This window comes from Sphingomonas turrisvirgatae (assembly GCF_001721295.1).
In the GTDB taxonomy this organism is placed as follows: domain Bacteria; phylum Pseudomonadota; class Alphaproteobacteria; order Sphingomonadales; family Sphingomonadaceae; genus Sphingomonas; species Sphingomonas turrisvirgatae.
Genome location: NZ_MDDS01000015.1, coordinates 1 through 56,203, shown reverse-complemented (window position 1 = coordinate 56,203; position 56,203 = coordinate 1). Strand labels below are relative to the sequence as shown.

The window sequence follows — 56,203 nt, the reverse complement described above, 5'->3', positions numbered from 1 at the left end:
ATTTTCGCTACAAGCAGTGACGACGCCGAACGCTGTCTGCCAAGCAAACACGGGGCCGCCGCTATCTCCGGGTCCGCAGCGAAGTCCCGTCGTTGGTCCGATGATCGTGGCGTAGTAGCTGGGACCGGTCCCCGGCGAGGCCGTCGGATGGGTATAGTCGATGTATTTCCAGTATACTTCACCACATCCCTGACCGTAGGTCGGGCTCGAGGTCACGCCGTAAAAGCAGATCCAGCTCCCTTGGGGCGTGCCATCCGTAATCTTGGCTTCGGTAGATGCAAGGGTTCGACGGCCCGTCAACGACCGCGGACTCTCACCCTTATTCCCGATGAACTGCGGCAGCCCGGTCAGGCCAGTTGGAAATCTCAGGAAGAGGAAATCGCGCTTGGAATCGTAGACGACCGAAGACGTGTCGGTGATCAGATTGTAGCGCTTGCCGTCGGTATCGACATACGTGAACGTGCCTGGCGCCAGCTTCTCACAATGACCGGCCGTTATAATGCCCGGGCGATTGCTTGAATCATACCCGATAAAGCCAGCCGTGCACCGCGCACCTCCGCTTGCGTTCTGAAGCGCTGTCCCACCGCGTGCCGCGGTCGGCCCGACGGGTTTCGCTAGATACTCCACCCTTGTTGGCACCCCCAGCAGGGTGGCGAGCTGGCTTCGAGTTGCTTCTGCAACGGAGTTTTCGGTGCCGACGACCGCAACAACGATCTCTCCAGTCTTCTCATCATATCCGGTTGACTGACTTGCCGGCAGCAATTCCTTGATTTGCCGACCATTACGCTCGATCGCCCTAAGGGCCGCCCTTCGGGTCGAGCGGGCATTTGGCACGAATCTGACAGTCGTCGACACATCGGAGCCGATAACCTGCTCAGCCTGAGCAAGTTCTGCGTCTGTGATGCGCCGGCCCTGACGATCAACCGCCCTCGCGGCTTGTCGCTCAGACCTTCTTGCATCTCGACGCTCTTGCCGGGCATCACGCTTGATCGCGCGACGCTCCAGCCTTCGCTGCTGCCGCGCTTCGGCACCCGTGAGACGAAGGACCAGCCCGAAGTTGTTACTATTGTCGAAGTAAGCGCCGGACAGCTCTTGATTGAACTCCTGTTGAATAGCCTCGATTTGCTCGCTCGTACCTGCCATGATCGTCACGCGCCGCATTGCTTCTTCGAGCGAGACGCCGAAACGCTCGGCATAGGCTTTCCCGTCGAGCACCAAGGCCTCTTCGGCGGTCAAGGACGCGTCTTCGGTTGGTGGCACGCTGGCCTGTTCCGTCGCAGGCGGCTCCTGCGCAATCAACGGCGTCGCGGCAGAAACACAGCTTAGGAGCAGCGTCCCTGCTAACTTGGCAGGGAACGAGCGGGCAGTCCGAAAAGGCAAGGCATGTGTCCTTCGCATGATTTTCAAAATCAACAGGAGAAGCGGGCATTCGTTCCATTGAAGACAGGATCACGTCCAGCCTACCGTGAATCTATGTCCCAATAATGCACTGAGGCCTTTTACATTGTTAAATCAGCCAAGAGCCAAGTAATTCCTTTCTATGTGTTACAATCGTTCGGTTGTTACACCAATCTCAGCCTGTCTCACCCTTGAGCGGCGTGCTTCTTCAACGGTTCAGGCTTCTCACCTTCCGGCAGTAGTTCGTGCAAGCGAGCTTCACCACTTGCGCGCTGAACGGCTTTCCCACGAAAACTGCATTTGGCGGGAGGCCTTCGGGACCGGGCTTAGCCGCACCGGGAGCAACGAGTATTTCAATGTCAGGTCAGCGTTCCGCGGCTTCTCTGGCCAGGTCGAAACCGCCTCGTCCGCCCGGCATCTGCACGTCAGTGAAGAGCAGGGTTATGTCGCCGGCGTGCTGTTCCAGTACGCTCAGAGCCTCATCAACATTCTCTGCTTCGAGAGGACGAAAGCCGGCATCCGACAGGATGTCGCAGGCATACATGCGGATGATCCCGTCGTCATCGACGACGAGCGCGAAAGGAGCATCGAAATCATCAGCCATCCGGAAGTAATGACCGGAGGCAGGCTTTGTTCATCACCCCGCCAACGCGACCAGGCGCACGCAATGAGGGCGGTGATTACGGAGTAACAGGACTTTGTTCGATCTGACGCATCACACGATGAAGATCGAACGGCTTTGGCAGGAACGTCGCCCGCTGGGGCAGGGCTTCCTGCGGCACCGGGGCCTGACCGGACACGATGAATAATAGCGTCGGCGGGAAGCGTTCGCGCACGTAGTGGGCGAGCTTCAGCCCATCCATGCGACCGCTGACGGTCGCGTCGATCAGTACCACCCGTATGTCGGTGCGCTGGTCGAGAACCTCTATTGCCTGATCCGCATCCTCCGCCTCGAACACGCGCCAATCGCGCTCCTCGAAAAAAGCGGTCATGTCGAACCGCACCAGCGCTTCGCCTTCAACAATCAGAATGGTGTTGCTGCCGATCGGCTTGCTCTGTCCCACGCCGTCTACTCGTTCACTGTTGCGGCATCTCCAAGCCGCGCTTCCAATTCAAACACCAAACCCTCCGGCCGGTAGTCGGTTGCGGCTTTGCCGCGGAAATAGGAGCGCAGCGACCGCTCGATCAGAGTCGAGCCGAAGCCCTTGCGCGTCGGGGGCGAAACCGGCGGTCCGCCTTGTTCGCGCCAGGCTATCGACAGGATCGCGTCATTGCCTTCCCCCGTGACACTCCATTCAAGCACTACCGTCCCGGCACCGTTCGCCAACGCCCCGTACTTGGCGGCGTTGGTGGCAAGTTCATGCAGCGCCAGCGCAAAGGCGACCGTCACCTCAGGCTTCAGAGTAACAGCGGGTCCGTCGAGCAGAATGCGCTCGCCGATACTGCCATGTGGCGCCAACGCGCGCGTCGCTACCTCGTGCAGATCGGCCGAACGCCATGAGCTGCCCGTCAGCACGTCGGTTGCTGCTCCAAGCGCCACCAGGCGCGCACCGAGATTCTCGCTGGCCGTTTCGGCGTCAGGCGCGGTGCGCAGCGTCTGCGAGACAACCGACTGGACGACCGCCAGCACGTTCTTGAGGCGGTGCGCCAGCTCGCCGTTCATCAGCCGCATGCCGTCTTCAGCGCGCCGGCGCTCGCGGAAGTCGCGGGTGACGGTGCCGTAGCCGATCAGCGCGCCACTGGCGTCGGTGATCGGGAAGACGGAGTAGAGGACAGGGATTAATTCGCCGGTACGAAAGTGCCGGAAGTCCAGCTCGCCCGCCCAATGCCCATCGCGCTCCGCCGCGGGCAGAACCTCGCGCGCGACCGTCTCGACCTGCTCGGGCGGGAAGAAGTCAGCGATCATCAGACGGGTGATGTCGGCATCTTCCAGGCCGACAAGCCGCTTGGCGGCATCGTTCATATAGAACAAGCTGCCGTCCGTTCGTGCCATCCCGACGAAATCGGCGCTGTTCTCCGCCAGCCGGACGAAACGCTCGCGCTCCTCCTCGCTGGCGCGCAGCTCGGTGATATCGCGCGAGACAGACAGGATGCGGTCGGGGTGCCCCTCTGGACCCGCGATCGGACTGACCGCGACGTGCCACCATTTGGGCGTGCCCTGATAAGTGTCGGCCTTGCCGATAAAGCTGTGTGCCTCACCTCTCCCAGCCGCCTCGACCGCCGCCTTCGCTTCCGCGTTGCCGGCATTCTGCCAGAAGTCAGGCCACGGACAGCCGGCTACGTCGTTGAAGTCGCTGATCTCCATGACGCGCTGGCCGCCCTCGCTCATGAAGGTCAGTTTGCCGTCTAGATCGAGCACCTTGATGCAGTCGGTCGAGCTGCCGAGCACGCCGGACAGGAACGCTTCACGCTCGGCCGTTACGACCAACGCCTTTTCACGCTCTTCGCGAAGCCGATCGGCATCGAGAAGCGCCGTGCGCAACGCCTCCACCAGCACGACCAGCCCAAGCGTGGTCAGCAGGAAAATGACGGAAGCGCTCCAATGAACGGGCGTGAGCAGCAGCGGCTGATCGGACCGCGCGACCACCAATCCCGCGCCGAGCGAGGAGATTATGGTGGCCAGGACGCCGGGACCGCGGCCGAGGAACAGCGTGAGCAGCACGACCGCCGGCGTATAGAGGAACCAGGGTGCCGACGATCCGAAGAGGACGACCTGTACGATTGCGACCATTGCGATGACCACAACCGTCAGCCCGTAGCGCAGGGGCTTTGGACGAGGACGTGCGACGGTCAGGTCGCGCAGTCGGTTGAGCAAGGCGGTCGAGATGGACATGGTTCCCCGGCGTGGGGGAGCGCCCCTGCGATCCCGAATATAATGCAGATCGAAAAGAGCGAAAAGCGGCATGCATTGATAAGGGCCGGTGTCACAACCGGACGGGCCTGTTGAAAAATGCCGGACATGCCGGGTTGCTCCTTCGTTTCGCCCCTACTGAAAGGAGCGCCACCATGATGGGACCAGCCTGTCGCGGTGGGCGGGAAGGAGCGTCCCGCCGCACCATAGAAGCCATGTTGCCCGCAGACCACCTGCTGCGTCGCATCGATAGATGTCTCGACACAAGCGAGCTTAAGCAAGCACTGACCGGGCATTACAGCACACGGGGGCGACCATCGATCGACCCCGAACTGCTGATCCGTATGACCTTGATTGCCCGCATCTACGCGATCGCGTCCGAGCGGCGCCTGTGCGAGGAGCTGCGCTACAATCTGGCCTACCGCTGGTTCTGTCCTCTCTCGCCAGCAGATAGGGTTCCGCACCACTCGACGTTCAGCAAGAACCGGCATGGCCGCTTTCGCGACGCCGGCGTGTTCCGGGTCCTGTTCGAGAGCACGGTCCGACACTGCATCAGTGCAGGGCTGGTCGGCGGAAAAGACGCCGCGATCGACGCATCGTTCATAGCCGCTGATGCGAGCTGGCAGCGCAAGACCGTGCCAGGCTACCTGCCGTATGTCGCCAACGCGTCGCGCGCGGTTCGGGAATGGACCAAGGACACAGGCGATGCCGTCTGGGAACTGGCGCGCTCGAACAGCTGCCAAGGCGTCTCTCGAACGGATCCTGCCGCGGCTTGGTCGGCGCGAACGGTGCGTGGCCGGTTCGGCTACGCCCTCAACGCGCTGGTCGACACCCCGAGTGGCGTTGCCCTTGATGTCGAGGCGACGCCGGCTCGCTTTGCGGAGGAGGTCGATGCCGGCCGCGTCATGCTCGCGAGGTCGGCAGATCGGTTCGACTTCCATCCCACGCGGGTTGCTGCCGATAAGGCCTACGGCAGCGCCGGTTTCCTCGGCTTCGTGCGGGACCACGGCGCAATTCCGCACATCCCGGTGATCGACCGGACGCAGCAGACCGGGGGCAAGCTGCCGCGAACGGCCTTCAGCTATGATCGTGACACCGACACCTTTATCTGTCCGACCGGTAGGCTCCTCCGGCACCACGCATTTCACCTGCCGACCGGCGTACACCGTTATGCTGCCAATGCGCGTGACTGCGAAGCGTGCGTGCTTCGAAAGAAATGCACGACGGCGCGGCGTCGTACCCTGGTCCGACTGGACGATGAGGACGTTCGCGATCTTGCTCGAGCCGAGGTGGAAACCGGGCTTTACAAACGGTCGATGCGGTTGCAGCGCGGGGTCGAACGGTTCTTCGCTGACGCCAAGGGCAAGCATGGCATGAGGCGGCTTCACCTGCGGGGCATACGCGGAGCTGAAGAAGAGTTCCTGATCGGCGCGGCGGTGATAAATCTGATGATCCTAGCGCGGCCCCAGCGGCTGACGGGCAAGCCGCGCCGGGGAGTATGCGTCCCCGCAGCGCTGACGCCGGCTGCAATTTCGGCCCGGTCGATTGAACACGACGTTATCGCCTCGCCTGCTCGACGACATGCCTAATCGCTGAGGCGCGGCGTGATTCATCACGCGGCTTGCAGCCGTTCTTTGCGATACGGCACACCGTCGAGCAGCGCCTGGCCTGGCGCCTTGGGCGTGCCGTCGCCATTCACGTACATATAGAGTGTCGTGGTCGTCATCCCGAGACGGCGCGCCATCTCCGCGGTACCGCCCCCTACCGCATCGGCAACGTTGACTATCCTGCCGGGCGGCATCGATCAATCTTGCGCGAGCGCAGCGAACACATGTCGCATTTGTATAGAGGGAGGGGGATCGTTGCTTTCCTGAAGGGTCAAACCGGACCACAGCGAAAGAAGGATGCGCGCCAGTTGAATGCTCGGTATGACCGGCGTCAGGCCGGTACGCCGTAGCAGATGGGACATTACACCGGCGAAAGCGGACTCGTACGCGATCTTGACCGGTTCGAAGCGAGCACGGAACGCGGCGTTGCGACGTGCGTGAAGGTGAAGTTCGACCACCAGAACCGAATAGCTGGCGTCGACGGACAAGGCATCCAGACTGGCACCGATCGTATCCAGGATGGCTTCCGCCGTTTGATACCGGGTGTCTGCCACCAACATGTCGAACTTTCTTGCGAGGTTCGCCATATGCTCTTCGACCAGCGTGAAGAGAAGATCGTCCTTGCTGGCGAAATACGAATAGAATGCGCCCTGCGAAAAGCCGGCGCGTTCGCAGATGCCTCGAATCGAGGCGGCTGCGACCCCTCCTGCAACGATCAGCCCTATCGCGGCGTCGAGCAGTCGTGTCCGCGTCTCCATGCGCATCTCGGGACGCTTCCTGCGGCGTGGTACCGTCTGCGTCGTCGGTGTCGTCTCATAATCCACCGACACCAGATGCAGCCCGTTGGCGTCAAGGGCAACAGCCACACAGGCATTGCAACTAATATATCGCTTGATATGTTAATGACGTCCGCCTCAATGAAAGCCGTCATCCGTGACCACCCGCCGCCCCATCGCCTATCGCGACGATCTCGAAATCGAGCAGCCCGACGAAGCTGCGCTGACGCGTGAGATCGTGGCTCGAATGGCGGCGACACAGGCTGCTCACGCAGAGCGGCATCATCATGCGCACCGAGACGCACATGCGAAGAGCCATGCGATCCTGAAAGGGCGGATGACAGTCCATCAGGATCTGCCTGCCGAATTGGCGCAGGGCATCTTCGCCCACCCTGGCGAACATGAGATCGTAGCTCGACTGTCATCGGCGCCGGGTGATATTCACAGCGATGCAGTGCCGGCCCCGCGCGGCTTTGCGGTCAAGGTCATCGGCGTTGGGGGCGAGCGCCTGTCACCCACCCTCGGGGGGGCCAATCAGGATTTCCTGATGGTCAATTTTCCAACGCTCGCCTTTGGTACGATCGCCAAATACAAGGTCATGCTGGGTCTGCTTGAAAAGAACGCGGACGCGCCTGAGGCGGCGCAGCGGCTGATCGCCGCTGCCGCGCGTGGCGTGAAGGGCGCTGTGGAGGCGCTAGGCGGCAGCCCTAATGCCACGCTTGACGGACTGGCGCGCGACCATGCGAACATGCTGGGCGAGACATTTTATACGCAGGCGGCAATCCGCTACGGCGATCATGTTGCGAAACTGTCGCTGGCGCCGGTCGGGGGGGTGGCCGAACTGACCGGACGGCAGGTCGAGGCGGGCTTCTCGACCATGCGTGACGCGGTAGTCGACCATTTCCGGCACGCCGGCGCCACCTACGAATTACGCGCGCAGCTATGCGTCGACCCGGATACAATGCCGGTCGAGGACGCGGCGGTCCTGTGGGATCCTGCCCTTTCACCGCATCGCGCGATCGCAACGCTGACCTTCCCTCCCCAGGATGCCTATGCCCCGGCCAGACAGGTGCATGGCGACGACCATCTCGCCTTCAACCCGTGGAACGGGGTCGCGGCGCATCGGCCGCTCGGCGGCATCATGCGAATCCGCAAGGCAGCGTATGAATCGTCCTCCAGCCAGCGGCACAGGCTGAATGCCGTGGCTCGGCGCGAACCACGCTCGCTTGATGAAATTCCGGACTGATCCGAACCAGAAGGAGCCGTTCATGGCCGACAGTAAAGATCCCAGGCTTGATGACGAAACCCGTCTGCAAGAGTTCCGTCGCCTCGCCGCAGAAATCGCCGCCGATGCCCCCACGCTGGCCAGGATCGCGATCGAAGGCTTGATCCGCAACCACAACCCTCTGTTCAAGGGCACCGCCGGGTCGGCGGGCCGGGCCGGCCGGCAATCGGGCAATGTGTCCGAACTGACTGCAATCGCCAAACTCAAGCCTGGCGGCGGCGACCGGCTGCGTCGCATCTTCAACCTGACCGGCGGCAATTTCGACGGCGCCCAGAAAGTTTCGACGCTGCATGACATGCGTTTCGTCCTGTTCGACGACGACACGCGCATCCTGTTCGCTACGGCGTACGACGGTGACTGGGATACCTATATCAACGACTTCGCGACCAAGATCCCTGACCTGATGGATCTCTTGTTCGCCAATGTCGAAGGGTGGCCGGGGATTGCCTCGCCTGACGTGAAGGATTTCATCGCCGATCACCAGATCGACGCGGCCGGTTGGTTCGTCGCCAACCCGCAGGTGACGGTTGTGGACGTGCGGCGGCTGCAGCGGATGGAGACGGCGCTCGATGCCTTCCTCGATACAATGGCCGGCAACACCGCTGTGGACCCCGCGACACGGGACGCGCTGGCCCTGCTGTCCAGGCAGGTGTCGGTGCCGCACGGAGTGGATTACTGATGGGTATCCTCCAGCACCTCAAGGACCGCTTCCGCCCTGACCGCGTGACGCTGCAGCTGGACGACATTCAGGCGTTGATCCTGCGCGCGCGGCCTGAACCGTATGTCGGCATTCACGCAATGCTTCACGTCGACGACGCCGCGGGTGGCCGCGATCTCCTGCGAAGGCTCGCGCCGCATATCCCTGCCGCAGCAGACTGGACCGAAGAGCTGACGGCATGGACCGGCGTGGCGATCAGTCACGCGGGTCTGAAGGCGCTTGGGGTGCCCGAAGGCTCGCTCGCCAGCTTTCCTCTGTCGTTTCGTCAGGGAATGGCGGCGCGCGCCGAGCAGCTGCGTGACGCGGGAGAGAATGCTCCCGAGCAATGGGAGGAGGCGTATCGCGACAATCGCTGCCACATCGCGCTCACCATCTTCGCTTCGGATCAGGCCCGGCTTGACGAAGCCACCGACCGGGCAATGTCCGAATATCATGCATCGAGCGGCGTGACGCTGATCGGAACACATCGTTTCGGAGCCGATGCGGATGCCAAGAACCCGTTCGGCTTTCGTGACTCGGTGTCGCAGCCGACCGTCGCGGGTGCCGGGGTCGATCCACAGCCGGGGCAGGAGCGCGCGATCGCGCCGGGCGAGTTCATCCTGGGCGAGGACAGCGAAACGGGAGCGCCGCTGGAGATACCGCAGCCTGACGCGCTGGGGCGGAACGGTTCCTATGTCGTGCTGCGCAAGTATGACAGTCGACCGGGCGCATTCAACGATTTCGTGCGCGGCCAGGCAAACGATGAGGCGGCGCAGGAGCTGCTGGCCGCCAAGATGTTCGGCCGCTGGCGATCGGGGGCACCGCTGATCCTGTCGCCGACCCGCGACGACGAAGAGCTGGGCGCCGATCCGGCCCGGCGCAACGACTTTGATTTCTCGGGCGACAAGGCGGGAATTGTCTGTCCGCATGGCGCGCACATGCGCCGCCTCAATCCGCGCGGTGAGCGACTGACGATCCTGACCGACGAAAACATCCACCGGATCATCCGCCGCTCTTCCACCTTCGGTCCGAAATGGTCGGCCGACCTGACTGCTGCCGACGATGGCGAGGACGATCGCGGCATCTTCTTCATCTTCATCTCGGCACGTGCGTTCGACACGATCGAGTTTCTGCAGCAGGAATGGATCAATCGCGGTAATTTCATCGACCTGGGGAAGGAGCGTGATCCTGTGGTCGGCCTGCATGAGGAACCCGGACGCTTCACCGTGCCTGCCGAGCCGGTTCGTCGCCGTATAGACGGTGTCACCACGTACAACCGGCTGCGTGGCGGCGAATATATGTTCATGCCTTCGCTCACCGCTTTGCGATGGATCGCGGCAGGATCGTGGAACTGAGATGCCTGACCATGGTCCGGGCCGCTACGTTGAATATCGGCATCCGATCAGGGTCGGTCCGGGAGCGATCGACGATCTCGATCATGTGAACAACGCCATCTATCTCATGTGGATGCAAGAAGCGGTCAACGCCTATTGGCGCAAGACCGCGCCGCCAGAACAGGTAGAGACGCTCGCCTGGATCGCGCACCGTCATGACGTGGTCTATCACAGGCCCGCCGTGCTGCACGATCTGATCGTCGCCGTAGTGCGCGTCATTGGTCATCAAGGATGTCGTGCCCACTTTGAAACTCGCTTCGAGCGAAACGGCGAAGACGTTGCCATAGTTGAGTCTACGCTGGTGTGCATCGATCGCGGGTCCAGGCAACTTGTGCGTATTCGTCCCGATCTTGCTCAGCATTTCTATCTTCGTGACACTGAAGCAACTACGGCTAGTGGAGCCATGCGATGACCAGACAGATCCTCCGCGCCGTTACGATAGCCGCAATGGCGTTTGTCAGTGGATGTACCACGGTGGAGCGCGTGCCGTTCACCGGGGCGCAAAGTGCCGCGGCCGCTATTGCCGGTGCGCCGGAGGTCCGTTTCTGGGCGGATCTGCCGGATGCCGCGCAGCGGATGCGACCCGATGTGCCGGCCGGGCAGCCGGTAACGATGCTGGCCCTTTCGGGTGGTGCTGACGAGGGTGCCTATGGCGCCGGTGTGCTCAACGGCTGGACGCAGAGCGGCACGCGTCCGGAGTTCAGCGTTGTCACCGGGGTCAGCACCGGGGCATTGATCGCTCCCTTTGCCTTTCTGGGCAAGGAAGGCGATGCATCGATCGCCCGGTTTTACACCAGCGTATCCGCAAGGGACATCTTCCATCCCCGCTTCCCACTTGCGATACCGGGATCGACCAGTGTCGCCTCCACCGCACCGCTTGCGAAACTGATCGCACGTGAGGTGACACCGGAACTTGTCGCGCGCATCGCGGAGGAGCAGGCCAAGGGGCGCCGCCTGTTCGTCGCCACCGCCAATCTCGACGCGCAACGCAGCGTGATCTGGGATATGGGGGCAATCGCCGCCAGCATGTTGCCGGACAAGGTCGAGCTGTTCCGGCGGGTATTGCTGGCATCGTCGTCCATTCCTGTGGTGTTTCCCCCGGTGGTGATCGACGCGTCCAGCAACGGGGCGCCCGTACGCGAGCTTCATGCCGATGGCGGGACGACCGCTGGCATCCTCGCAATCCCGCCGCAGCTCGCGGTCAGCGACGCGCCGATCGGGGACGCCGCCCGGCTGCACGTCTACCTGTTGATGAACAGCAGGCTTGGCGGCGATTTTCAGATGGTGACGCCGCGGCTCGTCCCAATCCTGAAGCGCGCCTTCGCGCTCAACCAGCAGGCAGCGCTGCTGACACTGGCGGAAACCAGCTACGTCTACGCGCATCGCCACGGCATCGACTGGAACTTGACGTTCATCGGGAACGACGTCGCACTCAGCGACCGCCTGTTCGAGAAGGCAACGGTGCAGCGCTGACCGGGTCAGGTGCGGTAGCGACGGCTGCAATGCGTAGAGGCAGTCGTCGAGCGGCAGCAGTGTGCGGCGACGGAACGCCACCACCATTGCCTCCTCCGCCTCGGTCAGGGTCGTTGAATGAGGGGCCTTCGGCCCGGTCTTCAGATCCTCGACCGTCGCCCTCTTACGCCACTTCGCCACCGTCTTGGGGTTGATCCCCAGCTCACGGCTCAGCGTCGCGAGCGAAGCTTGCGATCGCTGTATTGCTGCTCGGACAGCGTGCGTGGTCGTGGCGCTCCCGTGACGTACCTGTCCCATACGGCTTCCTTCCATTCCAACGAAAGGATCGCACCATCAAACCGTGGGATCAAACACCTAACGACCGGCTCGTCTGCATGGTGCGGCGCGGTCATCCAGTGGGCGGGGGAGCCCTCACTGAGGCGCAGTTCAGCACACTCCGCTACGTCCATGCCGGCACCAGCGCACCCGGCCACCACATGATCGATCAATGGCTCTCTGATGCGGGGATTCGGCGTCAGGTCGCCCTAAGGTTGGGGCACTTCACTGTTGCCCCCGAAGTGGTGCGCAACACCGACCTGGCGGTGATCTTCCCGGAGTTCCTGAGCCGCCGCTTCAACAAGGCAGGCGAATTTCAGCTCATGTCGCTGCCGTTCGACCCACCGCCGATCGAAGTGAAGGTTCATACTCACCCCCGCTTCAACAATGACCTGGGCGTGAAATGGCTACGCAGCCTGATCGTAGCTGTTTTCGCCCCTGAAGGAACGTCGGCTGCTTCGGGGTTGTAGTCGACCCGAAGCTGTATTCATGAGCGTCATGGCTCTGCCTAGCCAAACGAGCAGCCGTGCACCGCCGTATCGCGCTTGAAAGCGGCCGGTCCGCTTACCGCCAGCTTGAATGCAGCCGGTCCGCTCACCGACCTTTGCGCAGCGCCTTACTCAAGCGTCCCAGGGCGCGAAAATCCGAACGACACGCCTGCGTCGTCGTTCACGCCGCGCTCTGACACGGCTGCAGCTTTCGCTCGGTGTAAGGCCGTCACCCGTTTTACTTGAGCAATGCTGCATCCGGCCAGTGCTGCCGTGCGAGCGATGCTCATGCCTGCCTCGCGCAAACCAATGATGCGCCTGTGATGCGCCAGATCAGGCTTACGACCGGTATAGCGCCCTGCTCGCTTGGCGATCTCGATGCCCTCACGCTGCCGCTCGCGCCGGGTTACAAAATCGTCGCGTGCGGTCTGCAGCGCCACGCGCAACAGCATGTCCTGCACCGCTTCGAGTACGATACGAGCTACCCCGACGCTGTCGGCAACAAGATCGGACAGGTCAACGATTCCGGGTACAGAGAGGCGAGCCCCCTTCCCCCGGATCGTCGCCACCAGCAACTCCGCCTCGGCGAGAGGCAGACGGCTGATCCGGTCGATCTTTTCTGCCACCACCACCTCGCCCGGCTGGAGGTCGGCAACCATGCGAAGCAGCTCGGGCCGGTCGGGCCGCGCGCCCGATGCCTTTTCCCGGTACACTGCCGCGACATAGTAGCCTGCCGCCCGCGCGGCGGCGACGATTGCCTCCTGCCGGGTTAGGTCCTGCTCGTCCGTACTGACCCGCAGGTACACGCGTGCAGCGCGGATCGGTCGTGTGCTGTCGTTTGTCATGGCTACTCTGGATATACCCTTGTGAGCCACCGCTGCGGCATCCGGCTCGGAATAGCAAGCGCCGATCCTGTCGAGCCTAGCTCAGCTAGTCAGGCCTAAGTAGCTACCGCGCGCAGATATGAACGGCCACCAATCACTAAACCCGTTGAAGGGTCCTGCTTTGCGCTATCCGTCAGCGCCGACATCCGGTAAGGTCTGGTGATTGGGTCAGCCAAGCGAGGTCAGTGCAGATGGAAGCACAGAGGGTCAAGATCGTGGATGGTGGCAAGCTCGTGATCCCGGCGGCAATGCGCCGTGAGCTCGGGATCACCACAGGTGACACCGTTCTCGTCGATGTGGACGATGGCGAGTTGCGGGTACGGTCCGTACCGAGAGCGTTAGAGCGGGCTCGCGCGATCCTTCGCAAGTATGTGCCCGAAGGCGTCGGCCTGGCTGACGAGCTGATTGCCGAACGCCGGCGTGAGGCGGAGCGTGAGTAGCAAGGTCGTACTCGACGCCTCCGCCCTGCTCTGCCTTCTGAACGACGAGCCCGGGGCTGATCGGGTAGTCGACGTGCTGACCCGCAGTGTCATCGGAACGGCAAACCTGGCCGAGGTCGTGTCCAAGCTGCGGGAGCGTGGCCTGTCGCTGGACGAGGTGCGTGAGGCGCTCGGCGGGTTGCACCTCGATGTTCGGCCGCTCTCCCCTGCCCAGGCGCTCATCATAGGCGACCTCCGGCCGTCGACGAAGGCACTTGGTCTTTCGCTTGGCGACCGGGCATGCCTTGCTTTGGCGATCGATCTGCAAGCGCAGATGTTCACGACGGACGGCCCGCTGGCGAGCGCGGATGTCGGCATTACCATCACCAACGTGCGCCCTCTGGCGTAGTAGGCCCATATTCGTGCTTTTGGGTACGGTACGCTGCAGGCGGGGACACGCATGACAACCGTTCCGACACTGGTGCGCGACACCATTCTGATCACGCACGCCAACCCCGAGGATAACCGGTTCGCGCGGTGGCTCGCAGGTCGCTTGACCACTGCCGGGTACAAGGTCTGGGTCGACGTTGGCGCGCTTCGGGGTGGCGACGATTTCTGGGACAAGATCGAGCACGTGCTGCGGCACGAGGCGATCAAGCAGATCGTCGTCGTGTCCGAGCACATCGGCAAGCAAGGCGTAAAGAAGGAACTCGCCCTCGGCGACGTCATGCGTCGCAAGCTCGGCGATGCGGAGTTTATGATTCCGATCCGAATCGCCGACGTGGATTTCGGCGATTTCCCGACGGAGATCCTCCGCCAGAACGCACACAATGCGTTCCCTAACTGGGCTGCCTGCCTTCAGCCCCTGTTCGAGACGCTCGACTCCTCACGTGTGCCAAAGGTCGAGCATCCGGACGCCGAGCAGCTTGCGATGATCGTCGCTGCCCAAGAGGACGGTCGAAAGCTGGTCACTTCAAGTCCCGAGACGCTCTACAGCAACTGGTTCGAACTCCGGGCGAGGCCTGACGTCTGGATCCTGGAGGCGAAGGGAACGACTGCGCAGCTGGAAGCCTGGAGCCAGTTCACACGTGTTCCCCATGTACTACACGATGGAGGGGTGATCGCCTTCTGCGGACCCGATGCTATCGAGCGTCTCGACAACGGCGCTCCGCCTTTGAAGGCGCGCGCCAGCTTGCCATTCAACGGCGTGATCGACGGTACCTATAGCCGCCACTTCGTTGAGCGTTCCAATGCACGGCGGATCGCCGTCAATTTGATGCGTCAGCACTGGGACTTGGCCATGCATCGTCTCGGGCTACTTCCTGTCGATTTCGCCTCGGGCGCCCGCGGCCGCTTCTTCCCCGACGGACTCATCGACGGAAGAGTGAAGCTGACGCTGAGCGATGGACATCGGGTCGACCGGGTCCTGAGCGGCAAGTTCAAGGATCGGCGCTGGCATCTGTGCCTTGTCGCTCAACCCAAGCTCTGGCCGGATGCTCTCTTCCGGGTCCATGCCAATGTCGCGGTGACGACCGATGGCCGAACCCCGCTCCCGGGTGAACAGCTGCAGCGTATCCGGTTGCGCCTCACGCGGTCTTGGTTCAACGACAAATGGCGCGACATGCTGCTCGCCGCGATGGGGTGGCTTGCCGAAGGTGATCCGACCCTAGACATTGCCGCGTCCGGTGAGCGCCTTGCGGTTGCCAGCCTACCGATGAGCTTCGACTTCCCAGTCAGCTTCGCCGCGGAAGAGGACCGCCGAGTCGAGGAGGACGAATCCGGCCAGATAACCCTGTCAGAGGACTTCGAAACGGCTTTCGACCGGGATGAGATGCCGGAGGAGGCCGACGCATGAGCATTCTCACGCATCGCATCGCCGAACCTTTGCTTGAGTTCGGTCACGGGCAGCAGATGGAAGCGCCAAAAGATGGGCTCTTCCTCTTCGGGCCGCTCGAAGGCCCCGATGGCCGCTCCCAGGTGCGCTTGGGCGTCATCGGGACGGAGAGCGGCGTCGGCCTATCCCGCCGCTGGTTAGAGCGGATCAGCCTACATATCCCCGGCAAGGTCGATGCGAAGGGCAAGCCCGTTCTATGGGCACCCGCATGGCCAGGCTTCGAGGCCTGCTTCGGCATCGCGCTGCCAACCCGCGGCATGGTCGAGCTAGCGCTCAAGAGCGGCGACATCGATCATTGCATCAAGAAGAACAATCGCGCCGACGCGGTCCGATCCACGGTGCTGCTGTTCGCCGACGCGATCCGCGCGCACATCCGCGCCGAGGAGCGCCGTCCCGACGTCTGGCTCGTTGTCGTTCCGGACGTCGTCTATCGCTACGGACGTCCCCAGGTAGCACCACCGCCCAGAGACGAGCGCACTCCCTCTGACATCACGAGCTTCAAGGACGCCAAACGCTTCTTCCAGATGGGCGGCGACCTGTTCCCAGACACGGTGCGGGATGCCGAAACCTACCTGTTCTCGAGCAATTTCCACCACCAGTTGAAAGCCGAGTTGCTGCAGGACGGCGTCGTCCTCCAGCTGATCCTCGAAAGCACGCTGGTCGACCGCAACCTCAACATCACCAACGACCGCCGGCGCGGCCTCCAGGACGAGGCCACGGTTGCCTGGAACTTCTGCACCACGCTCTACTTCAAGATGGACGCCAAGCCGTGGGCGCTGGCCCATGTCCGCCCTGGCGTTTGCTACGTCGGACTGGTGTTTAAGAACGACGACACGCCTGCGGCAACGGGCGAAGCCTGTTGCGCCGCGCAGATGTTCCTCAACTCAGGCGACGGTCTCGTATTTCGCGGCGCCCTTGGGCCTTGGTACTCCGACGAGCGCAAGGAATATCACCTGTCGAGGAGCGCGGCGGCGAATTTGATGACCTCGGTGGTCGAGGGCTATAAGCTCAAGCACGGCAAGCCACCGAACCAGCTGTTCATCCATGGCCGTCACCGCTTTTCCCACGATGAGTGGGACGGCTTTTGCAGCGCAGTGCCCACTGAAACACAGCTGGTAGGAGTCAGGATCAAGCAGCTCGATGATGTTCGGCTGTTCCGCCCCTCTGCGTCGACACCGGTCCTGCGCGGCACAGCCCTTACCGTGGGTGACTGGTCAGGTTACCTTTGGGCGCGGGGGTTCGTGCCGCGGCTGGCAGGGTATCAAGGGTTCGAGACACCCAAGCCGCTCACCGTCGACGTGACGCATGGCGAAGGGGACATTGTAGAGGTGCTCGGCGACATCCTTGCGCTCACCAAGGTAAACTATAACGCCTGCGATTTTGCGAGCGCCCTGCCCGTGACGCTCAAGTTCGCCGACCGGGTGGGTGAGATCCTGATGGCGTCGCCTCATACCGTTACCGCACCGCCGCTGCCGTTCCGGCACTACATCTGATCCCATGAGCGCCGACTGATGCCGATGGCAGGTCGAGCGTAAGGCGAAGACTCTGACGTCCACCAATTTAGGTGCAATCCGCTATTTCGGAAGCGTGCCGCCGGGCAGATGCCGTCCACCATTTCAGGAAAACCTACAGCTTCGATACGATCCTGACCATGATCATCGACATCCCAACCGCCGGCGAATTTCATGCCGCCGGCCTCAAGCAGGTTCACCTGGCGTGGCAGATCGCGATGGACTCGGTGCATGATCACGATGGTGCAACGTACTACAAGCTGGCCGACGAAACGCCCGAGGAAGCGGTTGAGGAATTTTGGCAGCGCTCGCAGCCCGCGCTCGCCAACGCGTACAGCCTCATCCAGCAAGGCATGGAGCTGGCGCTCAAGGGTCGGATCGCGGCGGTATCGCCCTATCTCCTGATTGGTGGGCCGAAGGATTGGCCGAAGGGCACCGCCACTGGGCCGGTCTCGTTCGGTGAATTTCGCACGCTCGACGCCACGGACCTCATACCCGTCCATAACAGTGTGGTTGCCTCTCCCTTGGACGAGCCGTTCAAGACGTTCTGGGAACAAGTCAGGCGCGATCGCAACAAGATCATGCATTCATCGGCGCCGGGCACGTTCACGCCCGAGCAGGTGGTGAAGACGCTGCTGACAGCGATCGAAGCGCTCTTTTCGGAGGTCCCGTGGGCGCAACGGTTGATCGAATTGGAGGACGAGAGCAAATTCGCCTCGCTCGGCTTCGTCGACAATGCCCGAAACCACGTCCTGCGACAGATCGCCACCGCCATCCGTCATCTGAAGCCCGCTGAGGCCAAGCGCTTCTTCGGCTATGATGACGATCGGCGGGGCTATGTGTGCCCGCACTGCTATTTCGCGTCGAACCGCGATTGGCAGGACGACTGGCCCCGCCTTGCTCAGTTGACGACCAAATCGCCTGGGGCGACCGAGCTCTACTGCCTAGTGTGCGAAGAGACGACTGTTACCGAGCGCGCGCCGTGCGGTCAGACCGAATGCAAGGGCGATGTCATCGCCGAAGGGATCTGCCTGACGTGCACACATAGCCAGGACGAGTGTTTCGACGTCGCATCCGGCTTGGTGGATTCGACGCTCTCCAAGGCCGATCACTGCTACGACTTCGTGTTTGGCTACGGCACCGCTGGCGCTGGGGGCTACTTCGCAGGCGACCAGCAGACCCTTGCCAATGACGCAGACGCTAAAGAGCATGGCAGATTTGCCATGCGCGAGAAGCATCTTCAGCGGTGGAACACGGTCTCGATCATGCATGTGCAGCGGCGTAACTTCCCCGATCTCACCGATGCAGATCGGGTGCTAGGTCATTGGAGCCGAAATGGCGACAATCTCGATTGGATCGACGGTGTCCGTGCCGATCGCCCAGATATGGGAGGCCTATCGGAATGAGCCAAAACGACGGCGAAAGCCTCAAAGCGATCATGGCGGGCACCGTCGCGGTGCTCAATCAGGTAACTTCCCTGGAGCCGTTTCTTCCTGACCTTTCGCCTGACGATCGCGAGCGGGTTGACGCTTATGTCGCGCGGGCCTCGGCCGAGGCGACGTTGCGCGCATACAAATCCGACTGGCGGCTTTTCTGTGCCTGGTGCGGGGAGAATGGATATCGGCCGCTTCCGGCGGCACCCGCAACCGTTGCAGCCTTTTTGACCCTGCTTGCCGAACGCGGGTTCGTGCCGGCCGAGCCGCGGCGAACGAAGCGCGGCACTGTCCTCGAGCGCAGAGATCCCGTGCCGTTGGGCCGTGCCACTGTCGGCCGTCGCTTGGCCGCAATCGTCTTCGCCCATCGCGCAGCGGACATGGAGCCCCCCACTACTCAGCCTGACGCCGCCCGTCTCGAGAAAGCCGTGCGCGGCATTCGTAAAGACAAAAAGGGAGAGCTCCCCGGAAAGAAGCGCGCGGCTGATGGGGACGTCCTTCGTGACATGCTCCGCAGTATCACAGGCGAGGATCTCCGCGCCTATCGTGACAGGGCGCTGCTCGCCATCGGAATGGCCGGTGCAATGCGTCGCTCCGAATTGGTCGCGGTGACGGTCGGGCGGGTATCCGAAGATGGTCGAGGCCTGCTGATCCGCATTCCCTCCTCGAAAACCGATCAGGAAGGTCAAGGGCACACGGTCGCGATCCCAGACGGCCAGCGTCTCGAGCCGGTGCAGCATTATCGGGCATGGCTCGCTAAAGCTGGAATCGATAGCGGGCCAATCTTTCGCAAGCTGACACCGCAGGGTCGACTGACCGGGAAGGCAATGAGCGCGCAGGGCGTAGCACTGGTCGTCAAGGCGGCGGCTGTGGCTGCCGGCTATCCGCCGGAGCTCTTCTCAGGTCATAGCCTCCGAGCCGGGTTTCTGACCGAAGCAGGACGCCAGAACGCAAACCTCTTCAAGATGAAAGAGCATAGCCGGCACGCTTCGCTCGAGATGGTCGCGGAGTATGTCCGCGATCATGAGCGGTTCCGAGAGCATGCAGGTGAGGGCTTCCTTTGAAGTCACGCGGAGCCGCAATCTCCGCTGCCGCGCGTGCGATTAGCTTCCGGGCGCGGGCTGCAGGTGTAGCTGTGCGCGGTTGGGGTAGCGAAAAAATGGTCCTGGTGCGTCGGCCAGTCCGCCGGCGCATCGCGCGAGCCAGGCGATACGCGCGCCGCACCTTCCTGCTTGGGTGGGGCGCAGCCGGATTGGCCATTATCGTTCAGCTCCTGACGCCCATGGCTCTGCTGTATCTGTGGTTGCGCTCGCCGACGGCATCGAGCCATCTACCAAGTGCCGTCCTGCCATATGCGACCGTCCTGGTATTTATGGCCGGATATGTGTGCATCATGGTGCTGGGGACCGCGGCAAGCATTATCCTGAAGGCCGCGATCAAGGGCTACAGCTCCGGCACACGCAGCCTCGTTATCTTCCTGATGAGTATCGGACTTTATCTCTTCGTCGCATTCATGGGTGCCGTGGTGGGGCGTGAGGCGCCGAAACTTCCGGGGCAGGTCCCTGTGCTGCTGACGTTCTACATTGCGCTCTACGTGATGTTTTCAGGTTGGACCACCAAGCACATCTGGGACCGGATTACCGACGACGGCCGGGACAGGCTGCACCTCTTCTTGGCTGGTCGCGCGATGCGACGCCGAGCGCAATCGCGCCTTACGGCTGTTGCCAGGCGGTCGTGAAGTCGAGAGCCTCGATCATGTCGAAAAGAGAGCAGCACGGGACCCCGAAGTCACGACAGACATCAGGCACCTTCCGGTTGGCACCCTGCTTGCCGGGTTTCGATACCTCGAAGCTTACGACCGTGCGTTCGCCCGGCTCGACGCGTCCGTAGGCCACCAGAAAGGGATCGCGCCCGACTAGCTCGACGCCGTTCTCGTCGAGGGGACCATAGCCTTGCAGGGTTGTATCGGCGACCAGCGCGGGGTCGAGATCCTCGGCCAGGATCAGCGCCGCGCGGCATTCTTCGGTGCAGAGCCAGTCCACGATGTCGCCCCGACCGGAGGTGACCTCCTCGAATTGCTCCAATGGAATTTTGACGTTGCCGAGGGTGCCTTGGTGTCGCAACCACTCCCAAAACACGGGAAAACGCCGGAGCGGATAGGCTCTGCGATCTCCTGTTATGAGCGTGTCGGCATCGAGCAGGTAGAGCAAGCGACCCCCGCTATGCCATCTGTTCGGTCATGCGACCGATCGCCGTGGGTTTTACGCCGAGCACCTTGCCCGCCTTGGTCGTCGTCAAGGCGCCACCCGCGACCATCCGATCGACAAGCGCGAGGAGACCCTGTCCAACCCGGTGGCGCCTTACGACATAATAGTCAGGCGCGCCTTTCGCTGGCTTTCGCGGAAACTCGAGACGGTCCTCATCGAACCGGGCGGCGAGCTGCCGGTACATGGCCGCATCGATGAGGCGCTCCCGTAAGAGGTTGTAGGCGACCATCTTGCGGCTGACTTTGCGAGCGTTTGCAAAGACGCCGATTTGGTCGATCAATCCGTCTAGGTCGGCGACACCGGCGAGCTCCTGCAGCTCCTCGCGGCCAAGAAGGAATTTCGCCGCCGCGTCATCGCACAGCCGCTCGATCACCTGTTCGCTGTCATATCCGCTGATACCGCTCTGCCCCAAAAGGATGTGGCCGAGCTCATGAAGAAGCGTGAACGGCCAAGCTGCCTTGGAGTCCGTTTCATTGACGACGATGAACGGCGCGACCTCGTCCGCGAGAGCCATTCCCCGGAAAACACCTGGGCTGAGATTGCTCGTCCAGTGGCCGAGATTGCCGATGAGCAGCACATAGACGCCCGCAGCCTCAACCGCATCGCGCAAGATCCGGAAGGCTTGCTCGATCGTCCGGGCCTGGCGGTAACCCCCTCGATCAAGGTTCAGCAGTTCACCCATCGCCTGAGCAAGGGCATCCGCACCCGCCCGTGGGTCAATGGACCCGACGAACGTCCGGATTTCAGCCTCTTCGGCGTCTTCTAATGCACCACGAACAAGGGACTGGCGGGTGCGAACGTCACGGACCAGCGCACCGACGGTCGCCTCCGCTCCGGCCTCCCGATCCGGAAGCGTCCGAAAGTCATGGGTTCGGGGGGGCGCTGCCGGTGGTTCGGGTAGGTAGAACGTGAGCAATGGACGACGATAGCGATCCGCCATTTTGAGCAATTGGGGGCGGCTGGGCTCGCGATCGCCCGCCTCCATCTCCGCCAGGCGTGCAGCGGCGCTTTCACCGCCAAGACCGATCCCTTTGGCGGCATCCTCAAGCGTCAGGCCCGCGCTCTCGCGCGCCCATGACAGGATCTGAGGATTGACCTTCGGCATGCTTGGTGGGGCTACTCCGCTGATGATGTTCCCTTGCTATATGCCTATGGTGCAGGCCTCTGTCATCGCCGAAGCGCGGCGCGGAAGCTAAACCGTTGAAACATAGGGAGTGATGTCGAATGGGGCAGGCGAAGCAGCGAGCAGCCGCGCGTGCAGGAGTTCACGCGGAAATTGATGCTCGGCTGCGGGGGCTCGGCATCGACACCACCCAGTTTGGCTTTTTCGATCAGCCGGCCTTTGCGGCGGAGGAAGGTCGCGACGGCACCTTCCTCGATCAATACGCCTTGTGGGTGCAATCCCGCCCGCGCACCGCCGAATATGATGAGCGCGTCCGTGCGATCGTCCCCCGGCTCGCCGAATTCCTGGCGGATCTGTTCGAACGTGAGGATATGCAGCGTAGCTGTGTTCATGTCTCGTCGATGATGCAGCGTATCCTCGATCGGCTCGGTGTCTGGAGTTTCGGGCTGAAAGGCTCGATGATTGCCGAAGTAGCCAGCGAAGATCTTTGGCGCGGACAGTCGATGTGTGACCTCTCCGATTTCCCTGGTGCCGAACTGGGCCACGCATGGGTCGTTGCGCCGCCTTTCGTGATCGTCGACGGAACGATCCGGCTGCAAAATCCTGTCGGCGACCCAATGAACAGCTACACCCCAGCCATTGTTGCGGTAGAGCATACGACGATGGTGAAGCCGACCGTCGACGACGTCGTTTCCGCTCAGCTTCGCGCCCGGATCGCTCGTGATGAAGGACGAGAAGACAGCCAACTCCATCACCGCCTGGTCCCAAACCTGAAGGATTTCAGTCGCAATTTCCCAAGCAGTGAGATCCGCTATGGCGAACTGGTACTCCGCTACGTCCCCGCTGGCGTGCGGATCAGCGATGTCGGGCTGGAGCAGATAAACGGCGCGGGCGAGAAACTTCGGGGTGATGAGGTTTGGAACGACCATGTCGCACCCGCCTTCGCCGACTTCATCGTTTGATCCGGTTGGCTCGCACGGGTCGCGCTAGCTTTTTAGGCGGTGCCGGCGGGAGCGAGCGTCTCGGCGCTGATCATCCGGACCGCAAGCTCGCCATGTCCAGCAAGCTGCTCGAGCAGCAAAACGCTGTGAGCCTCGGCGTCGTCTGCGGTGGTGAACATCTCCGTCGTGTAACGCCCACGCGCCATGCTGCAGCCTGGTATATGGACGGAAAGGGCGATGACGACGCGCTGGTGGCGCGGAAGGGCACTCATAGCTCAGCGGAAATCGTGTGACTTGAACCGCACGACCTCCTTTGGATCCATGCCGTCAGCGTGAGGCGGCCAATAGCAGTTGCGTGGCTCGGGCTTCCAACCCTTGTCTCCGCGGTCGGGGGCGCCGGCATGGCGAGCTCCATCGCCTCGACCGGTCCGGTGCGGGAATGACAGCTCGCCCACTCGGTGAAGCAGATCCCCGTGATCGATGATCCGATCGCAGATGACGTGGATTACCTCGCCTTCTTTCTGGACCCTGCCCTTCATGCCGATCATCGATGCCGACATGACGGTTCGGCGCTGCGCCTCGAACCGGTCCGGCCAGAGTATGCCATTCGCGATGCCTGTCTCATCTTCAATCGTGATGAAGAGGACGCCCTTTGCCGAACCAGGTTTTTGTCGAACAAGGATGATGCCGGCGACCTCGACATGGCGACCGTCTCGGATGCTCGCGAGATCCGCGCAACGGGTCACGCCTCGCCGCGCCAGTTCGTCGCGGACGAATGTGAGAGGATGGGCGCGCAGTGACAATTGGAGCGAGCGGTAATCTTCGATCACCTCGCGACCATCCGTTAGCGGCCGCAGGGTGACGGCCGGCTCGAGGCCCTCGGCGCTCACGGTCTGCGCTTCGCGGTCAGCGGCCGCAAATAGCGGCAAAGGTGCCTCGCCGAGGCCCTTCACCTTCCAGAGCCCTTGGCGACGATCGGCGCCGAACGCGTGGTAGGCGTCGGCGTCTGCCAGCTTCTCGATAGCCGCCCGCTGGACCCGTGATCGGCGCCACACGTCCTCGACAGAATCGAACAGAGCGGTCGAGCGCGCGCCGACTATTGCCGCACCGTCTGCGTTCGAAAGACCGCGGACCTGGCGCAGTCCAAGCCGCACCGCGAGATAGCGGCCGTTCGTGGGCTCCAGCGTACAGTCCCACCGGCTCGCGTTGATGCAGGGCGGACGGACCTCCACACCGTGATCGCGTGCGTCGCGAACGATCTGCGCGGGCGCATAGAAGCCCATCGGCTGGGCGTTCATCAGGCTGGCGCAAAAGACGTCAGGGTGATGATGCTTCATCCAGGCCGAGGCATAGGCGATCTTCGCGAAGGAGGCGGCGTGGCTCTCCGGAAAGCCGTAGGAGCCGAAGCCTTCGAGCTGGCGGAAGGTGCGCTCGGCAAATTCGCGCGGATAATCGCGCGCCACCATCCCCTCGATCAGCTTCTCCGAGAAATGCGAGACCCCGCCGGTAAATTTGAAGGTCGCCATAGCCCGCCGCAAAGCGTCCGCCTCGGCGGCCGTGAAGCCTGCGCCGACGATAGCGACCTTCATCGCCTGTTCCTGAAAGAGCGGAACCCCCAGCGTTTTTTCCAGCACCGCACGCAGCTCGGGCCGGGGATATTCCGGCTTCTCCAAACCCTCGCGCCGCCGAAGGTAGGGATGCACCATGTCCCCCTGAATCGGCCCTGGCCGGACGATCGCGACCTGTATGACGAGATCGTAGAAGCGCTGCGGCTTCATCCGCGGCAGCATTGACATCTGCGCGCGGCTTTCGATCTGAAAGGTCCCAAGCGTATCGGCCTTCTGGATCATAGCGAACACCGCAGGGTCATCATCCTGCAGGTCCGCAAGGCCGATCTGGCAACCTTTCGCTTCCTCGAGAAGGTTGAAGGCGCGGTTCATGCAGCCAAGCATCCCCAAGCCGAGGACGTCGACCTTCATGAATTTCAGGGCGTCGATGTCATCCTTGTCCCATTCAATAATCTGCCGGTCGTCCATCGCGGCCGGTTCGATAGGTACCAGGTCGTCGAGACGGTCATGCGTGAGGACGAAGCCGCCGGGATGCTGGGACATATGGCGCGGCGTACCAATCAGCTTGCGCGCGAGATCGAGCGTCAGGCGCAGCCGGCGATCTCCGAGATCCAAATTGAGTTCTTCGACCTGCTTCTCGCCCACGCCTTCGGCCGACCAACCCCAGACCAAGCCTGCAAGCGAGGCGGTCAGATCTTCGGGCAGGCCCATCGCCTTGCCGACATCGCGCACCGCGCCGCGCGCGCGATAGCGGGTAACGACGGCTGTCAGAGCGGAGCGGTCACGGCCGTAGGTCTCGTAGATCCACTGAATAATTTCTTCACGGCGCTCATGTTCGAAATCGACGTCAATGTCCGGCGGTTCGCGGCGCTCGCCCGATACGAAGCGCTCGAAGAGTAACTCGTGCTTAATCGGGTCGATCGACGTGATGCCCAGCACGAAGCACACGCAGCTGTTCGCCGCAGACCCGCGTCCCTGGCAGAGGATGCCGCGACGTCGCGCTTCACGCACGATCGCATGGACGGTCAGGAAGTAGGGGGCGTAACCTAGTTCACGGATCAGCCGCAGTTCGTGGTCGATCTGGCTGCGGTAAGGTTGCGGCACATCACCATCGAACAGCCGGTCGACCGCATCGTTCGCCATCTGCTCAAGGGCTTCTTGCGCCGTGAGACCCTCGACCACCCGCTCGTGCGGGTATTGATAAGCGAGTTCGTCCAGACTGAAGGTGCAAGCGCGCGCGATGTCGACGCTGGCCTGCAGCGCATCGGGGTAGGCGCGAAAGCGCCGGGCCATTTCGTCGGGTGATTTGAGCGCTCGGTCGGCATTCACCTCCCGCCGGTAGCCGAGCTCGTCGACGGTGCACTTCTCGCGAACCGCAGTCACGACATCCTGCAGGAGGCGAGCCTCAGGCGCGTGATAGAGGACGTCGCCGGTCACGACGGCACGGACGCCGGCACCGCCCGCCTGACGGGCAAGCGCGTCAATCCGCACCGCGTCGTCGGGACGGCGACGCTGAAACAGCGCCATGTAGGCCCTGCGACCATAAATGGCCTTCAGGTCGGCAAGGCTGCTCAGATTCCTTGGCGGTGTAGCCGGTGGCCTCGTCGACATAGGTCTTGCCGTCCCTGAGCTTCACGCGATCGGTCGCGACGATGAGGGTGGTGACGGTGCCGCGCGTCTCGGGGTCCTTGGCGACCCGGCCGGTGATGTTGACGTTGTTCATGGGACTGCTCCTTCCGATGCTGCGGCGGCCTTTCCGCCGGTGACACCGAAGAGCGGCGTGCGGGCGCGGCCGACACCGGAGCGCGAAGCGCGGAGGGAAACCCCGGGAGCGAGCTGGCGCGGGCAGCCGCGTAGCGGCAACACGGGCGAGCGGATGGGGTTGTGGGACGCGGCCGTCTCGCCGCAGGTGTCAGGAACCGGCGACGGAAAGGCGCTGGCACCAAAGGATGACGGGGACCCACCACGTCGATGCGGGGCCGATCGGCGATTGACCGGCAAATGCAGCGTCATCTCATTGGACGCGTCTGGCGGCGCAATGGGTCAGGAGGTCCGCTTAACCTGGGCGATCTTGCCAGCGTCGTAGGCGGCAAGCCAACGCGTGCGAATGGTCTCGTAGAGGCTGGCCGGGAGCACGCCGTATGCGACGTCGCCGGCCGGATCGCCGGGCGCTGGACGCAGGTCGGGGCCGGGCCATTGGAAGTGGTTGAGTTCGGTGAGGATCACCCATGATCGCTCGTCGTCGAGGCCAAGGCGCGCCTTCGTCGCCGCCGGGATCTCCACCGCGAGTTTAGGGTCAGCCGGGGGCGTGTGCGTCACCGGAAGGACGGTGACCATTCTTGCGCCGGCCTTGGTGGTTGCGGTCAGGAGGATGGCGCAGGGGCGGTCCTTGCTGCCCTCTTCGTGGCCGGCCTTGGCTTCGTGGCTCCAGAGATAGGCGTAGCGGATGACGAGGCCTGGAACCGGTTCAGGTATTTTCACGCGTCAGGACTCGACCTCGTTATCGAACGCGGCTGCCTCGGCAGGCGCTCGCGCGGCGCGCACGCCCTCGGCAATCTCGTCCGGGATGTTGTCGAGCGTGTAGACCTGACGATCACGGCTCTTGAGCCGCTGATATTCGGCATGCGACAGAAGCACGAGGCTTTCATGCCCATGATGGGTGATGGTCAGCGGGCTCTCGAGGGCCTGGCGGCTGAAGCGGCCGAAGGATTTCGAGACCTCGACGGAACTGGCGGTCTGGGGCATGGCGATTCTCCTGCCCGGAATATACGGAGTTTCCGGATAAATTCAAGGACGGCGGCTGACTATCGGGCAGGTCGCGTCCAGAGCGAGAGGTTCCCTCTGGCGCCTTGCCAGTCCTGGCCTTGGCGCGAGAAGCCCGCCCGGCTCAGCTTCCCGTGCATCCTGGGATTGTCGGTCGTGGCGAAGCAGGCTTTGGTGAGCGGATCGGCCACGGCGCGAACGAGGCGCTCCCCGAGGCCCTGCCCTTCCATGTCCTTTGCCACGACGATGTAGCCAAGTTCCGGGGCATCCTCATAGCCATCGATTGCCACGCCGGCCTCGGCGAACTTCTTGCAACGATAGTTTGTGGACGGGTCTTTGAGGACGCCGGCACCGACGATGCGATTGGTCCCGGGCTCGCGAAGCAGTTCCACGCGGTGGCTTCGGCCGAGCCGCGGCAGGATACGTTCGATCGTGTCGGGGATCGCCCCGCCGTCTTTCACAAGCGCTGCAAGCGCTCGTTGATCGTCCCGCCCGAGGTCGGTGAAGCGGCCGGTCCAGGAAACGGGTTGATCATCGGCCGCCATCGGCACTCCTTGCTGACCGCGTGTCCGCGGCTTCCCGGATTCTACCGAAGATCGGTGTCCGGCCTATAGCCGGAAACAGAAAAAAGGGCCCGCTTCGCCGGGGGGAGCGAAGCGAGCCCTGGTGATCCGTGCGCCCGATGAGGCGCACGGCGTGAGGTCAGTCGGCCATCTCGGGCTGCCCCTGAACAGGACCTCGCCGCGGCGGCGTTCATCGCGCTCGTCGGCCGCGAAGGCGCACCGGTCGATCGCCATCAGCAATTCGCCATGGGCGCGCAGCGTCGCGTCGGGGTCTGAGCCTTCGGCGAGCGCCGCTGCGCAAGCGGCGGTGATGACGATCCGCGCCGCCGGATCGAGACCTTGCCGGACGCGATCGTTGAGCGTGGCGATGCGGGAGAGCTGGTCTGTCATTCTGCCTCCATCAGGCCGGCATTGAAGGTCGCGATCCAGGCTTCCATCGTCGGACGCTCTGAGACCGGCACGAGGCTGGCCGCGTCCTGGAAACGGATCAGGTTGGTCGGGGCGTCGCGGCGGATCGCCGCGATCTCGGCCTCGGGAAGGAGCCGCTCCGCCCGGATAAAGTCGGTAATCTTGCCCGGCTTGGTCTTGGTCGAGCGGCGCCACAGGCCTTCGACGGACCGGAGCCGGGGCTCGGCTCGGGCCTCGATCAGGACAATCAGGCGCAGGCACCAGGAGGGAAGCGCGCGAACCTCGTCAGGCCGGATCGCTCCGCAAAAGAAGCAGCTTGATTTGGGAGGCACCGGCAGGCCGGCCGAGACGATGCGCGCCACGCAGCGATCGCGGGTCCAGCCCCATTCGCGCAGCGGATAGCGGCACTCGAACGGGGGGTCGTCGATGGCGGAGGCGTGCGCGTAGCGACGACTGTCGGCGGGCGACGCATCGTAGCCGATCAGGCGAACGACCTTCTGACCGCGAGACCAGGCGGTCTGCGCCGGCGCCCAGTCGCGAAGGTAGGCATCCTGCGGCGCGACCTTCCATTTGAGCGAGCAGCTATGTCGGCCCAGGCTGATGCTGGGAAGCGTTGCGTTGGTGAGCACATTGGCCAGGATCGAGTAGTAAGGCGGCCAGTGTTTGAAGCGTCGGGGAACGTACCGGACAATCTCATAGGGGATGCCGCGCGCCGCCATCCACGCCGCCATCATCTCCTGATAGGCATAGGTCTCGGGCTTCTCGGCCCCGGGATCGGCGGACAGGACGAGATCAGGAGCCTCGCCGCGGGCCTCCAGCTCCACGAGCAGCGTCTGGGCGGAACCGATTAGCGCCCTTTGCGGAAGTAGTTATACTCAACCGGCAATTCGAGTCGCTCCCGCAGGAGAGTAGTGGATGCCGGCGTGACCGACAAATCGGCCCGTTTACGCTCTGATGCGGCGGTGCGGTTCGCCCGAAATCCGGCAGAACGGCCGGGGCGAAGATCGTGCACGGGGTGGTATCAGTCGATCAAGACTGGCCACGGATTGCCCTATGAGAGCCTGCTCGAGCGCGACGCGCTGCTGCTTCTCGATGTCGATCCTGATGTGGCGCATTTCACGGTGCAACCGGAAACCTTTGTCTGGACGGAAGCGGGTCGGCAGCGGCGCTACACGCCGGATATTCGGCTGGAAACAGAGGACGGAAAGGTCGTCTACCGCCAGGTGAAACTGGCGACCCGACTGGCGTCGGACCCGACACTGGGCGGACGGCTTTCGGCGATCGAAACCGAGTGCGCTGCGCGCGGCGGACGACACGAATTGTGGCTCGACACCGATATCCGGCGACAGCCACGCCTGTCGAATGCACGTCGCCTGCGTGCGGCGGTAGCGGTGCTGGCGCACGAAAACCTCCATGTGATCCGCACCATCATCACCCACCTCCCCTTTCCATCGAGCCTGGGCGTGGCCGCCGAGGCGCTCGGCGGCCGGGCCCATGTCAACATCGTGCTCGGCCTGGTGGCGATCGGAGAACTGGCCGCGGATCTTGAGCGGTCGCTGGACGACGACGCCGTACTCATGCCGGGAAGGAAGGTAAGATGACCGCGACGCCGATGCGCTTCCAGCAAGGGGACACGCTCTCGATCCGGGATGAACAGGGTCAGATGGCGCTCTGGTCGGTGGTCGAGCGAAAACGTCGCGGTTATCTGCTTCGCCCGCAATCCGGTGGCGATGCGCGAACGTGGAGCGATGATGAGATCGACACCGTCTATGGTGCGCGGCGCCTGACGCATCATCCTTGCAACGCGGAGGGTTTGCCCAAGGCAGTAGCCGAGGCGCTGGAAAAGACCTGGGAGTTCTGGCCGGAGGACGTCCGTCGCGAGGCGGAGCGCCGGGAAACCTATGTGCGCATGGTTGATGCTATCCGGGGTGAGCATCCGACGCTGATGGGCGCCTATGCCGCCGCTGCAGAGACTGTGTTCGAAGCACATCATGGCCAATGGGAGCAGGAGGACGCAGCGTTCGCGGCCCGGATATCCTCCGAGCAGCGCCGGAAGGGAAGCGGGGACACTCGACGCCCCAAGGCGCTGAGCCGACCCAATCCCTACACGGTGCGGGCCTGGTATGGCGTGTGGAGCCGGCACGGCCGCGATATCCGGCTGCTGATTCCGCACTATCACCGGCGCGGCGCGCGCCAGTCCCGCTATGCGCGCGAGGACGGCGATCGCCCCGACACCTACAAGCTGATGCGGCAGGCTGTCGAAGCCTGGTATCTGGGCATGCCCCGGCGCCGGAAGAATTATGCCTATCGTCGCTATGTCGATCTGTGCCGCGAGCAGAATGTGCCGGCGGTCAGCGACCGGACATTCCGGGTGTTCATCCGCGAGAATTACACCGAGCGGCAGGAATATGAGCGCCGCTTCGGCCGTCGTGCCGCCTGGCTCAAGTTCGGCATCTTCGAGCGGCGGACCCCGCCCGAGCGACCGCTTGAAGAGGTCGAGGTCGATCATTGCCTGATCGATCTGGTGGTGGTCCACCCACAGAGCGGCCGCGCCCTGGGCCGGCCTTGGCTTACTGCGCTCATCGATCGCGCCACGCGCATGATCGTGGGCGCCCATCTGAGCTTCGAGGCGCCGTCCTATGCCTCGCTCCAGCGGGCGCTGGGTCACGCCATATGGAAGAAGGATCTCTCGGGGATCGAGGGTATCGATCACGACTGGCCATGCCACGGCGTGCCCGAATGGCTGATCTGCTACGGCAAGGAGTTCCGGTCGCAGTCGCTGCAGACGGCCGCCAGGATGCTAGACATCGGCATCGTCAACCTGCCGGTGAAGATGCCGTGGCTCAAGGGCGCGATCGAGCGCGTGTTCCAGACCATCGGGGTGCAGGTGTTCAGTCATGAGGAAGGCACGACCCTGTCGCGGACCATGGATCTTTACGATCCGGTGGCCCGGGCGAAGCTGTCGCTCGAGGAGGTGCGCGGCCGCATCCTCAAATGGATCGTCGATGATTATCATCATAGCGTCCACGACACGCTGCGATGCACACCTTATGAGCGCTGGCGAGAGCTCACGACGCTATATCCGGTGCGGCCCGTCCCCGACTTCGACCATATCGTCCGGCTGACCGGGGAGACTTTCTTCCGGCGTATCTCCAACATCGGCATCCAGTATGAGGGGCTGCTCTACGCCGATCGGGAGAAGCTCGAACCGCTGCTGGCGCGCCGCGGCGGATTGGAGAAAGACTGGGAGATACGATACGACCCCTACGATCTGGGCGAAATCTGGCTGCTCGACGATGAGCGGGGCGAGTGGCAGATGATCCCCTGCGTCGACCAGAGCGTATCACGCGGCGTCTCCAAATATCAGCACAAGATCCATCGCGCGATCGCAAAGCGCAGCCTGCCCAGGAATGCGCCCGTGACGGTCGCCGATCTCGAAGCGGCACGCGGTCTTGCCGCGCAGACGGCGGGCGAACTGCAGGACAGGAAGAGCAAGGTCCGCGCCAAGACGCGCGCTGCGCGATACGAGACCGACGGGCGCTACTTTACGCCGATCGAGGGCCAGAATCAGCTTCCCCTTACGACGTCGGAAGCCTGGACAGCGGAAGTACCGCCACCTGCGGAGGAACAGGCGCCAGAACCTTTGCCTCCCATTGCCGATCTCGATGCGGACATCGAGGCGCTGGTCGCACAATGGTCGGAGCCGAAACGATGACTCGTCGCCACGCCATGGCCTCGCCGGCTCGGCCCGCAGTGCCCGATGCCGTGCTGACGTTCGAAACCACCGTGATCCCGCACACGCGGCACACGGAGGCGAAAGCCGCGATCCGCGAGTTGCATGGGCGATATCGCCCACGCGAGGACGCGCGGCGCTTCAAGGCGCGGGCCTTGCTCATCGTCGGCGCTGCCGGGTCTGGCAAGACGACAGCGCTCGAGGACTATATGGCGGATTATCCCGACCGCGCGACCGAGGATGGCGATATCCGCCGCATAGTCTACGTCGAGGCGCCCGAGCGGACGACGCGGAGGGCGCTCGTCGGGGCGATCCTCGGCGCCTACGGCTACCGCGCGCGGGACCATTGGAACACCAGCGAGGTGATCGAGAAGATCGCCTTCTACGCCGAGGAGACCGGCACCGAGATGATCTTCATCGATGAAGGTCATCACATGGTGAACGAAAACAATGCCGAGACGACGGCCGAAGTGACCGAGTTCATCAAGTCGCTGCTCAACCGGGTGAAGGTGCAGATCGTGATCGCGGGACTTCCCCGACTGCTCGACATCGCCGTACCGGGTGAGAGGACGATGCAGTTGCGCCGCCGCCTTCAACCGACAGTCATCCTGAAACCCTATGACTGGGCGACGCGGAGCGGGCGCACGATGTTCTCGGGCGTGCTCGGCGTCATGGAAAAGATGTTGGGGCTGCCGGAAGCGTCGGGGCTCGCCAAACACGAGATGGCCAAGCGTATCTATGTTGCGACGGGTGGCGAGATCGGGATCGTCTCGAAATACCTGAGCCAAGCCCTGAGCACGGCGCTGGCGAATGGCAGACGGTCGATCGACCTCGATCTGCTGGGACAGGTTCATGCGGGATGGTATCCTGTATATCAAGCCGATGTCGGAGACATGCTCGACTTCGATGCATTGCTCGAGGATGAGCCGGTGGAAACAGGCATGGTGCCGCTTCGCCTCGACAATCCCTTCCTGTGTTCCGGCGAACGCCTGCGCGAGATCTGGCTGCGCGATACCGATCCGCCACCGCCCATGAATATGAGCCGGGTCACGAAGTTGCGCGGAAGGGGCGCACAACCCCTTCGGCCGTTTATACGCGAGGGCCTATGACAGCGTCGGCGCCCCGGCTTGCCCTACGCGTGCGGCCGGCGCCGTTCGAGCCGGGCTGGGCGTTGTTCAATCGACTTGCCCTGCGGCACGGCTGCGAAAGCCGTCTCGAATTTGCGCGGCAGGTGCCGCTTGCAGATCGAACTGACTTCGTTCGCGATATGGAGCGCGGGCGGCGCTTCGATGATATCGCCCGACTCAGCAGTGTTCCGCTCGAAACACTGCTCTACAACTCGATCATCCAGACCATCGAGGGGAGCCTTCTCGCCGGAGAGCTTGTCAGCCGCAGCCGGAATCTCAGCTACAGCTGCAACTTCGCGCGCATCTGCCCGGACTGCCTGCGATCGGACATCGAGCAGGACGAAGGGCCCGTGGCGTGTCGCCCCCGGCGACGGTCGTGGTGGGATGTGGCGAAGATATCGAACTGCCCTCGCCATGGCCGGACGCTGCTGGCCGCCTGCCCTGCCTGTCGGCGCACGTTCCGGCGTTCTCATCTGTCACCAGCCACTTGCGAATGCGGGCACGACCTGACGGCAGAACGGACTGAAGTAGTCGCATCGGATGGCAGGATCGGCGATGCCTATCTTGTCGGAAGGCTTGGCGATGGGCCCCGCCTTGCCCATAGCTTCCTCGACAACCTGGCGTTCGCGGACGCTGCCGAGATCATGCAATGGCTGGGCTCGGTAGCGCGCTGGGGCAGATCGATCGTCAGCTGGCGTCGTCAGGGACTTGCGGAACGAACCCGCACGATGGCCGTGGGCTTTGCCATCTGCGAGGACTTCCCCAATCGGTTCGAAGAGATGCTGGACGGCATGCTGGCGGCATGTCCGTGGAAACGCCGGACGCCGGTGGGCGTCTATGGACGCCTGCAACACTGGCTCGGCCTGTCGACCCATCCGGCGCTCGACCCGATCCGGGAGGCCGTCCGGGACCATGTCGTCAAGAATGTGCCAATAACGGCAGGCACGATCCTATTCCGTAAGCCTGCGCCCGAGGGCGATCTGACGACGCTGGGCGGTCTGGCGGGACGGTGCGGCGTATCCGCGGATCGGGTCGCGACGGTAGCGGCGGCGCTTGGCATGATCGCACCTTTGCTGCGCAAGGATCGGGGCGTGGTCGTTCCGAAAGCCCTCGAAGAACCCCTGGTGGCCTTCTTCCGCAAGTCGTGCTCGCCGGAAGAAGCGCGTCGTCACCTCGGCACCACGCACCAGTTGTTCAAGACGCTGGTCGCTCGGAACTATCTGCCGCGGGCCTTCCCGCTCGGCGGCGCTTCGATCCCCGCGCAATACCGGCTTGTCGACCTCGGGCGCTTCCTTACGGCTTTGCACGGTGATGCACCGTTCATGGACACGCCACCACGAGGCAGCGAGACGATCTTGCGCGCCGTGCGCGTTTGCTACCGCTCCTCGGATGCTATCATCGGCGGACTGCTCCGAGGTCAGATCAAAGCAACGGGCCGATTGCGCAGCGAACGTGGGATCGCGCAGATCCTGGTCGACACAAACGCGGTCATCGCCGGTCTCGAATATGAAGACGATCCGATGTTCATGCTCATGGCGCAGGCTGCGCGGCATCTTCGCGTGACGATCCCCACGGTCGCCAACCTCAAGCGACTGGGGTGGTTCACGGTGGACAGGAAACAGACTTCGCTCAGGATCATGCCGGCATTGCGGCGCGTGGAGATCGAGGCGTTCGGAGCCCGCTTCGTATCCGCGGCGGAACTGGCGCGTATCCCATGCAAGGCGACCCATGCGGTCAGGGTGCATCAGCACTTGCGGCATGCTGGTCTGGCGCCGGCGATCCCTGGGAGCCGAAAGCTGCAACCCTTTTACGATCGGGAAAGCGCGGAGAGGATTATCCGCGATATCTATCGTGATCGCCTGCCCGCGCAGGCTGCCGCAGCGTGAGCGAATATCCCGAAATGGAGGAGGCAGCGCGGCTGCGGGCTCGACTGAAAGTGCTGGATGATGAGCGGGCGGCCGTGGTCGAAGCGCTCGACGCGCTCGCGGCCCGGGAGGTGGCTGAGGACCGAAAGGAGGTTGCCGTCTCGCTGTTCCCCGAGGCTCCGGTGACGGCGACCTCGCCGACGGGTGACAAGATCGCGCTGTTCCGCCGGTTATTCGCAGGGCGCGAGGATGTGTTCCCGCTCCGCTGGGAGAATCGCAAGTCCGGGCGCGGCGGCTATGCGCCAGCCTGCGGCAATGAATGGAAACGCGGGCTTTGCGACAAGCCTCAAGTCAAATGCGGCGAGTGCGCGCACCAGGCGTTCCTGTCCGTGACCGACGACGTCATCGACCGACATCTGCGCGGCGGCGCATCCTCGCGATCCGACGCGGGCGATTATGTTGCGGGCGTCTATCCACTGCTGGCCGACGAGAGCTGCCGCTTTCTCGCGGCGGACTTCGACAAGGCGAGCTGGGCCGAGGATGCGCTCGCCATGATGGAAACCTGTCGGCTGCGCGGCGTGCCGGCGGCGCTGGAACGGTCCCGGTCCGGCAATGGCGGTCATGTCTGGATCTTCTTTGCCGACGCCGTGCCGGCGCGAACCGCTCGCGCGCTGGGCGCATCGCTCCTGACCGAGACGATGGAGCGGCGTCCCGAGATCGGGTTCGGCTCCTATGACCGCTTCTTCCCGAGCCAGGACACCATGCCGCTCGGCGGGTTCGGCAATCTGATCGCGCTGCCTTTACAGGGACGCGCTCGCCGGCAGGGAAACAGCCTGTTCGTGGATGGGCAGCTTCGCCCCTATGACGATCAATGGGCGTTCCTCTCCTCGCTGCCACAGCTGGATGGGCACGATGCCTCCCGCATGGTGGCCGATGCAGAAATGCGCGGACGGGTGCTGGGCGTGCGTATGCCCGTCGAGGACGAGCATGCGGCCGAGCCGTGGAAGATGATGCCGTCCCGACGGCCTAACCCGCCCCCGGCAACCGAGCCGGTGCCGGAGAGGCTCGATATCGTGTTGGGCGATCAGGTCTATATCGACCGCACGGACTTACCCGCATCGCTGACAGCGCAGATCATCCGGCTTGCGGCGTTCCAGAACCCCGAATTTTACAAGGCGCAGGCAATGCGCCTACCTACGTTCGGCAAACCGCGCATCGTCTCCTGCGCCGAGATTCACCAGAAGCATATCGGGCTGCCGCGGGGGTGTCTGGACGAACTCGTCGCGCTGCTGGCCATGCATGGGAGCGCGGCCACGATCGACGATCAGCGAATGGCCGGGACCCCGTTACCCGATGGCGTGTCGTTCCACGGCAATCTCGAAGAGCCTCAAATCCGCGCGATCGAGGCGGTTGCGCCGCATGATGACGGGGTGCTGGCGGCGACAACGGCGTTCGGCAAGACGGTGGTCGCCGCGCATCTGATCGCCAAGCGTGGGGTCAATGCGCTGGTGCTCGTCCACCGCAAGGAACTGGTGAAGCAATGGGTCGAGCGGTTGCGGACGTTCCTCGACATCGACCCGAAGCTGATCGGAACTATCGGTGGCGGCAAGCGCAAGCCCACCGGTGTGATCGACGTGGCACTGATACAGAGCCTCGTAAGACATGGCGAGGTCGCGGACCTGGTTGGCGACTATGGCCACCTTGTCGTCGACGAATGCCATCACCTGTCCGCGGCGAGCTTCGAGCTTGTTGCCAGACGGGCCAAAGCCCGGTTCGTTCTCGGCCTGTCTGCAACCGTTGCGCGAAAGGACGGGCATCAGCCTATCATCTTCATGCAATGCGGCCCGATCCGTCATCGGGTCGATGCCCGAACGCAAGCCGCCCGGCGGGGTATCGCCCATCGTGTGCGACAGCGGCGTACAGCGTTCCAGCTGCCACAGCCGCTTGCCATCATGGACAGGCCGCCAATGCCCGCGGTCTATGCGGCAATCGCGCAGGATGAAGGCCGCAACGATCTCATCTTCGATGATGTGCTGCGCGCGCTGGAAGCGAAGCGGTCGCCGGTGATCCTGACCGAACGCAAAGACCATCTCGAATATCTGCAGAGCCGGTTATCGCGCTTCGTCCGGAATCTTGCGGTGCTGCGCGGCGGCATGAGCGCGGCGGAGCGCAAAGCTTCAGATGCCGCGCTGCAGGTGCCCTACGGCGAGGAGCGCCTCATCCTCGCGACGGGCCGATATATCGGCGAAGGGTTCGACGATGATCGGCTCGACACGCTGTTCCTGACAATGCCGATCTCATGGAAAGGCACTCTCGCACAATATGTTGGGCGGCTGCATCGCCGGCATGCAGGTAAGACTGACGTGCTGGTCTATGACTATGTCGACGACGCAGTTCCCTTGCTCTCGCGCATGGCCGCGAAACGACAGGTCGGTTATCGCGCACTTGGCTACAGTATCGAATAATCAGGGCAGGAATCGCTTATCGATTCTCGAATGCCGTCAAGGAATCGAGAACCGATTCTGCGAATGAGGTTTATGGTTCCCGAAGGCCTCCAATGTCCTGCTAAACTGCTATCGCCATATGAGCCAATCGATTCTCCACAGACAGCGCGGTGGAATCGACGCCGATACCGTAGGCGAGGACGACCGGTGGCGGGGCGGAAACCAGGATGTAGTCGGGAGACCGGGCCATCCCGGCCTCGGCGTGAGGAAAAGCGGACATGAAGGATGGCCTCGGATCTTGAAGGCGGTCATCGCCTCCGATCCTCCAGACCCCCCTCCCCTCATTCCTGGCGGCTGGGCTCGCCCAGGAGGATGACGGCGATCGACGGCTTGTCATCGGCATCGAGCTTGCGGCTGTCGAACACCTGTCGGCCGCCGAGGCCGATCGTCAGCATCTCGAAGGTCGGCGAGATGCCGCCGTTGGCGTTCGCGATGTTCGCGCCGTGATCGTGATACTGGATGTCGACGAAGCTGGGCGGCGCGCCGCGCTTATGCTCGCCGAAGAAGAACGTGACCCTTCGCCCGTCCGACGTCTTCGCCGTTATCGTGAAGTTGCCGTCGGGGATGTCGACCGGAAGCGTCGGCACGTCGTTGAACCGGGCAAAGCCGATGCTCTCGGCATCGGCCGCCGTCATGACGGGGAGGGTCGTGATGTCAGCCATGGTTGGTCTCCGCATCGACAGGAAAGAGCGGCAGCGTGGGGTGCCGGATCGGAAGAGCCTTGGGATAGGGCAACCGGGGGAGCGCGCGGCCTCGGCGGCGCGCCTCTCGGGTGAGCTCGAAGCAATAGGCATAGAGCCCGGCTTGCTGGTGGGCGAGGAGATGCCGCTCGCGTTGAAGCCGCCAGAGCCAGCGGCGCGGCTCCTCGCCTATCGACGGCCTCGGGACGCCGAGCGCGACCAGCTGGTCGATCGCACCAGCATGTCCTTGCTCGCCGAGACGAATTTTTGAGAGGGTCCGTCCCGAGATGGTGATGTCGCCGACGCGGAGCATGGTACGCGGCCTCGTGATCGCCCGGTGCGCGGCCGAGAGCGCGCAATAGACCCGGCCAATATGCCCGGCGCCGGGGTCGCTATACGAGACCACGGCCTCGATTCCCGGCCGTTCACGGCGGAGGTGCCGGAAGGCGCGCGCCACGAAGAAGCTCTCGCCGTTCTGCGGCACTGCGTCGGTCAGGATGAGACGGGCCAGGACGCAGCCGCGTGCGGGATCGTCGAAGCCGGTGTGGCGTGAGATCACGGCGCCGGTGGTCGGCACTGCGAAAACGGCGACGCCTTCGAGAGCACCACTGCGATCGAACAGGCCGACAGCGACTTGGGCCGCCGGATAGGTCGGGAGGTAGTGGTGCCGTGCGATGAACGCGCGCGCCACGGCATGGTCGATGACCTCGACCCGATAGGCGCTTGGATCGATGAGCTCGAGGTCGCGCGCCCATAGCGCGCGCCGCTCGCGCCATCGCTGGCTGCGGTCGGTTTGCATGAGGTGATGATCCGAAGGTCAGAGCAGACGAGGCTGACGGGCGTGATCGTCCAGCATTTGCCGTGCGAAGCGCTCGGCGCCCGCCTGGTCGGTTGATGGGAGCAGGTCGTGTGTGCAAAGCAGGCGAAAGCTATGATCGCGTTCCATCGCGCACAGCCATCGATCACGGCCCTCGACATCCACCATCGTGAGGGCGAGGCACCGCGACCCGGCATAAGGGTTGGTGTCGATCGGATCGCCGGCGAAGCCGGCCAGCGACCAGAAGCGCCAGCCGAGCGGCGGCTGATCCTCGATCTCGGCGGTGAGGCGACATTGGCCGATGGCGACATCGATCGCCGTCATCGCGCGGCCTTCCGTGGCGCGACCGCGAGAAGCTCGGCAAATCGCTCCATGATCGAAACCGCGGTGGGAAAGCGGTCTGGCAGGGAATGGCGTGCCAGGATCGGGCGCCGGGCCGCGGCAATGTCCTCGGCCTCGGCCGGAGTGGGCAGCCGGGGCGGCCAACCTTTGACGTATCGCAGACCTGGCGGCATCGACGCTTCTAGACGGCGGCGCTCGAGCTGGTCGGCCTTGGCGCGCGCGACGTCCGACCTGAGCCCGGCGCTCAGCAGCCGGGGCGCGACGTCGGCGAGCCACCGCGTCGGCTGGAAGGGGAACGTCGAACGAGCCTCGATGCCGACCAGTTCACGATAAACCTCGGCATTCGACGGCGCCGCTGCCGACGCCTCGAGGTCCTGCAGCGAGGCGAAAATGCAATAGCGACAGGACAGCCGGCTCGAGCCCCACGTCGAATAAGCTTCATGCAGCAGGATCCCGAGCATGCGGTGGGCGTGAAACACGTCGCTGCTCGTCCAGTCGGCAATCGGATGCCACGTCATCATCGTCGTTCCGTGCCGGTTCCCGGCCTTGGCGTACCGCTCGTCGGCCTTGGCGATCGGGATCGAGGCCCGGTTGTGGCTTTCGTCGCGGCGCAGCCCGAGAACGGAGATGATTTGTTCGCCCTGGTGCATTCGGGCAACCGCCGGTCCGATCACCGCCGCCTTCATTTCGGATTGGCAGAAGCGAAGCGATGCCGACGACCACGGTCCGATCAGATTATAGGTCTCGAGCGCCGCGTATCGCCGCTTGCCGCTCTCGAAACGCTGGATCCAGCGATCGACCAAGTCGCCCGCCGCTCGCCGGACGACAGTGAGCGGCATGCCCGCCTCGGCGGCGATGCGCTGGACGGTCTCCGGGGTCGTGGCCCATTCGGCACGGCCGAGATCGGCATGGATCGCCATCCGCCGTTCGCGCGGATGACCGACGAGATCGAGGAATAGGTTGACCGCGGCCATCGCGGCGCTCGAATCCTTTCCGCCCGACAGGTTGAAGACGATCCAGGCGCCGGCCCGGATAGCGCCGATGATTTCGGGCGTGAGGGCAATGCCCGGAAGCTCCGGGCTGATCATGTGCGATGAAGCCGCCGAGGCGAGGCGAGCGTGGTGGATCATGGTCTGCTCCGGCGGCGAGAGGGCGAACGCGAGGCCGGTCAGGCGAACAGCCGATCCGCCTGGGTGACGGACGGCGAGAGCTGCAGGTCCCGCCGAAGCTGCTGCGCAAAGCGATCGGGGGCGAGCAGTGCAGTGACGGGCGCGAAGTGATTGCGCTGGCCGCAATAGTCGGTTCGGCCGCTGACGCGGCGGTAGAGAACCTCCCGATCCTGGCCCAGCCCGCCTAGCGAGAGCTGGACATAAACCTCGTCACCATGGAGCGTGATCTCGCCGGAGACCGCAGCACCGCCCTTGTTGGAGCGGACGGAGTAGCTCTCGGCCTCGAGGCCCAGGGCCTCGGCGAGCCGGCGCATCGCGGTCCGCCCTTCGGCATGGAAGGTGCGCTTCGCGGCCTCGTCATAGGCGACGCCGCGATAGGCGAGCGTGCGAAGCACAGGATGTCGGCGGATTTCGGCGATCTGGTCCATGCAGGTGCGGCGCAGGGCCATGCTGTCCGGGCGGCGCTCGGCTACCGACACGAGGTGCCTCACGAGCAGGATGACGGCTGCGTCGGTCTCAGCGTCCTTTCCGGCATTGCGACAGTCGGTGATCGCCGCGTGAATGGCGTGCAATCCTGCGCCGATGGTGGTCAGGGCGCTGGGGTCGAGCGCCTGCTGGTGGCGCATCGCGACATCGTAGGTCATGGACGGGGTACTCCGGTCTCAAGCGCAAATCCGCTCGACCAGCCCCTCCCCTCTCTTCTCCTTCACGCCGGCGGGCGTCGACGATCAAGCAGCCGCCGGCAGGGGTATCGGGGCGCAGCGTCCGCTGCCGAGATTGATGAAAGCTCCGGCGTGACCGATCGACCCGCGACCGAGCAGGTCGAACAGGAGTGAGAGCGCGTGGCTCGCGACGATGCGGTTCACGAAGAGGGATTGTCGCTCCAGGGCCTCGGCGACCGAGCAGGATGGCGCGTCGTCGTCCGGCACGCTCTCGTCAGCGAGTTCCGGAAAATATTCGAGGACGGTGGGCAGGCGACGCTCGTTCCGGCGATGGGCAGCGGCGGGGCAGCCGATGATGTATTGGCCATCGCCGGCGCGGTTGCCGAGGTCCAGCCAATAGGCGGGTGCCTTGGACCCTCCACCGAGCGCGGCGCCGAGGGCGCGGCGAGCTGAGGCGGTATCGACGCAGCTGATCAGAATGTCCGCCCCCGATACATCGATCGCCTCGGGCGCTCGGCCGTGAACGGCTCGCCAGGCGAGACCGTGCGCAAGGTTGATCCGCTCCGTCAGCGTATGGGCTTTGGAGTTGCCGAGATCGCAGCGGTAGAAGGGCTGCCGGCCGAGGTTCGCCTCGGTTACGACGTCATCGTCGACCACGATCACATGAAGGGATCGCGACGAAATTGCGCGCAACGCCGTATCGAGCGAGGCGAGGCCCATCAGAATCTGGGCGCCATTTCCCCCGCACCCGATCAGAACGACATTGATTACGCGGTGGTGGAGCCCTTCCGGCAGGAAGTGGCGATCACGTGTTTCAGGCGTCATGGCCGTATCCTTCGAAGGGGCTGCGCGGGAGCGGAAGAAACATCCCGCCGGCGCAAAGCCGAGAGGCAAACTCGGGACTGTCGGGACCGCCAAGGCGACCGATGACGAGCGCAATCTTGGTCGCGTGAGCGTCATCGGCATCGTCCGTGGCGCTGAAGAAGGCCCGGCCATGGCCGTGGCTGTGGATATCGCAGACGATGTGGCGGTTCCCGGGCAGGACAGGTGTCCGATAGACCAGGCGCGACGGCGTCGCCTGGTCGATCTGCGGGAAATCGAGAAGGAAGCGCCGATCGTCCTCGTCCCACACGATGAAGGCGGCCGCCTCATTGGGCAGCGCCGCGCCGAAATGATCGATGATCTGGGCCAAGAACGCCCGCGGTATCAGGCCGCACCGAAGGTTGGCGCGAGGCTCGCCCACGCTGCCATAGGGAAGGTAGGCGGCAATCGGCGGCGTGACAGGCACATCGAGCTCGAGCCACGGGCGCCTGACAATCAGGAAGACGCCGTCTCGGCCGATCGCGAGGCAATGGCCCGCGCGCGAAGCCCGTACCGCGTCCAGGCCGGGTGAGCTGCCGCTCGGCGGCGCAGGGAAGCACGGGACGGCCGCGAGCAAGGCAGCCGCCGTGGGGTCATCGGCGAGAGCCGTCATCGTCTCGTCCTTTCGATGAGTTGGCCAAGCGTCAGCGGCTCGATAGCCTTGCGGGACGATGCCGCAACCGACCGACGTTTGACGGCGAAAGCCTTGAGACGCCTGACCGGGAAGCGGGCGGCGCGGCGCGCCGCAAGGTCGTCCCAGAGGGAGATGAGTCCACCCTTGCCCGAGACCGTCTGGTCCTGCCCGTGATTGGGATGAGTCGACCAGGACTCGAACAATGCCCGCTCGAAGTCCGGGATGGCGGAGACGGACAGCGTTCCGGGCTTCGGGATATTCCCCCAGCAAAGCGTGCCGTCGGCGTAGACATTGAGGATCTCGATGAGCTCGCGGATCTCGACTCGAGCCTGCGCGATCGCCGTTTCCCAAGGGTCCGCCGGGACGGGATCGGGTTCCGCAGGCCGATGGTGCGGCAGGCGCAAAGGGTGGTTGGCGAGACGTGCGTGCTGTGCCGCCACCCACCGAGCCATATGGTCGGCGACGAAGCGGTCGCTCTTGGATACACGGGCCTGGCGGGCGGCTTTTCGGGCGCTGATGCCATATGCCTGGCTGTCGATCGACGCGATGCGGTGCTCGAATGGGAGCAGGTACGGCAGCGCCGAACCCTTCACGCCAAATGCGTGCAGCCAGACCCCCCTGGGCAATATCTGATCCAGATGGTCGATGACGGCGATGACCCCCTCCGGACCATGGACGTCTCTCCGGCACATGCTGCCGACGCCGATCAGCGACCCGGGCTTCAGCGATCCCCACAGCGCAGCGATACAGCGCTCATAGTCCTCCGGACGGCGGCCCTGGATGACCGGCATCAGGGTGTCGACGATGCCATGATCCTGAGCGAGACGGCGACAGTCTAGATTGGCGCGGATCGTGCGCGAGAGGCGGTCTATGACCTCTTCGCGGTCCCGAGCGATTTCTGCCTCAACGCAATAGTCGGCGCTCGCCCACCACCGAAAGGGGTAGGCCCCAGCAAGCGCGACATAGTCGCCGAGTGACCATGGGAAACCGCCGTATCGGGCCGCCGCGACGAATCCGGCCGAGTCTAGGCAGAGCGCCGCCAGCCCCTTGGCATTCCTCAGCTGGGAAAGCCGCCACCCGTCCCATTCCCGCCACCCGCGGCGCTCGGTCCAGCGAGACAATCCATTCGCGGAAATAAGCGCGGGCTGCTGCAATGCGCGAGCTTGGGCGAGGATCGGTCCCTCGCTTAGGTGCGGCAGCCCGACGATGATCTCAATCGGCATAGCGGGCTCCTTGGGCGTGGTGATATTGACGGCTCGGCGCGTTCACGATATGTTCCTTGGCGCAGGAGATTTGCCATGACGACGACACCGTTCCGCGAGCGCTTCGACCTCGACATCACGCTGCGCGATGCGGCGCTGGATTCCGAGAATCGGCCGACGCGCCGCATGATCGCGAACGCGTCGATCGGGATGCACGTCGAGGACGCCTATTATTCGGTTCGTGAACTGCGCGAGGCGGTGAGCTGGGTTCATGAGGGCATCCCCGCCGGCAAGGGGAAGCTGTCCGAGATCCTCGCCAACGACGGCGCCGACGACTTCCAGCGTTGCATCTATTTCTGTCTGGCCGGGCGCGGCGTGGTGGCGATGCTCGACGATCTGGAATGGCTCGAGGATCTGCTCGAACGTCGCGGCCGTGTCGCGGGAGAGCAGGGGCGGCTGAAGGCGACGCGGATGCCGCTCACCAACCCCTATGTCGCCGACGCGCCGGACGGTCCGATAGTGAAGCTGGACGCCGCCTTCGAGCAGGGCCCGTCATGGTTGGCCGACCCGACCTTATCCGTCTGAGCGGAGGTCGGTGCTCGTACCTCAGGCCTCGAAAGGGCTCCTGCGACGGGCCGGCGATGGCGCCGCCTTCCTCGTTTTGGCGAGCGCGAACGCCGACTCTTAGCGCCGCGCGCGCCGGATCGTGCGTGAGCTTGGTCAGCACGCTCCGGGGACCTTGTCGATGACAAACAACCGCACGGCGATCGAAGTCCCATGCTTCAGGTAGCACTTCTCGAGACGGACGGCCGCCAGGACGCTCACGTCGCGCAGGATCGTCTCATATTGCTCACGCATGCGTGCGCTCGGGCCAAACCAATCGGGCATGATGGCAACGAGCCGGCCGCCCGGTTGAAGACGGCGCAGCGCCGCTTGCAGATGACGGACTGCGGCATAGTCGTCGGCGCCGCGGCCGACCGACCTCGAAAAGGGCGGGTTCATCAGGATGAGGGTTGGTCGATCGACGCTTGCGAGGGTGGAATTGATGGTCGCACCATCGTGCCCGGTGATCGATGCTGAGGGGAAAGCCGCCTTCAATCGGCCACGGCGGAGCGGATCGAGCTCGTTCAGATGGAGCGATTCGACGTGACGGAGCTGCGCGACCAATAGGCCGTTACCCGCGCTCGGCTCGAGCACGATGTCGTCGGGCTGGACGTTGGCGAGAAGCGTCATAACCGCAGCGATGTCGACAGGTGTCGAGAATTGCTGCCATTCGATCTGATCCTCGCTGCGAACCGTCTGAGTGGGCAGGCGATCGGACAAATCGATCAGCGCGCGGACGTCGCCGAACGCCGCAATTTTTTGGGCGCTCGACTGAAGATGGATGGCAAGGGCATGCTCGAGGAGTTCAAAGCTGGCGCGTTGTGTCCAGCGACCGTCGGCATCAGAACCGCCGAAGGCCTTGGTCATCGCGTCGTTGAGGTGACGACGCTGAATGGCCTCGTCGGAGCGCAGACGGGGTAGAAGGAGGCGCACGGCCTCGCGCTCAGCCTGGGCGGCCGCTTCGAAGAGATCGGACATGGGTGTGGTCTCCAGAGTGGGCTGCACCCTCGGCAGCGACACCCTTTCGATCCCCCTCCCCTCTCCTCCGGCGCTTCGCGCCTAGACGCGGCTCTGCTGCGCTCGGGCATCGAGCGCCTTTGCCCAATCCTTGTAGATTGGCGGCGGGGGCGCGCGTTCGATGATGAGGCCCGACCGGGCGTAATGCGCTTGGGCACTTTCGGCTGCCCTGTGCCCTTCGGAATCGTTGTCCTCGGCGACCAGGAGCGTTGTGACCGTGGGCGGAATGACGAGCTGGTTGAGCCGACGTGCGCCGAGTGAAGCCCAGCACGGGAGGTTGCTCAGGCGCGCGAAAGCGTCGGCCGTCTCAAAGCCCTCGGCGATGGCAAGGGTGTTGCGCCCTGCCCCGCCCCGCCAAGCGCCGTGCCCCGGGGCGCCAAGCATGACCTTGCGCGTGTAATGGGCGGTGTCGGGGTTCAGGAATATGCGTTGAATTGCGACCAGACGGTTTCCCTCGCGCACCGCTACCAGGAGAGCGGGTTCGAAGATCGTCTTCGGCTTGGGCAGGTAAGGGCAACGCGGATGGAAGCGAAGATCGCGTGGTGGTGGGAGGAGGTTCCGGCACTGGAGGTAGCGCTCGGCAAGGGTGCCCGGAACGTCGACCGCCTCATTCCAGATTCATTCGACGTTCATCGGCCGCGGCGAGTCCGCCAAGGCGGGTGGCGGATAATGGCGACCCGGGCGAACAAGGCGCAGTTCACGCAGGACGTCTTCGCGCGAGCATCCTGCGAAACAGGTGACGAGAATGCCGCGATCCCCTTGCCGAATCGACAAGCTTGGATCGCGATCGCTGTGTGCGGGACAGCGGCACATCGCGACATTGCCGCTCCACGTGCCGCCCAGGGCCCCGACAATGTCGACTATCTCCTGCGATGGCCGTCTGGCTGTAAGCGGCATAATTCTACCTCCTGCTTACACGCTCGGCCCCTCCTTTCCTCTTTTCGGTCGGTCTGAGACTTGGAGACAGATTCAGCCTGCGCTCGCCTCAACGCGAACGGCTCGGAGATCATCGGTTAGTCGTCGCTTCGATTCGCGCGGCGTTCAGCATAGGCGACGACGAACTTCTCCCAGATCCGCAGCCACTCTGAATCGGTGCGCGGCCGGCTAAAATCGGGGCATCCCTTGCGGAATGCAGCCGCCATGTCATCCACTGACCACGGATGGCCCTTGGTCAGCGCGATCTGGCGGAAGACGGCCTCACGCGTGCCGTATGAGAGAGACCCGGCGGGGAACGGAAGAGTCGGCGCATCGTCCTTCGCGGGCGCGGACTTCGCTGCATGGGCCGGTTTGACCGATGATCTCGGTGCCGTTTTCGGAGCCTCGCCCCCGACGAGTCGAAGGTGCGGCCCCACGAGCTTGCGCTCCAGCGGTGCCGGTGACGGATGAAGAATGACCTTCCGCCCGGAGAGATCGACATTTGCGTTGGGATAGACCGCCGACACGATCTGCATGGTTTCGCGGACGGTCTGTCGGAAGCGCTTGCTGTCGGCCTCGTTGCCAAGGTGCTTGGCGAGCTGGTCCCATGAGATAACCTGGCCCTTGTCGGATCCAATCCGCGGGAGTCGGTAGGCAAGGTAAGTGTAGAGATCGAGCGCCGTTGGCGTACCCTTGAGCTCGCGGATGGCGATCTCATTGAGTGGCACGGCATGGTCGATGAGATGCGAGTAGAACGCCTCGGACATACGGATTTCGCGCGCGAATGAGCCGTTCTTGTCGAGCGAACCGGCATATTCGTTGGAAATCTTGACGTCCCGGACAGCGAAGGCGTTGTCTTCCGTGTCGGTGCCGTCCCAGCGGATCTGCCACTCGCACGCCAGCAGCCGATCCACCTGCTCTCGCATCAGGTTGGCCGTCCCGCGTGGTCCATAAGACACGGTCTGGTAGCCAAGGCGGCGCATCCACTCGGTGAAATTGCGGCCAAGATAAACGTCCCGCGATTGCTTCATGACCGCCTGAGAGAGGAGGTAGATCAGGGCAACGCGTGGATAGGCGCCATAAGGCACACCAAGGCTTCGCATGACGGACTTGCCGTCGACATTCTGAAGCACTGGCCTGGGATTGATGGCCAGCGCATATTTGCCGTCCTCACGGACGATGGGCTGAGTGTCGTCCTTGGGCCGCTTGGTTGGCAGCGACATCGCACAAAGCGCGGAGTGGAGGAAGGCAGGAACCGGTTCTTCGTCCTGGACGCGCAGGAATGCGTCCAAGGTGAGCTGGGTGCCGGCGGTGGTGGCGAGCTTGCGGACGCTCTCCTCGCCGCCGTTGAGCATGGCTAGTGCGTACTGATGCCCCAGCGGCCTATGCTGATCCCCATTCATGGTCTGCCCTTCCCCCCGAATCGACCGGGGGCTGTGATGGGCATGTCTCAACAGGTTTGAGGCGTGAAATCAACCCCGTTGGCAGTTTGGGAGGGGAAAAGGCCGCGAGAGTTGCAGAAACACCGATGATGTCGGTGCCGTTCTGCGCCCTCCCCCTGCCCTCCTTCACCCAAAATCGAAAAATCAAAACGATTCGCGAATCGGTTTTTTATAGGGTGATTCTAGTAATAGGTATGGGCTCTGAGATCATCGGTCGGCTCGCACCGAGATCATCGCTGATACGCACCGAGATCATCGCAAAGTACCGAGATCATCGGTGGTTATCCACAGGTAGCCGTTTGTCGCCACAATCCCAGCGCCAGACTTTGCAGCAACACGCAAAGGCACGGAGATCATCGGTCGCAGCCGCCGCCGATTGGCCAGAAAGCGCGCACATGCGCAAGGGGCTCGGAGATCATCGGTCAACTTGTAAGTCTGGTGGCCATTTCCTTGCTCGAAACTGCCAACGTGGCTATCATGGCGCATCAAACCCACAGAAGCGGACTGAGATGGCTACCGACCCCTCCCTAGCACAGCCGGACGACCTCATCGAAGGTGGTCTGGACGTGCTCCACAGAAAGTCGTTGACGATCCTCAAGCGCATTCGTGACAGCGCGGTTGATCCCGAAACCGGTCAGAAGAAGGGTCCGACCTTCCCGATTTCGAAAGCTGCTGCACTGGTCGGGCGGACGGCATCTGCTGTCCGCGAAGCGGAGCGCGACGGCCGCCTCCCCGCTCGAGGGCGGACGGGCTCCGGGCATAGGCTGCAGTATACGCTCGAAGAGCTTGATCATATGCGCGAGGTGTTTGGAACGCGTCCCTGGCGCGAGCCAACCGATACCCCGGCGATCATCTCGGTCTGCAACTTCAAGGGGGGCGTCGGCAAGTCGACGATCGCGCTGCATCTCGCCCAGCATTTTGCCATCAAGGGCTACCGGGTCCTGTTCATCGACTGCGACAGCCAGGCGTCTTCAACCATGATGTTCGGCTATCGCCCCGACGTGGACCTCGACGAGGAAGACACGCTTTACGGGCATTTTCACAATCCGGAGCTGCTTGGCGTTCGCAAGATTATCCGCAAGACGCACTTTCACAACCTCCACCTGATCCCGTCGAACCTGAGACTTTATAATCTCGAGTATGAGATCGCCGGGCACATGGCGCGAAATCAGAACATGGAGATCATCGACCTGATCGCGCAGGCCATTGATGAGGTGGTCGATGACTATGACGTCGTGATCATGGACCCGCCGCCGGCATTGGGCATGGTGTCGATGGCTGTGCTCCAGGCCGCTAACTGCATGGTCATTCCGGTGCCGCCGAGCCTTGTCGACTTCGCCTCGACGGTATCTTTCATCGACATGACGCGAACGACGATGAAGCAGCTCGAGCAACTCGCGGGGCGGGGAAGGCCGGCCTACAACTTCATCCGGCTGGTCGGCAGCCGCGTGGACGAGAGCAAGTCGATGCACCGGGAGATACTGTCGATGATGCGGCAGGTCTTCGGTGGCTCAATGACGCAGTCGGTGATGGTCACCAGCGCCGAAATCGACAATGCCAGCTCCAGGATGAAAACCGTTTTCGAACTCGACAAGCCCGTCACGTCGCACGAGGTCTACAACCGCTGCATGAAGCATCTCAGCGACGTTTGCCAGGATATTGAGCAGGACGTTCTGCGCACCTGGGCGAGCAGGGCAGGGGGCCGAATTTAGGGAGAGTTGCCACGTGGCAACTCCGATATTTCTCACGTCGACGAGCACGGGCAATCGGGGAGTGAGACGAAGCCGGATCACCGAGTTGCCACGTGACAACAAAGTGGAAGAACCCAATAGAAGCAATATGTTAGGTAGGAATACCATGTCAGATCGCACACGGCAGGAACGTCAGTGCAAGCGCCTGGGGGCGGCGCAGTTGCCACGTGGCAACTCTGGCCTGTTGGCACCCGTCGGCGAGGGCAAGAGAGAAGGAGAAACGGGCCGATGAGCAAGGGCAACAAGGGCTTCGGCTCGATGTTCACAGAGGGGCTCGACGACGAGGAGAACCTCGATAAGGCGACCCCTGCGGACGGCATCATGGCAAGTCGCAGCCAGACGCTCGCGCGCATCGCGACGGGGAAAACGGTCGCCGACCGGACGGAGTGGGTCGATCCGGAGCGGTGCCGCCCATGGCGGATGCACAATCGCGATCTGGATCATTTGAACGAAGATAGCTGCCGCGATCTCATCGACTCCTTCCTCTCCGCCAAGAAGCAACGGATCCCCGCTATCGTTCGGCGTCTGAAAGATGACCCGAACTTCGACTTCGAGATCATCGCCGGCGTCCGCCGTTGGTGGACGGTGAAATGGCTGCGAGCGCATCACCACCCGGAGTTCGAGTATCTGGTGACGATCCAGAGTGTCACGGACGAGGAGGCGTTCCGGGTTTCAGATGTCGAGAACCGCTCGCGTAAGGACATCTCGGATTGGGAGCGGGCCAAGGAATATACGGTGGCGCTCGCGGAGTTCTACGAGGGCTCGCAGTCGCAGATGGCCGAGCATTTAAACCTTTCCAAGTCGTGGCTGAGCCGGCTTCTCGACGTTGCGCGCTTGCCCGAACCAGTTGTCGCGGCGTTCTCCGATACGCACGACATCACGGTACGCGTCGCGCGTGACATCAAGCCGCTTACCGGAGATCCGAAGGCGCTGGCGAAGATGCGCGAAGAGGCTGAACGCATCGAGGAAGAGCGCAGCCAGAAAGGCTTGAAGCTGAGCGGGCCGGAAGTCGCGAAGCGGCTCGTGAAGGCGACTGTCGCGCCAGCCGTGAAGGCTGCCGCCGAGAAGGAGATCACCGGCAAGGGGGGCAAGGTCATCCTGCGCTATACGAAGGCGCGGGGAGGGGGGCTGACGATCAAGGTGCCGCCGAAGGCTGAGGCGTCGCCCGCCGAGCTTTTGAAGGCGATCGAGGGGCTGCTGTCGTAGGGTGATGGAGCGCGGCGTCTGGCGAGGTCGCCGCCTTATATGGCGTCCCGCTTATATTTGTCGGCGGTGCTCTGCGTCACGGAGTGGCGGCTTCGCAGGCCGAAGTTCGCGCGGATGAAGTCGCCGGCTTGACGCGTCCTCGCGCCTACGAACGCCTGGGCATGTCCCACGGTCGACCGGTTCTGCCGCGTGATCAGTTCTCGCTCGGGTAGGCTCACGATCCGATTTGCCAGCGTAGTGGACCCGGCAGCAACGAAGAGGGTCTCCGGTCCGATCGGAAGAGTGACATAGGACGAGGCACTACCAAGCCAGGCGAAGCTGACCGGCACGTCGAGCGGCCAATCGGAGACGAACAATTCCCGGCGATTGTTCGTCTTGATTATGCGCCAGTCCATGTTGATGAACGCTCGTCCGCGATCCGCGTCGTCGATGACCAAGCGCAGGACTTCCATCTGAAGCGCGCTCACGGCCTCGGGCGGCAGCGCCCCATCTTCGCCGCGCAGCACGGACTTCGCGGCCTCTGCGCTTGCGAGAGCGCCGACGGCGTCCTTCATGCCGCGCATATCCAGCGGTGTCCGGAACCACAGCGACATGACGAACCGGCCCCAATCCGAGCATTGCGCGTCGCTGAGCGAGTTGACCTTGCCGTCGAGGAGCAGCGCGTGAACCTTGGCCGCAGCGTCATCGATCACCTGCATGAACAGGGTTTCCATCTGCTGGGCATGCTCGGGCGGGAACCCGATCGTCTTGTACAGGTCCCGCTCGAAGCAGACGCTCTTGGGTGATGCAGGACTGCTCTCGATCTCCCCGATCCGATTGCGCCGATAGCGCAGCAGGGTGTCGCCATCCTTCCACTGGTCGAGGAGGAACTGCGGGATGAAGTGATGCCGGGACGGAGGGTTCTGTGGCTTGGATTGCACGGTGTCTGTGGTTCAAGAGGGATGAGCAAGTGAGGCGAGTAGCTTGCGCGCGCCTTGCGGGGTGACCTTCAACAGGCGCGCGACAGCGGCCGGCTGAAGGCCCGGATAGGCAAGCTGCAGGCGGGCAAGGAGAGGGGCCTTGCTCCGCTTCGTGACGGCCAGATCGGTCTGGATGCGCGACGCCGCACGCTCGATCGCGTCGAGGTCGCGCAAGCCAGCATGCGCCGTCCGACCGATCGCCTGGGCCAAGGTCTCTGCCAGATCGGCGGGGGAGGGGGGCAGAAACTTGGACATCAGGATGAACGAGGGGATCACGCGGGTCGTGAAGCCAGCGCGGCACAGCATCCGCGGTACGGCGGCGGCGATCAGCCAGTTTCGATCGCGTCCACGGGGAGGCAGCTCGAGAGCGCGACCATCGACGCTGACGACATCCCAGCTGCCTGGTGCCGCTGGTTCGGTCAGCGCGAACAGCTGGAAAATGCGGTTGGCGACAGAGAGGAGGTCACCGGAAGGGAAGGGGGCGTCCGCCACGGTTCGCAGCTGTCGCCACATCGGCCCGAAGTGCGCCAAGTCTTCGGCCGCATAAACCTTCGCCTCGGTGCGGTCATCGAGTACCGTACGGAGCACGTTGAGCGTGGCGCGGCCGAGCGAATCCTTGAGATCCTCGTCGCGGCTGAGCGCAAGGTGGAAGACGGCGGCAACCGAGATCGGATCGTTGAGGCCTTCGGAAGCGCGGGGAGGGGGTGTGCGGCCGGCGATCCAGTCCTGCAGGTCGCGCACCGCGATCGGCACGCCGGCGAGGCCGGCCAGGACGGTGGCGCCTTCCAGGCGCGAGCGCGCGAGAAAGATGTCGGCGCATGGACTACCGTGCAATCGGCCATCGAGGCGCCCGAGCAGGAGCAGGCTGTCGTCGGCGCGCAGGTTGTCTGTCCGCGTCATAGGATGGCGACAATGCCATGGCGGGAAACCAAAGTCAGCAGTTCGTTTCTACATCCGTGACCTCCCGAAAGTGGACATTCGATAATTGCAGTTATCACATAAGCAGATTTGACCGTTCTTTATAAGGTGGGCTACAAGCGCGGCTGAGGAGCGAGGCGCGTCGTGAGCACCGAAACCGCCCGGGAAGGGCCAGAAATCCCCGTAGCGCCGCCTGAGGCTGTCCTGCCGGCCGTCAGGGCGCCGGCCGACCTTGCGTGGACGATCGTGCAGATGCGCGCCGGCGAGCGCATCACCGTCAACGAGGGCCTGATCGCCGCCTATCAGGCCGCTTCATCGCCCCATAGCATCCGTGCGCTCAAGTCCGACGTCGAGGCGTTCGATGCGTGGTGTAGGCGCAACAACCGGATCGCGCTGCCGGCCACGCCCGAGACCGTGGCCGATTATCTCGACGCGCGGGCCGGGAAGGGGAGCCGGCCGGCCTCGCTATCCCGCTACAAGGCGTCGATCGCCAAGATCCACCAGCTGCTCGAGCTCAAGGATCCGACGCCGGCGCCGCTGGTGAAGCTGCGGCTCCAGACGGTGCGCCGCGAGAAGGGGGCTGCGCAGAAGCAGGCGCGGCCGCTGCGGTTCAAGGGCCCGGTGCGCGACGTCGAGCGCGACAAGGCGCGGGGGCTCAACATCCGCGCGCTGCTCGAGAGTTGTGGCGAGGATCTGCCGGGGCTGCGTGATCGGGCGCTGCTATCGGCCGCTTATGACACCGGGCTGCGCGCCTCCGAACTGGTGGCGGTCGCCATTGAGCATATTGAGGAGGCGATCGATCCCGAAGCGCGGCTGCTGCAGATTCTGCGTCATAAGGGCGATCAAGACGGGGAGGGGGCGACCGCCTACCTCAGCCCGCGCACCGTCGCGGCGATCGCGGCGTGGACCGAAGCGGCGGGGATCACGACAGGGCCGCTGTTCCGGCGGGTGCAGGTGCGGCGCTACAAGGCGCGGGCAGCCGTGCGCGGTCGGCCGATCGACAGCATCTCGGGCCGGGAGACGTGGGATCTGCGCAAGACGCTGTCCAAGCCGGCGGTGAAGGCGCGCGTCGAATATGACATCGGCACCGTGGCGCTGCACCCGGGCTCGATCGGACCAATCTTTCGGTCGATCATCGGCCGCGCGTTCGACCGTGGCGCGCTGCCCGATTTGACGGCGGACGATCTGGCGCGGTTGCTGAAGGGGATCAGTGCGCACTCGACGCGGATCGGGCTCAATCAGGACCTGTTCGCCAGCGGGGAGGATTTGGCCGGCATCATGGACGCGCTGCGGTGGAAGTCGCCGCGGATGCCGCTCGCTTATAATCGCAATCTCGCGGCAGAGCAGGGGGCGGCGGGGCGCCTTATGGCGAAGATTGGCTAGTCATGACGGCCTAAATAGGTCTTTGGATGATGCCGTGCGACCACACGACGGCGGCAGGTAGATCGAGGGATTTGCGCAGCGGCAAGAACCGGAGAAGGGAGGCTGAGCCCCCGGGGTCTTGAGCTACAACGTTAAGCCTAAGAAACGGGCAGGGGCCTGGTAGCGCGTAGTGTATGAGCGAAGCCACCATCGCTCAAACTCATCAGCACAGTCCAATTTCGAAGAGGAAACAAGAAAGTGGTTCCGGAAACGGTATGGATCTTATCCTGTGTAAACGCTCGCGCTAAATGGCGGCGTTCTGATCGCGCTATTTGTCAGTTGCCGGGTCCGATGACGAGGCAATCGCGCGCGGCCTGAACGATGTCAGCGGTGACCTCCTCGACGCGGTTGAGGGTCATGATCCGCCGCATCTGCGCGAACAGGCGCTCCATGAGCCGGAAGTTGCCGCGCGTGATGCGGATCACGGCTGCCTGCGCTTCGATCGCGTCGAGTTGGGCCGGGTCGAAGCTGATCCCGAAATCGCCGGCGTGGGTCGCGAGCAGCAGCCGCATTTCGGTCTCGGTAAGCGGTTTGAACTCGTGGACGAAGCCGATCCGCGAGTAGAGCTGGGCATAGCGGGCGAGGCGCTTCTCCAAGCCCGGCATACCCATCAGGATCAGCCCGAAGCCGTGGCGATCGGCCATGTCGCGGAGATGTTCGAGCGACTTTATGGTCAGGCGGTCGGCCTCGTCGACGATGACGAGGGGGCAGGCGATGCGGGCGGCGTCATGGGTGATTTCGTCCTGCGAGCCGCCCGCGACCGTCAGCCGGGCATAGCCCAGCTTAATGAGGTTGAGGCCCAACACCGCGTCGATCGTCTTGGGCGTGTTGCTGACCGACACGGTGTAGAAGACGGCGCGGCAGCGAGCGACCTTTTCGCCAAGGAGCGCGGCAATGGGACGGAGCGCGGCATATTCCCCCAGGTCGGGGAAGCTGGAAAACTCGCGCGCCGATCGCGTCTTTCCGACGCCCGGCCGGCCATGACACACGCCGATATAGCGGTAGTGCGCGCAGGCTTCGGCAAACTCGACGAACCGGGCATGTTCGCGGGTCGCCAGGAACGGCTGCTCGACCAGGAACTCAATCGTCAGCGGCGTAGAGCCGGAGCCCTCGGTAGGTGGTGGGCCGGGAAGCCGTATCCTCTTGGTCGCCATCGAAGGTCTCCGTGGGGGCAGGCACCTGCTTGTCGCGCTCCTTCGCGCCGCGCCGGGCGCGCTGGATCGCGCGCAACGACGGGTGCCCAGCGTGCTCGGAGCTGAGCGCACGGCAGACGAACCGGCCCTGGTGGTAGACGTGGATCTCGGTCAGGTCGCGGGGGTCATAGACCGCCTCGACCTGCTCGCCGACGAAGGCCGCGAGCGTGGGTTCGACATAGCGCCTGCCCATCAGACGGATGCCGTCGCGCAGCACTTTACGGGGCTTGGGCACGTGCACGAGCAGCATGTCGAGCTGTTCAAGGCTGTCGGGCATTGCGGGCAGGAACCCGCCCTTCTGCCAGCGCGTGATCGGCGGTTCGCCGGTGCTGCCATGCGGGCGACGATGATAGACGCCGCACACGAACGCCTCGAAGCGGGCGCGCAGCTCGTCGAGCGTGAGCACTGGCGCCGACAGCGGCTTGCCCGCGATCAGGTGGCCGGGCAGGTCGGGCAGGAACATGTCGTTGATGGTGCGGAACAGCCGCTCGATCTTGCCGCGCCCGCGAGGACGCCCCGGCAGCGAATGGATGAGGCGGATTTTGAGGGCGATGCACGCCTGCTCGATATGCTCGGAGATGAAATCCGAGCCGTTGTCGACGTAAAGCTGTTCGGGAATGCCGCTGACGATCCATTCGGGATTGGGCTTGCGCCAGATCGCCTGCCGCAAGGCGAGCGCCGTGTTGAGGGCACTGGGGGCATCGAGGCTGAGGAAGTAACCGGCGATGGCTCGGCTGTGATCGTCAACGATGACGGTCAGCCAAGGACGCACCGGGGTTCCGGCATCATCGAGCACGAGAATGTCGAGAACGGTATGATCGGCCTGCCACATCTCGTTCGAGGTCGCGGCTTCGCGCCGATGCACTAGCTCGTGCTGGTCGCGGTAGACGGCCGGATCGGAGGCTGCGGCGATCTGGCTTGCCGGTATCGCCCTGACGACACGCGCGACGGCCGCATAGCTGGGGGTTCGGTGTCCATGCGCGATGGCGAGTTCCTGCACCTTTCGGTGAATGGCGGCGACCGGGGGTCGCGGGCGCTTGGTGGCGAGAGTGCGGGTCAGTTCGACCAGATGTTCCGGCAGGTGCAGCCTGCCCCGATCGTTGCGCGGCAGACGCGCGAGACC

At 63.7% G+C, this 56,203-nt stretch carries 54 protein-coding genes and 3 pseudogenes (1 of these 57 cut by a window edge); 24 read left to right on the top strand and 33 right to left on the bottom strand.

Going from position 1 to position 56,203, the window contains the following annotated elements; genetic code table 11:
* The 4 genes from BFL28_RS07330 to BFL28_RS07315 all read right to left on the bottom strand — a co-directional run.
* A protein-coding gene (locus tag BFL28_RS07330; RefSeq protein WP_173655699.1) for a S1 family peptidase crosses the window boundary here: on the bottom strand, positions 1–1,260 show its 5' portion. It extends 84 nt beyond the left edge of the window; the window shows 1,260 of its 1,344 coding nt (coding positions 1–1,260); the start codon lies at positions 1,258–1,260; the stop codon falls past the left edge of the window.
* Positions 1,261–1,762: 502 nt separating this feature from the next.
* Entirely contained in the window at positions 1,763–2,002 is a 240-nt protein-coding gene (locus tag BFL28_RS21420; protein WP_241527256.1) for a response regulator, read from the bottom strand.
* A gap of 76 nt (positions 2,003–2,078) precedes the next feature.
* Positions 2,079–2,462: a response regulator gene (locus tag BFL28_RS07320; protein ID WP_069319935.1), complete on the bottom strand. Its 384-nt coding sequence runs from the start codon at positions 2,460–2,462 to the stop codon at positions 2,079–2,081.
* Positions 2,463–2,467: 5 nt separating this feature from the next.
* Positions 2,468–4,231 carry a PAS domain-containing protein gene (locus BFL28_RS07315; RefSeq protein ID WP_069319934.1) on the bottom strand — a complete coding sequence of 588 codons (1,764 nt, stop codon included), beginning with the start codon at positions 4,229–4,231 and terminating at the stop codon, positions 2,468–2,470.
* Positions 4,232–4,404: 173 nt separating this feature from the next.
* Between BFL28_RS07315 and BFL28_RS07310 the strand changes: the two genes are divergently transcribed.
* The gene (locus BFL28_RS07310) at positions 4,405–5,838 is read left to right on the top strand and encodes a transposase (protein ID WP_241527255.1); all 1,434 of its coding nucleotides are present in this window, start codon (positions 4,405–4,407) and stop codon (positions 5,836–5,838) included.
* A 23-nt stretch (positions 5,839–5,861) separates the two neighbouring features.
* On the opposite strand, the gene BFL28_RS21695 is transcribed toward BFL28_RS07310, so the two are convergent.
* Positions 5,862–5,993 carry a hypothetical protein gene (locus BFL28_RS21695; RefSeq protein ID WP_277620996.1) on the bottom strand — a complete coding sequence of 44 codons (132 nt, stop codon included), beginning with the start codon at positions 5,991–5,993 and terminating at the stop codon, positions 5,862–5,864.
* A gap of 60 nt (positions 5,994–6,053) precedes the next feature.
* On the bottom strand, positions 6,054–6,722 hold the full coding sequence (locus BFL28_RS07300) for a TetR/AcrR family transcriptional regulator (protein WP_069319931.1): 669 nt from the start codon (positions 6,720–6,722) through the stop codon (positions 6,054–6,056).
* Between the two features lie 67 nt (positions 6,723–6,789).
* Here BFL28_RS07300 and BFL28_RS07295 point away from each other — a divergent pair, with 67 nt between their 5' ends.
* Genes BFL28_RS07295 through BFL28_RS07275 form a run of 5 tightly spaced genes read left to right on the top strand, consistent with a single transcriptional unit; the run spans position 6,790 to position 11,481 of the window.
* On the top strand, positions 6,790–7,878 hold the full coding sequence (locus BFL28_RS07295; protein ID WP_241229464.1) for a catalase family protein: 1,089 nt from the start codon (positions 6,790–6,792) through the stop codon (positions 7,876–7,878).
* The gene (locus BFL28_RS07290; protein ID WP_241527254.1) at positions 7,829–8,596 is read left to right on the top strand and encodes a hypothetical protein; all 768 of its coding nucleotides are present in this window, start codon (positions 7,829–7,831) and stop codon (positions 8,594–8,596) included. The genes BFL28_RS07295 and BFL28_RS07290 overlap by 50 nt, the downstream gene beginning before the upstream one ends.
* A complete protein-coding gene (locus tag BFL28_RS07285) occupies positions 8,596–9,969 on the top strand; it encodes a Dyp-type peroxidase (RefSeq protein ID WP_066693436.1) in 1,374 nt (457 codons plus the stop codon). The genes BFL28_RS07290 and BFL28_RS07285 overlap by 1 nt, the downstream gene beginning before the upstream one ends.
* 1 nt (position 9,970) lies before the next feature.
* Positions 9,971–10,420 (top strand): acyl-CoA thioesterase, encoded by a 450-nt coding sequence (locus BFL28_RS07280; RefSeq protein WP_069319930.1) that lies wholly within the window; start codon positions 9,971–9,973, stop codon positions 10,418–10,420.
* Complete coding sequence (locus tag BFL28_RS07275; RefSeq protein WP_079247002.1) at positions 10,417–11,481, top strand: patatin-like phospholipase family protein; 1,065 nt, start codon at positions 10,417–10,419, stop codon at positions 11,479–11,481. Before BFL28_RS07280 ends, BFL28_RS07275 begins: the two co-directional genes overlap by 4 nt.
* On the opposite strand, the pseudogene BFL28_RS20090 reads toward BFL28_RS07275, so the two are convergent.
* Positions 11,443–11,778 (bottom strand): annotated as a pseudogene (locus BFL28_RS20090) (IS481 family transposase); the annotation flags it as partial. The gene BFL28_RS07275 and the pseudogene BFL28_RS20090 overlap by 39 nt on opposite strands.
* Here BFL28_RS20090 and BFL28_RS20085 point away from each other — a divergent pair.
* Positions 11,724–12,266 carry a LysR substrate-binding domain-containing protein gene (locus BFL28_RS20085; RefSeq protein ID WP_173655698.1) on the top strand — a complete coding sequence of 181 codons (543 nt, stop codon included), beginning with the start codon at positions 11,724–11,726 and terminating at the stop codon, positions 12,264–12,266. The pseudogene BFL28_RS20090 and the gene BFL28_RS20085 sit on opposite strands and share 55 nt — an antisense overlap.
* Positions 12,267–12,412: 146 nt before the next feature.
* Here the strand turns inward: BFL28_RS20085 and BFL28_RS07265 are convergent, their stop codons facing one another.
* A complete protein-coding gene (locus BFL28_RS07265) occupies positions 12,413–13,129 on the bottom strand; it encodes a recombinase family protein (RefSeq protein ID WP_241527253.1) in 717 nt (238 codons plus the stop codon).
* 230 nt (positions 13,130–13,359) lie between these two features.
* Here BFL28_RS07265 and BFL28_RS07260 point away from each other — a divergent pair, with 230 nt between their 5' ends.
* The 7 genes from BFL28_RS07260 (at position 13,360) to BFL28_RS07230 (ending at position 20,163) form a co-directional block, all read left to right on the top strand.
* Positions 13,360–13,608 (top strand): AbrB/MazE/SpoVT family DNA-binding domain-containing protein, encoded by a 249-nt coding sequence (locus tag BFL28_RS07260; RefSeq protein ID WP_046408754.1) that lies wholly within the window; start codon positions 13,360–13,362, stop codon positions 13,606–13,608.
* Positions 13,601–13,996, top strand: coding sequence for a type II toxin-antitoxin system VapC family toxin (locus BFL28_RS07255; protein WP_046408755.1), 396 nt, complete (start codon positions 13,601–13,603; stop codon positions 13,994–13,996). Before BFL28_RS07260 ends, BFL28_RS07255 begins: the two co-directional genes overlap by 8 nt.
* A 51-nt stretch (positions 13,997–14,047) precedes the next feature.
* Entirely contained in the window at positions 14,048–15,442 is a 1,395-nt protein-coding gene (locus tag BFL28_RS07250; RefSeq protein ID WP_046408756.1) for a toll/interleukin-1 receptor domain-containing protein, read from the top strand.
* Positions 15,439–16,974: an argonaute/piwi family protein gene (locus tag BFL28_RS07245; RefSeq protein ID WP_046408758.1), complete on the top strand. Its 1,536-nt coding sequence runs from the start codon at positions 15,439–15,441 to the stop codon at positions 16,972–16,974. Before BFL28_RS07250 ends, BFL28_RS07245 begins: the two co-directional genes overlap by 4 nt.
* 158 nt (positions 16,975–17,132) lie before the next feature.
* Positions 17,133–18,398: a hypothetical protein gene (locus BFL28_RS07240; protein WP_069319927.1), complete on the top strand. Its 1,266-nt coding sequence runs from the start codon at positions 17,133–17,135 to the stop codon at positions 18,396–18,398.
* A 32-nt stretch (positions 18,399–18,430) separates the two neighbouring features.
* Complete coding sequence (locus tag BFL28_RS07235) at positions 18,431–19,489, top strand: site-specific integrase (RefSeq protein WP_241527252.1); 1,059 nt, start codon at positions 18,431–18,433, stop codon at positions 19,487–19,489.
* Between the two features lie 188 nt (positions 19,490–19,677).
* On the top strand, positions 19,678–20,163 hold the full coding sequence (locus BFL28_RS07230; protein ID WP_046408760.1) for a hypothetical protein: 486 nt from the start codon (positions 19,678–19,680) through the stop codon (positions 20,161–20,163).
* On the opposite strand, the gene BFL28_RS07225 is transcribed toward BFL28_RS07230, so the two are convergent.
* On the bottom strand, positions 20,138–20,635 hold the full coding sequence (locus tag BFL28_RS07225) for a DUF4411 family protein (RefSeq protein WP_046408761.1): 498 nt from the start codon (positions 20,633–20,635) through the stop codon (positions 20,138–20,140). The genes BFL28_RS07230 and BFL28_RS07225 overlap by 26 nt on opposite strands.
* Before the next feature lie 10 nt (positions 20,636–20,645).
* The gene (locus BFL28_RS07220) at positions 20,646–21,797 is read right to left on the bottom strand and encodes an ImmA/IrrE family metallo-endopeptidase (RefSeq protein WP_046408762.1); all 1,152 of its coding nucleotides are present in this window, start codon (positions 21,795–21,797) and stop codon (positions 20,646–20,648) included.
* A gap of 119 nt (positions 21,798–21,916) precedes the next feature.
* Here BFL28_RS07220 and BFL28_RS07215 point away from each other — a divergent pair, with 119 nt between their 5' ends.
* The gene (locus BFL28_RS07215) at positions 21,917–22,777 is read left to right on the top strand and encodes a hypothetical protein (protein WP_052742498.1); all 861 of its coding nucleotides are present in this window, start codon (positions 21,917–21,919) and stop codon (positions 22,775–22,777) included.
* A 32-nt stretch (positions 22,778–22,809) separates the two neighbouring features.
* Here BFL28_RS07215 and BFL28_RS21690 read toward each other — a convergent pair whose 3' ends face one another.
* From BFL28_RS21690 to BFL28_RS07180, 8 genes and pseudogenes are all read right to left on the bottom strand, one after another.
* Positions 22,810–22,935 (bottom strand): hypothetical protein, encoded by a 126-nt coding sequence (locus BFL28_RS21690; RefSeq protein WP_277620995.1) that lies wholly within the window; start codon positions 22,933–22,935, stop codon positions 22,810–22,812.
* 96 nt (positions 22,936–23,031) lie between these two features.
* Positions 23,032–25,935: an error-prone DNA polymerase gene (locus BFL28_RS07210; RefSeq protein ID WP_241527251.1), complete on the bottom strand. Its 2,904-nt coding sequence runs from the start codon at positions 25,933–25,935 to the stop codon at positions 23,032–23,034.
* Positions 25,895–26,047 (bottom strand): annotated as a pseudogene (locus BFL28_RS07205) (single-stranded DNA-binding protein); the annotation flags it as partial. The pseudogene BFL28_RS07205 and the gene BFL28_RS07210, both read right to left, overlap by 41 nt.
* A 320-nt stretch (positions 26,048–26,367) precedes the next feature.
* Positions 26,368–26,805 carry a hypothetical protein gene (locus tag BFL28_RS07200; RefSeq protein WP_037448189.1) on the bottom strand — a complete coding sequence of 146 codons (438 nt, stop codon included), beginning with the start codon at positions 26,803–26,805 and terminating at the stop codon, positions 26,368–26,370.
* 3 nt (positions 26,806–26,808) lie between these two features.
* A complete protein-coding gene (locus BFL28_RS07195) occupies positions 26,809–27,069 on the bottom strand; it encodes a type II toxin-antitoxin system Phd/YefM family antitoxin (protein WP_037448192.1) in 261 nt (86 codons plus the stop codon).
* A 59-nt stretch (positions 27,070–27,128) separates the two neighbouring features.
* Positions 27,129–27,632 carry an N-acetyltransferase gene (locus BFL28_RS07190; RefSeq protein WP_037448195.1) on the bottom strand — a complete coding sequence of 168 codons (504 nt, stop codon included), beginning with the start codon at positions 27,630–27,632 and terminating at the stop codon, positions 27,129–27,131.
* A gap of 63 nt (positions 27,633–27,695) precedes the next feature.
* Positions 27,696–28,040, bottom strand: coding sequence for a hypothetical protein (locus tag BFL28_RS07185; RefSeq protein ID WP_069319924.1), 345 nt, complete (start codon positions 28,038–28,040; stop codon positions 27,696–27,698).
* Positions 28,037–28,906 (bottom strand): hypothetical protein, encoded by an 870-nt coding sequence (locus BFL28_RS07180; RefSeq protein ID WP_069319923.1) that lies wholly within the window; start codon positions 28,904–28,906, stop codon positions 28,037–28,039. The genes BFL28_RS07185 and BFL28_RS07180 overlap by 4 nt, the downstream gene beginning before the upstream one ends.
* Positions 28,907–28,981: 75 nt before the next feature.
* Between BFL28_RS07180 and BFL28_RS07175 the strand changes: the two genes are divergently transcribed.
* From BFL28_RS07175 to BFL28_RS07155, 5 genes are read left to right on the top strand one after another with little or no spacing between them, the layout of a single operon-like run.
* Positions 28,982–29,659 carry a hypothetical protein gene (locus BFL28_RS07175; RefSeq protein ID WP_131818615.1) on the top strand — a complete coding sequence of 226 codons (678 nt, stop codon included), beginning with the start codon at positions 28,982–28,984 and terminating at the stop codon, positions 29,657–29,659.
* Complete coding sequence (locus BFL28_RS07170; RefSeq protein ID WP_069319921.1) at positions 29,656–31,773, top strand: Mu transposase C-terminal domain-containing protein; 2,118 nt, start codon at positions 29,656–29,658, stop codon at positions 31,771–31,773. Before BFL28_RS07175 ends, BFL28_RS07170 begins: the two co-directional genes overlap by 4 nt.
* The gene (locus tag BFL28_RS07165; RefSeq protein WP_158011633.1) at positions 31,770–32,900 is read left to right on the top strand and encodes a TniB family NTP-binding protein; all 1,131 of its coding nucleotides are present in this window, start codon (positions 31,770–31,772) and stop codon (positions 32,898–32,900) included. The genes BFL28_RS07170 and BFL28_RS07165 overlap by 4 nt, the downstream gene beginning before the upstream one ends.
* A gap of 29 nt (positions 32,901–32,929) precedes the next feature.
* Complete coding sequence (locus BFL28_RS07160; RefSeq protein WP_173655697.1) at positions 32,930–34,804, top strand: TniQ family protein; 1,875 nt, start codon at positions 32,930–32,932, stop codon at positions 34,802–34,804.
* The gene (locus BFL28_RS07155; protein ID WP_241527250.1) at positions 34,801–37,248 is read left to right on the top strand and encodes a TOTE conflict system archaeo-eukaryotic primase domain-containing protein; all 2,448 of its coding nucleotides are present in this window, start codon (positions 34,801–34,803) and stop codon (positions 37,246–37,248) included. Before BFL28_RS07160 ends, BFL28_RS07155 begins: the two co-directional genes overlap by 4 nt.
* A gap of 320 nt (positions 37,249–37,568) precedes the next feature.
* Here the strand turns inward: BFL28_RS07155 and BFL28_RS07150 are convergent, their stop codons facing one another.
* The 8 genes from BFL28_RS07150 to BFL28_RS07115 all read right to left on the bottom strand — a co-directional run bounded on the left by BFL28_RS07150 (position 37,569) and on the right by BFL28_RS07115 (position 43,675).
* Positions 37,569–37,949: a hypothetical protein gene (locus BFL28_RS07150; RefSeq protein WP_069319918.1), complete on the bottom strand. Its 381-nt coding sequence runs from the start codon at positions 37,947–37,949 to the stop codon at positions 37,569–37,571.
* The gene (locus BFL28_RS07145; RefSeq protein ID WP_037448220.1) at positions 37,942–38,766 is read right to left on the bottom strand and encodes a Mom family adenine methylcarbamoylation protein; all 825 of its coding nucleotides are present in this window, start codon (positions 38,764–38,766) and stop codon (positions 37,942–37,944) included. The genes BFL28_RS07150 and BFL28_RS07145 overlap by 8 nt, the downstream gene beginning before the upstream one ends.
* Before the next feature lie 18 nt (positions 38,767–38,784).
* Positions 38,785–39,108, bottom strand: coding sequence for a hypothetical protein (locus BFL28_RS07140; protein ID WP_037448223.1), 324 nt, complete (start codon positions 39,106–39,108; stop codon positions 38,785–38,787).
* Positions 39,105–40,214 (bottom strand): phosphoadenosine phosphosulfate reductase domain-containing protein, encoded by a 1,110-nt coding sequence (locus tag BFL28_RS07135; protein ID WP_037448282.1) that lies wholly within the window; start codon positions 40,212–40,214, stop codon positions 39,105–39,107. Before BFL28_RS07135 ends, BFL28_RS07140 begins: the two co-directional genes overlap by 4 nt.
* 80 nt (positions 40,215–40,294) lie before the next feature.
* Positions 40,295–40,939 carry a hypothetical protein gene (locus BFL28_RS07130; protein ID WP_037448226.1) on the bottom strand — a complete coding sequence of 215 codons (645 nt, stop codon included), beginning with the start codon at positions 40,937–40,939 and terminating at the stop codon, positions 40,295–40,297.
* An 84-nt stretch (positions 40,940–41,023) separates the two neighbouring features.
* A complete protein-coding gene (locus tag BFL28_RS07125) occupies positions 41,024–41,782 on the bottom strand; it encodes a PRTRC system ThiF family protein (protein ID WP_037448228.1) in 759 nt (252 codons plus the stop codon).
* Positions 41,772–42,431, bottom strand: a complete 660-nt coding sequence (locus tag BFL28_RS07120) for a PRTRC system protein A (protein ID WP_046407164.1) — start codon at positions 42,429–42,431, stop codon at positions 41,772–41,774. Before BFL28_RS07120 ends, BFL28_RS07125 begins: the two co-directional genes overlap by 11 nt.
* On the bottom strand, positions 42,428–43,675 hold the full coding sequence (locus tag BFL28_RS07115) for a deazapurine DNA modification protein DpdA family protein (RefSeq protein ID WP_079246999.1): 1,248 nt from the start codon (positions 43,673–43,675) through the stop codon (positions 42,428–42,430). The genes BFL28_RS07120 and BFL28_RS07115 overlap by 4 nt, the downstream gene beginning before the upstream one ends.
* 75 nt (positions 43,676–43,750) lie before the next feature.
* On the opposite strand from BFL28_RS07115, the gene BFL28_RS07110 reads away from it, so the two are divergent.
* Positions 43,751–44,239 (top strand): hypothetical protein, encoded by a 489-nt coding sequence (locus BFL28_RS07110; RefSeq protein WP_046407176.1) that lies wholly within the window; start codon positions 43,751–43,753, stop codon positions 44,237–44,239.
* Positions 44,240–44,374: 135 nt separating this feature from the next.
* Here BFL28_RS07110 and BFL28_RS07105 read toward each other — a convergent pair whose 3' ends face one another.
* From BFL28_RS07105 to BFL28_RS07095, 3 genes and pseudogenes are all read right to left on the bottom strand, one after another.
* Positions 44,375–45,277 carry a hypothetical protein gene (locus BFL28_RS07105; RefSeq protein ID WP_420911756.1) on the bottom strand — a complete coding sequence of 301 codons (903 nt, stop codon included), beginning with the start codon at positions 45,275–45,277 and terminating at the stop codon, positions 44,375–44,377.
* A 39-nt stretch (positions 45,278–45,316) separates the two neighbouring features.
* Positions 45,317–46,171: pseudogene (locus BFL28_RS07100) on the bottom strand (DUF7146 domain-containing protein).
* Positions 46,172–46,287: 116 nt separating this feature from the next.
* Positions 46,288–47,592: a replication protein RepA gene (locus BFL28_RS07095; protein WP_037456189.1), complete on the bottom strand. Its 1,305-nt coding sequence runs from the start codon at positions 47,590–47,592 to the stop codon at positions 46,288–46,290.
* A 548-nt stretch (positions 47,593–48,140) separates the two neighbouring features.
* Here BFL28_RS07095 and BFL28_RS07090 point away from each other — a divergent pair.
* On the top strand, positions 48,141–49,343 hold the full coding sequence (locus BFL28_RS07090; RefSeq protein WP_037456192.1) for an AAA family ATPase: 1,203 nt from the start codon (positions 48,141–48,143) through the stop codon (positions 49,341–49,343).
* A 267-nt stretch (positions 49,344–49,610) separates the two neighbouring features.
* Positions 49,611–50,588, top strand: a complete 978-nt coding sequence (locus BFL28_RS07085) for a ParB/RepB/Spo0J family partition protein (protein ID WP_007406427.1) — start codon at positions 49,611–49,613, stop codon at positions 50,586–50,588.
* A gap of 35 nt (positions 50,589–50,623) precedes the next feature.
* On the opposite strand, the gene BFL28_RS07080 is transcribed toward BFL28_RS07085, so the two are convergent.
* Together BFL28_RS07080 and BFL28_RS07075 are read right to left on the bottom strand one after the other, a co-directional pair.
* Positions 50,624–51,508, bottom strand: coding sequence for a DUF4238 domain-containing protein (locus BFL28_RS07080; protein WP_037456194.1), 885 nt, complete (start codon positions 51,506–51,508; stop codon positions 50,624–50,626).
* Between the two features lie 12 nt (positions 51,509–51,520).
* A complete protein-coding gene (locus BFL28_RS07075; RefSeq protein ID WP_007406383.1) occupies positions 51,521–52,447 on the bottom strand; it encodes a hypothetical protein in 927 nt (308 codons plus the stop codon).
* A gap of 162 nt (positions 52,448–52,609) precedes the next feature.
* Here BFL28_RS07075 and BFL28_RS07070 point away from each other — a divergent pair, with 162 nt between their 5' ends.
* Positions 52,610–53,848: a site-specific integrase gene (locus tag BFL28_RS07070; RefSeq protein ID WP_013039113.1), complete on the top strand. Its 1,239-nt coding sequence runs from the start codon at positions 52,610–52,612 to the stop codon at positions 53,846–53,848.
* Between the two features lie 314 nt (positions 53,849–54,162).
* On the opposite strand, the gene BFL28_RS20080 is transcribed toward BFL28_RS07070, so the two are convergent.
* Together BFL28_RS20080 and BFL28_RS07060 are read right to left on the bottom strand one after the other, a co-directional pair.
* Complete coding sequence (locus tag BFL28_RS20080; protein WP_009824028.1) at positions 54,163–55,041, bottom strand: AAA family ATPase; 879 nt, start codon at positions 55,039–55,041, stop codon at positions 54,163–54,165.
* On the bottom strand, positions 54,968–56,080 hold the full coding sequence (locus BFL28_RS07060) for a Mu transposase C-terminal domain-containing protein (protein WP_241527248.1): 1,113 nt from the start codon (positions 56,078–56,080) through the stop codon (positions 54,968–54,970). The genes BFL28_RS20080 and BFL28_RS07060 overlap by 74 nt, the downstream gene beginning before the upstream one ends.
* Positions 56,081–56,203 lie beyond the last annotated feature (123 nt).

Bases quoted from the DNA above. Each gene is read 5' to 3' on its own strand.
- BFL28_RS21420 (WP_241527256.1), bottom strand. From the start codon at position 2,002: ATGGCTGATGATTTCGATGCTCCTTTCGCGCTCGTCGTCGATGACGAC.
- BFL28_RS07315 (WP_069319934.1), bottom strand. From the start codon at position 4,231: ATGTCCATCTCGACCGCCTTGCTCAACCGACTGCGCGACCTGACCGTC.
- BFL28_RS07310 (WP_241527255.1), top strand. From the start codon at position 4,405: ATGATGGGACCAGCCTGTCGCGGTGGGCGGGAAGGAGCGTCCCGCCGC.
- BFL28_RS21695 (WP_277620996.1), bottom strand. From the start codon at position 5,993: ATGGCGCGCCGTCTCGGGATGACGACCACGACACTCTATATGTACGTG.
- BFL28_RS07290 (WP_241527254.1), top strand. From the start codon at position 7,829: ATGCCGTGGCTCGGCGCGAACCACGCTCGCTTGATGAAATTCCGGACT.
- BFL28_RS07285 (WP_066693436.1), top strand. From the start codon at position 8,596: ATGGGTATCCTCCAGCACCTCAAGGACCGCTTCCGCCCTGACCGCGTG.
- BFL28_RS07280 (WP_069319930.1), top strand. From the start codon at position 9,971: ATGCCTGACCATGGTCCGGGCCGCTACGTTGAATATCGGCATCCGATC.
- BFL28_RS07275 (WP_079247002.1), top strand. From the start codon at position 10,417: ATGACCAGACAGATCCTCCGCGCCGTTACGATAGCCGCAATGGCGTTT.
- BFL28_RS07265 (WP_241527253.1), bottom strand. From the start codon at position 13,129: ATGACAAACGACAGCACACGACCGATCCGCGCTGCACGCGTGTACCTG.
- BFL28_RS07260 (WP_046408754.1), top strand. From the start codon at position 13,360: ATGGAAGCACAGAGGGTCAAGATCGTGGATGGTGGCAAGCTCGTGATC.
- BFL28_RS07250 (WP_046408756.1), top strand. From the start codon at position 14,048: ATGACAACCGTTCCGACACTGGTGCGCGACACCATTCTGATCACGCAC.
- BFL28_RS07245 (WP_046408758.1), top strand. From the start codon at position 15,439: ATGAGCATTCTCACGCATCGCATCGCCGAACCTTTGCTTGAGTTCGGT.
- BFL28_RS07240 (WP_069319927.1), top strand. From the start codon at position 17,133: ATGATCATCGACATCCCAACCGCCGGCGAATTTCATGCCGCCGGCCTC.
- BFL28_RS07235 (WP_241527252.1), top strand. From the start codon at position 18,431: ATGGCGGGCACCGTCGCGGTGCTCAATCAGGTAACTTCCCTGGAGCCG.
- BFL28_RS07220 (WP_046408762.1), bottom strand. From the start codon at position 21,797: ATGCCGAAGGTCAATCCTCAGATCCTGTCATGGGCGCGCGAGAGCGCG.
- BFL28_RS07215 (WP_052742498.1), top strand. From the start codon at position 21,917: ATGGGGCAGGCGAAGCAGCGAGCAGCCGCGCGTGCAGGAGTTCACGCG.
- BFL28_RS21690 (WP_277620995.1), bottom strand. From the start codon at position 22,935: ATGTTCACCACCGCAGACGACGCCGAGGCTCACAGCGTTTTGCTGCTC.
- BFL28_RS07210 (WP_241527251.1), bottom strand. From the start codon at position 25,935: ATGTCGACGAGGCCACCGGCTACACCGCCAAGGAATCTGAGCAGCCTT.
- BFL28_RS07195 (WP_037448192.1), bottom strand. From the start codon at position 27,069: ATGCCCCAGACCGCCAGTTCCGTCGAGGTCTCGAAATCCTTCGGCCGC.
- BFL28_RS07190 (WP_037448195.1), bottom strand. From the start codon at position 27,632: ATGGCGGCCGATGATCAACCCGTTTCCTGGACCGGCCGCTTCACCGAC.
- BFL28_RS07185 (WP_069319924.1), bottom strand. From the start codon at position 28,040: ATGACAGACCAGCTCTCCCGCATCGCCACGCTCAACGATCGCGTCCGG.
- BFL28_RS07170 (WP_069319921.1), top strand. From the start codon at position 29,656: ATGACCGCGACGCCGATGCGCTTCCAGCAAGGGGACACGCTCTCGATC.
- BFL28_RS07165 (WP_158011633.1), top strand. From the start codon at position 31,770: ATGACTCGTCGCCACGCCATGGCCTCGCCGGCTCGGCCCGCAGTGCCC.
- BFL28_RS07150 (WP_069319918.1), bottom strand. From the start codon at position 37,949: ATGGCTGACATCACGACCCTCCCCGTCATGACGGCGGCCGATGCCGAG.
- BFL28_RS07145 (WP_037448220.1), bottom strand. From the start codon at position 38,766: ATGCAAACCGACCGCAGCCAGCGATGGCGCGAGCGGCGCGCGCTATGG.
- BFL28_RS07140 (WP_037448223.1), bottom strand. From the start codon at position 39,108: ATGACGGCGATCGATGTCGCCATCGGCCAATGTCGCCTCACCGCCGAG.
- BFL28_RS07135 (WP_037448282.1), bottom strand. From the start codon at position 40,214: ATGATCAGCCCGGAGCTTCCGGGCATTGCCCTCACGCCCGAAATCATC.
- BFL28_RS07130 (WP_037448226.1), bottom strand. From the start codon at position 40,939: ATGACCTACGATGTCGCGATGCGCCACCAGCAGGCGCTCGACCCCAGC.
- BFL28_RS07125 (WP_037448228.1), bottom strand. From the start codon at position 41,782: ATGACGCCTGAAACACGTGATCGCCACTTCCTGCCGGAAGGGCTCCAC.
- BFL28_RS07120 (WP_046407164.1), bottom strand. From the start codon at position 42,431: ATGACGGCTCTCGCCGATGACCCCACGGCGGCTGCCTTGCTCGCGGCC.
- BFL28_RS07115 (WP_079246999.1), bottom strand. From the start codon at position 43,675: ATGCCGATTGAGATCATCGTCGGGCTGCCGCACCTAAGCGAGGGACCG.
- BFL28_RS07110 (WP_046407176.1), top strand. From the start codon at position 43,751: ATGACGACGACACCGTTCCGCGAGCGCTTCGACCTCGACATCACGCTG.
- BFL28_RS07095 (WP_037456189.1), bottom strand. From the start codon at position 47,592: ATGAATGGGGATCAGCATAGGCCGCTGGGGCATCAGTACGCACTAGCC.
- BFL28_RS07090 (WP_037456192.1), top strand. From the start codon at position 48,141: ATGGCTACCGACCCCTCCCTAGCACAGCCGGACGACCTCATCGAAGGT.
- BFL28_RS07085 (WP_007406427.1), top strand. From the start codon at position 49,611: ATGAGCAAGGGCAACAAGGGCTTCGGCTCGATGTTCACAGAGGGGCTC.
- BFL28_RS07075 (WP_007406383.1), bottom strand. From the start codon at position 52,447: ATGACGCGGACAGACAACCTGCGCGCCGACGACAGCCTGCTCCTGCTC.
- BFL28_RS20080 (WP_009824028.1), bottom strand. From the start codon at position 55,041: ATGGCGACCAAGAGGATACGGCTTCCCGGCCCACCACCTACCGAGGGC.